This is a genomic window from Stappia sp. ABD4_338, assembly GCF_056312175.1.
Genome location: NZ_CM149982.1, coordinates 1,691,105 through 1,747,882, shown reverse-complemented (window position 1 = coordinate 1,747,882; position 56,778 = coordinate 1,691,105). Strand labels below are relative to the sequence as shown.

General features: G+C 65.0%; 56 protein-coding genes and 1 tRNA gene (2 of these 57 only partly in view). 29 read left to right on the top strand and 28 right to left on the bottom strand.

From position 1 onward, the window contains the following. Positions 1-397: the beginning of a polysaccharide deacetylase family protein gene (locus tag ACYX4S_RS08120; protein ID WP_476362527.1), read on the bottom strand. Its footprint begins 647 nt before the window's first position; the window shows 397 of its 1,044 coding nt (coding positions 1-397); its start codon is at positions 395-397; the stop codon falls past the left edge of the window. A 167-nt stretch (positions 398-564) separates the two neighbouring features. Here ACYX4S_RS08120 and ACYX4S_RS08115 point away from each other — a divergent pair, with 167 nt between their 5' ends. Then, entirely contained in the window at positions 565-1,806 is a 1,242-nt protein-coding gene (locus tag ACYX4S_RS08115; protein WP_293724726.1) for a GNAT family N-acetyltransferase, read from the top strand. Between the two features lie 117 nt (positions 1,807-1,923). Here ACYX4S_RS08115 and ACYX4S_RS08110 read toward each other — a convergent pair whose 3' ends face one another. Then, positions 1,924-4,203, bottom strand: a complete 2,280-nt coding sequence (locus ACYX4S_RS08110; protein WP_476362526.1) for an exopolysaccharide transport family protein — start codon at positions 4,201-4,203, stop codon at positions 1,924-1,926. A 182-nt stretch (positions 4,204-4,385) separates the two neighbouring features. On the opposite strand from ACYX4S_RS08110, the gene ACYX4S_RS08105 reads away from it, so the two are divergent. The 5 genes from ACYX4S_RS08105 to ACYX4S_RS08085 all read left to right on the top strand — a co-directional run bounded on the left by ACYX4S_RS08105 (position 4,386) and on the right by ACYX4S_RS08085 (position 9,262). Further along, complete coding sequence (locus tag ACYX4S_RS08105; protein ID WP_293724722.1) at positions 4,386-4,943, top strand: polysaccharide biosynthesis/export family protein; 558 nt, start codon at positions 4,386-4,388, stop codon at positions 4,941-4,943. Between the two features lie 122 nt (positions 4,944-5,065). Further along, positions 5,066-6,298: a glycosyltransferase gene (locus ACYX4S_RS08100; RefSeq protein ID WP_476362525.1), complete on the top strand. Its 1,233-nt coding sequence runs from the start codon at positions 5,066-5,068 to the stop codon at positions 6,296-6,298. A gap of 8 nt (positions 6,299-6,306) precedes the next feature. Further along, positions 6,307-7,863, top strand: a complete 1,557-nt coding sequence (locus tag ACYX4S_RS08095) for an undecaprenyl-phosphate glucose phosphotransferase (RefSeq protein WP_476362524.1) — start codon at positions 6,307-6,309, stop codon at positions 7,861-7,863. Further along, complete coding sequence (locus tag ACYX4S_RS08090; RefSeq protein ID WP_476362523.1) at positions 7,860-9,158, top strand: O-antigen ligase family protein; 1,299 nt, start codon at positions 7,860-7,862, stop codon at positions 9,156-9,158. Before ACYX4S_RS08095 ends, ACYX4S_RS08090 begins: the two co-directional genes overlap by 4 nt. Before the next feature lie 27 nt (positions 9,159-9,185). Beyond that, positions 9,186-9,262: transfer RNA gene (locus ACYX4S_RS08085), tRNA-Pro, on the top strand. A 219-nt stretch (positions 9,263-9,481) separates the two neighbouring features. On the opposite strand, the gene ACYX4S_RS08080 is transcribed toward ACYX4S_RS08085, so the two are convergent. Continuing rightward, positions 9,482-10,363 (bottom strand): alpha/beta fold hydrolase, encoded by an 882-nt coding sequence (locus tag ACYX4S_RS08080; protein WP_476362522.1) that lies wholly within the window; start codon positions 10,361-10,363, stop codon positions 9,482-9,484. 579 nt (positions 10,364-10,942) lie between these two features. Between ACYX4S_RS08080 and ACYX4S_RS08075 the strand changes: the two genes are divergently transcribed. The 5 genes from ACYX4S_RS08075 (at position 10,943) to ACYX4S_RS08055 (ending at position 14,511) form a co-directional block, all read left to right on the top strand. Continuing rightward, on the top strand, positions 10,943-11,368 hold the full coding sequence (locus ACYX4S_RS08075) for a DUF930 domain-containing protein (RefSeq protein ID WP_476362521.1): 426 nt from the start codon (positions 10,943-10,945) through the stop codon (positions 11,366-11,368). A gap of 133 nt (positions 11,369-11,501) precedes the next feature. Then, on the top strand, positions 11,502-11,792 hold the full coding sequence (locus ACYX4S_RS08070; RefSeq protein WP_293724713.1) for a ribbon-helix-helix domain-containing protein: 291 nt from the start codon (positions 11,502-11,504) through the stop codon (positions 11,790-11,792). A gap of 180 nt (positions 11,793-11,972) precedes the next feature. After that, on the top strand, positions 11,973-12,368 hold the full coding sequence (locus ACYX4S_RS08065) for a VOC family protein (protein ID WP_293724712.1): 396 nt from the start codon (positions 11,973-11,975) through the stop codon (positions 12,366-12,368). A gap of 29 nt (positions 12,369-12,397) precedes the next feature. Continuing rightward, entirely contained in the window at positions 12,398-12,925 is a 528-nt protein-coding gene (locus ACYX4S_RS08060; protein WP_293724710.1) for a Twin-arginine translocation pathway signal, read from the top strand. Between the two features lie 14 nt (positions 12,926-12,939). Then, positions 12,940-14,511, top strand: a complete 1,572-nt coding sequence (locus tag ACYX4S_RS08055) for a GMC family oxidoreductase (RefSeq protein WP_476362520.1) — start codon at positions 12,940-12,942, stop codon at positions 14,509-14,511. Between the two features lie 119 nt (positions 14,512-14,630). Here ACYX4S_RS08055 and ACYX4S_RS08050 read toward each other — a convergent pair whose 3' ends face one another. The 6 genes from ACYX4S_RS08050 to ACYX4S_RS08025 form a co-directional block, all read right to left on the bottom strand. After that, positions 14,631-15,329, bottom strand: coding sequence for a MerR family transcriptional regulator (locus tag ACYX4S_RS08050; RefSeq protein ID WP_476362519.1), 699 nt, complete (start codon positions 15,327-15,329; stop codon positions 14,631-14,633). A 32-nt stretch (positions 15,330-15,361) separates the two neighbouring features. Further along, positions 15,362-15,682 (bottom strand): integration host factor subunit alpha, encoded by a 321-nt coding sequence (locus ACYX4S_RS08045; protein WP_293724705.1) that lies wholly within the window; start codon positions 15,680-15,682, stop codon positions 15,362-15,364. Between the two features lie 147 nt (positions 15,683-15,829). Next, on the bottom strand, positions 15,830-16,807 hold the full coding sequence (locus tag ACYX4S_RS08040) for a beta-ketoacyl-ACP synthase III (protein ID WP_476362518.1): 978 nt from the start codon (positions 16,805-16,807) through the stop codon (positions 15,830-15,832). After that, a complete protein-coding gene (gene plsX / locus ACYX4S_RS08035; RefSeq protein ID WP_293724702.1) occupies positions 16,804-17,865 on the bottom strand; it encodes a phosphate acyltransferase PlsX in 1,062 nt (353 codons plus the stop codon). Before plsX ends, ACYX4S_RS08040 begins: the two co-directional genes overlap by 4 nt. Positions 17,866-18,145: 280 nt before the next feature. Continuing rightward, the gene (locus ACYX4S_RS08030; protein ID WP_476362517.1) at positions 18,146-18,700 is read right to left on the bottom strand and encodes a YceD family protein; all 555 of its coding nucleotides are present in this window, start codon (positions 18,698-18,700) and stop codon (positions 18,146-18,148) included. After that, positions 18,697-19,251, bottom strand: a complete 555-nt coding sequence (locus ACYX4S_RS08025) for a ubiquinol-cytochrome C chaperone family protein (protein ID WP_293724698.1) — start codon at positions 19,249-19,251, stop codon at positions 18,697-18,699. The genes ACYX4S_RS08030 and ACYX4S_RS08025 overlap by 4 nt, the downstream gene beginning before the upstream one ends. 241 nt (positions 19,252-19,492) lie before the next feature. On the opposite strand from ACYX4S_RS08025, the gene ACYX4S_RS08020 reads away from it, so the two are divergent. Then, the gene (locus ACYX4S_RS08020; protein ID WP_476362516.1) at positions 19,493-19,930 is read left to right on the top strand and encodes an outer membrane protein assembly factor BamE; all 438 of its coding nucleotides are present in this window, start codon (positions 19,493-19,495) and stop codon (positions 19,928-19,930) included. A 142-nt stretch (positions 19,931-20,072) separates the two neighbouring features. On the opposite strand, the gene ACYX4S_RS08015 is transcribed toward ACYX4S_RS08020, so the two are convergent. The 16 genes from ACYX4S_RS08015 to ACYX4S_RS07940 form a co-directional block, all read right to left on the bottom strand. After that, on the bottom strand, positions 20,073-22,208 hold the full coding sequence (locus ACYX4S_RS08015; RefSeq protein ID WP_422068842.1) for a sodium-translocating pyrophosphatase: 2,136 nt from the start codon (positions 22,206-22,208) through the stop codon (positions 20,073-20,075). A gap of 411 nt (positions 22,209-22,619) precedes the next feature. Continuing rightward, positions 22,620-23,852 (bottom strand): MFS transporter, encoded by a 1,233-nt coding sequence (locus ACYX4S_RS08010; RefSeq protein WP_476362515.1) that lies wholly within the window; start codon positions 23,850-23,852, stop codon positions 22,620-22,622. A 167-nt stretch (positions 23,853-24,019) separates the two neighbouring features. Next, on the bottom strand, positions 24,020-24,583 hold the full coding sequence (nusB, locus tag ACYX4S_RS08005) for a transcription antitermination factor NusB (protein WP_476362514.1): 564 nt from the start codon (positions 24,581-24,583) through the stop codon (positions 24,020-24,022). A gap of 4 nt (positions 24,584-24,587) precedes the next feature. Continuing rightward, the gene (gene ribH / locus ACYX4S_RS08000) at positions 24,588-25,034 is read right to left on the bottom strand and encodes a 6,7-dimethyl-8-ribityllumazine synthase (protein WP_293724688.1); all 447 of its coding nucleotides are present in this window, start codon (positions 25,032-25,034) and stop codon (positions 24,588-24,590) included. Between the two features lie 213 nt (positions 25,035-25,247). Further along, the gene (locus ACYX4S_RS07995) at positions 25,248-25,841 is read right to left on the bottom strand and encodes a riboflavin synthase (protein WP_476362513.1); all 594 of its coding nucleotides are present in this window, start codon (positions 25,839-25,841) and stop codon (positions 25,248-25,250) included. 3 nt (positions 25,842-25,844) lie between these two features. After that, positions 25,845-26,981: a bifunctional diaminohydroxyphosphoribosylaminopyrimidine deaminase/5-amino-6-(5-phosphoribosylamino)uracil reductase RibD gene (gene ribD, locus ACYX4S_RS07990; RefSeq protein WP_476362512.1), complete on the bottom strand. Its 1,137-nt coding sequence runs from the start codon at positions 26,979-26,981 to the stop codon at positions 25,845-25,847. A 15-nt stretch (positions 26,982-26,996) separates the two neighbouring features. Next, positions 26,997-27,473: a transcriptional regulator NrdR gene (gene nrdR / locus ACYX4S_RS07985; protein ID WP_293724943.1), complete on the bottom strand. Its 477-nt coding sequence runs from the start codon at positions 27,471-27,473 to the stop codon at positions 26,997-26,999. 93 nt (positions 27,474-27,566) lie between these two features. Next, positions 27,567-28,883 (bottom strand): serine hydroxymethyltransferase, encoded by a 1,317-nt coding sequence (gene glyA / locus ACYX4S_RS07980; protein ID WP_293724682.1) that lies wholly within the window; start codon positions 28,881-28,883, stop codon positions 27,567-27,569. A gap of 365 nt (positions 28,884-29,248) precedes the next feature. Beyond that, positions 29,249-29,440 (bottom strand): DUF6898 family protein, encoded by a 192-nt coding sequence (locus tag ACYX4S_RS07975; protein ID WP_476362511.1) that lies wholly within the window; start codon positions 29,438-29,440, stop codon positions 29,249-29,251. Then, positions 29,437-30,699 carry a L,D-transpeptidase family protein gene (locus ACYX4S_RS07970; protein ID WP_476362836.1) on the bottom strand — a complete coding sequence of 421 codons (1,263 nt, stop codon included), beginning with the start codon at positions 30,697-30,699 and terminating at the stop codon, positions 29,437-29,439. Before ACYX4S_RS07970 ends, ACYX4S_RS07975 begins: the two co-directional genes overlap by 4 nt. 427 nt (positions 30,700-31,126) lie before the next feature. Next, the gene (ldtR, locus tag ACYX4S_RS07965) at positions 31,127-31,639 is read right to left on the bottom strand and encodes a transcriptional regulator LdtR (RefSeq protein ID WP_293724678.1); all 513 of its coding nucleotides are present in this window, start codon (positions 31,637-31,639) and stop codon (positions 31,127-31,129) included. 253 nt (positions 31,640-31,892) lie between these two features. Continuing rightward, positions 31,893-32,789 (bottom strand): 3-hydroxyisobutyrate dehydrogenase, encoded by an 897-nt coding sequence (gene mmsB, locus ACYX4S_RS07960; RefSeq protein ID WP_422068848.1) that lies wholly within the window; start codon positions 32,787-32,789, stop codon positions 31,893-31,895. 87 nt (positions 32,790-32,876) lie between these two features. Then, complete coding sequence (locus ACYX4S_RS07955) at positions 32,877-33,287, bottom strand: DUF6163 family protein (RefSeq protein ID WP_293724674.1); 411 nt, start codon at positions 33,285-33,287, stop codon at positions 32,877-32,879. Between the two features lie 32 nt (positions 33,288-33,319). Next, a complete protein-coding gene (locus ACYX4S_RS07950) occupies positions 33,320-34,381 on the bottom strand; it encodes an enoyl-CoA hydratase/isomerase family protein (RefSeq protein ID WP_476362510.1) in 1,062 nt (353 codons plus the stop codon). 7 nt (positions 34,382-34,388) lie between these two features. Next, the gene (locus ACYX4S_RS07945) at positions 34,389-34,772 is read right to left on the bottom strand and encodes a DUF5367 family protein (protein ID WP_476362509.1); all 384 of its coding nucleotides are present in this window, start codon (positions 34,770-34,772) and stop codon (positions 34,389-34,391) included. Positions 34,773-34,819: 47 nt separating this feature from the next. After that, positions 34,820-35,959: an isobutyryl-CoA dehydrogenase gene (locus ACYX4S_RS07940; protein ID WP_476362508.1), complete on the bottom strand. Its 1,140-nt coding sequence runs from the start codon at positions 35,957-35,959 to the stop codon at positions 34,820-34,822. 220 nt (positions 35,960-36,179) lie between these two features. Here ACYX4S_RS07940 and hemB point away from each other — a divergent pair, with 220 nt between their 5' ends. Next, entirely contained in the window at positions 36,180-37,220 is a 1,041-nt protein-coding gene (gene hemB / locus ACYX4S_RS07935) for a porphobilinogen synthase (RefSeq protein WP_476362507.1), read from the top strand. Between the two features lie 25 nt (positions 37,221-37,245). Here hemB and ACYX4S_RS07930 read toward each other — a convergent pair whose 3' ends face one another. Continuing rightward, the gene (locus tag ACYX4S_RS07930) at positions 37,246-38,643 is read right to left on the bottom strand and encodes an aminotransferase-like domain-containing protein (RefSeq protein ID WP_476362506.1); all 1,398 of its coding nucleotides are present in this window, start codon (positions 38,641-38,643) and stop codon (positions 37,246-37,248) included. Positions 38,644-38,723: 80 nt separating this feature from the next. On the opposite strand from ACYX4S_RS07930, the gene ACYX4S_RS07925 reads away from it, so the two are divergent. From ACYX4S_RS07925 to ACYX4S_RS07905, 5 genes are all read left to right on the top strand, one after another. Further along, positions 38,724-39,344 carry a LysE family translocator gene (locus ACYX4S_RS07925; RefSeq protein WP_476362505.1) on the top strand — a complete coding sequence of 207 codons (621 nt, stop codon included), beginning with the start codon at positions 38,724-38,726 and terminating at the stop codon, positions 39,342-39,344. A 37-nt stretch (positions 39,345-39,381) separates the two neighbouring features. Next, a complete protein-coding gene (locus ACYX4S_RS07920; RefSeq protein ID WP_476362504.1) occupies positions 39,382-40,605 on the top strand; it encodes a threonine ammonia-lyase in 1,224 nt (407 codons plus the stop codon). 131 nt (positions 40,606-40,736) lie between these two features. Further along, the gene (locus ACYX4S_RS07915; RefSeq protein ID WP_476362503.1) at positions 40,737-41,177 is read left to right on the top strand and encodes an RDD family protein; all 441 of its coding nucleotides are present in this window, start codon (positions 40,737-40,739) and stop codon (positions 41,175-41,177) included. Positions 41,178-41,343: 166 nt separating this feature from the next. Beyond that, on the top strand, positions 41,344-43,185 hold the full coding sequence (locus ACYX4S_RS07910) for an SLC13 family permease (protein WP_476362502.1): 1,842 nt from the start codon (positions 41,344-41,346) through the stop codon (positions 43,183-43,185). Positions 43,186-43,207: 22 nt separating this feature from the next. Next, complete coding sequence (locus tag ACYX4S_RS07905; protein WP_476362501.1) at positions 43,208-43,966, top strand: arginyltransferase; 759 nt, start codon at positions 43,208-43,210, stop codon at positions 43,964-43,966. A 29-nt stretch (positions 43,967-43,995) separates the two neighbouring features. Here the strand turns inward: ACYX4S_RS07905 and ACYX4S_RS07900 are convergent, their stop codons facing one another. Together ACYX4S_RS07900 and ACYX4S_RS07895 are read right to left on the bottom strand one after the other, a co-directional pair. Next, on the bottom strand, positions 43,996-44,676 hold the full coding sequence (locus ACYX4S_RS07900; protein WP_476362500.1) for a uracil-DNA glycosylase: 681 nt from the start codon (positions 44,674-44,676) through the stop codon (positions 43,996-43,998). 2 nt (positions 44,677-44,678) lie between these two features. Then, positions 44,679-45,272: a LabA-like NYN domain-containing protein gene (locus tag ACYX4S_RS07895; protein WP_293724658.1), complete on the bottom strand. Its 594-nt coding sequence runs from the start codon at positions 45,270-45,272 to the stop codon at positions 44,679-44,681. Positions 45,273-45,854: 582 nt separating this feature from the next. Here ACYX4S_RS07895 and rpoZ point away from each other — a divergent pair. The 11 genes from rpoZ to ACYX4S_RS07840 form a co-directional block, all read left to right on the top strand. Then, positions 45,855-46,256, top strand: coding sequence for a DNA-directed RNA polymerase subunit omega (gene rpoZ / locus ACYX4S_RS07890; RefSeq protein WP_293724657.1), 402 nt, complete (start codon positions 45,855-45,857; stop codon positions 46,254-46,256). A 138-nt stretch (positions 46,257-46,394) separates the two neighbouring features. Then, entirely contained in the window at positions 46,395-48,605 is a 2,211-nt protein-coding gene (locus tag ACYX4S_RS07885) for a RelA/SpoT family protein (protein ID WP_422068859.1), read from the top strand. A 237-nt stretch (positions 48,606-48,842) separates the two neighbouring features. Next, positions 48,843-49,424, top strand: coding sequence for a DUF2062 domain-containing protein (locus ACYX4S_RS07880; RefSeq protein ID WP_293724653.1), 582 nt, complete (start codon positions 48,843-48,845; stop codon positions 49,422-49,424). A gap of 78 nt (positions 49,425-49,502) precedes the next feature. Continuing rightward, positions 49,503-50,258 (top strand): pyridoxine 5'-phosphate synthase, encoded by a 756-nt coding sequence (locus ACYX4S_RS07875; protein ID WP_476362499.1) that lies wholly within the window; start codon positions 49,503-49,505, stop codon positions 50,256-50,258. A gap of 3 nt (positions 50,259-50,261) precedes the next feature. Then, positions 50,262-50,699, top strand: coding sequence for a holo-ACP synthase (gene acpS, locus ACYX4S_RS07870; RefSeq protein WP_293724649.1), 438 nt, complete (start codon positions 50,262-50,264; stop codon positions 50,697-50,699). 173 nt (positions 50,700-50,872) lie between these two features. Further along, a complete protein-coding gene (gene lepB, locus ACYX4S_RS07865; protein WP_293724647.1) occupies positions 50,873-51,673 on the top strand; it encodes a signal peptidase I in 801 nt (266 codons plus the stop codon). Positions 51,674-51,699: 26 nt separating this feature from the next. Then, positions 51,700-52,413, top strand: coding sequence for a ribonuclease III (gene rnc / locus ACYX4S_RS07860; RefSeq protein WP_293724645.1), 714 nt, complete (start codon positions 51,700-51,702; stop codon positions 52,411-52,413). Between the two features lie 120 nt (positions 52,414-52,533). Next, positions 52,534-53,520: a GTPase Era gene (era, locus tag ACYX4S_RS07855; protein ID WP_422068862.1), complete on the top strand. Its 987-nt coding sequence runs from the start codon at positions 52,534-52,536 to the stop codon at positions 53,518-53,520. A gap of 47 nt (positions 53,521-53,567) precedes the next feature. Continuing rightward, complete coding sequence (recO, locus tag ACYX4S_RS07850; protein ID WP_476362498.1) at positions 53,568-54,362, top strand: DNA repair protein RecO; 795 nt, start codon at positions 53,568-53,570, stop codon at positions 54,360-54,362. Positions 54,363-54,434: 72 nt separating this feature from the next. Then, on the top strand, positions 54,435-56,684 hold the full coding sequence (gene parC, locus ACYX4S_RS07845; RefSeq protein ID WP_476362497.1) for a DNA topoisomerase IV subunit A: 2,250 nt from the start codon (positions 54,435-54,437) through the stop codon (positions 56,682-56,684). A gap of 61 nt (positions 56,685-56,745) precedes the next feature. Beyond that, a protein-coding gene (locus tag ACYX4S_RS07840; protein WP_476362496.1) for an acyl-CoA thioesterase crosses the window boundary here: on the top strand, positions 56,746-56,778 show its 5' end (the start). 405 nt of this gene lie beyond the right edge of the window; the window shows 33 of its 438 coding nt (coding positions 1-33); its start codon is at positions 56,746-56,748; its stop codon lies beyond the right edge, outside the window.

The following is a 56,778-nucleotide window of genomic DNA, read 5'->3' as shown; positions in this document are numbered from 1 at the left end:
GCGCAAGAGCCTCCCACCAGATCTCCGCCGTGCGGTCCACGAAACCGCTGGTCACGAAGATGGTGAAGGGCACCCCCTGCCTCTTGAGAACGGGCCAGGCGTGGATCAGGTTGTCGCGATACCCGTCGTCGAAGGTGAGAGCGGCGAAACGCCGCCCGCCCCCGTCCCGCCCGTCGATGCCACGCGCCACGGCCTCTTCCAGGGAAACGAGCTCAATGCCCGAGGCGCGGATCTGATCGATGGTACGGTCGAGAAAGTCGGGCGCGACCCGCAAGTGACGGTTGGGCGCGAAGGCATCGCACGGCGACATGGGCGCGACACTGTGCAACGTCAGAACAAGCCCGTGTCCACCCGTCAGCGGCGTCAGCGCACGGCCAAGGCCGCTGCGGTCAAGCAACGCGCAGCCTCCGGCCAGCAATCGGCGGCGCAGATCCATATGCCGTCCCCGGTCCCGTTTTCCCTTGGGACAACCCTATCGACGTTTTCTTTAGAACTCCTTGCTACCAATGAGCGCATCGACACGGTGAACATGGTGCCATGACGAGAGACGTCGGGGGGACTGACATGCAACACGCGACTGCCCGGGCAGACGACCTGCCCGTCATGCGCGCACTCGCGGACCTGCACTCCGAAGACATGGATGTGGAGGCGATGAGGCTGGACGGAATGCTGGAAACCGGAGAGTTCTCCATCCGCACCGAGTCCGATCCCCACCGGGTTGCGGACATCTGGCGCACGCTCCAGGAAAACGCCTTCGGCACGTTGTTCACCAGCTACGAGTGGCTGTCGTCCTGGTACGACCACGTGGGACGCGCACGCGGCATCGAGGCGCTGATCGTTGTCGGCGAGGTCGATGGCGAGCCCGCGTTCCTGCTGCCTCTCTCGATCACTCGCAAGGCCCGCGGCCATCTGCGCATCTGCCGGTTTCTCGGCGATTTCCATGGCAACCAAAACAGCGGCCTGTGGCGACGCGACGTTCTCGCCGGCATTCATGTGCGGAGCCTCCGCAAGGTCCTCCTGAAGGTTGCCGCCAGCCATCGCATCGACCTGTTCGATCTCAAGTATGTGCCCGAGACCATCGACGAGCGCGTTCATCCGCTCATCTGTCCGCATGCGATCGCGAGCCTGAACGCCGTGCACGCCTTCCCGCTCGAAGCCGACTTCGACAAGGTCTACAAGGCGCGGCGGAGTTCCAGCGCACGCAAGAAACTGCGCACCAAGGAGCGCAAGCTGGCCGAGACCGGAACGGTGTGCCACCGGCGCGCCGAAGATCCGGCGACCGCCCTGCGTTTCCTCGAAACGCTCATAACCCAGCGCGGGTTGCGTCAGGCCTCGAGCGGCATTCCCAACGTCTTCGACGCCCCCGACATGCGCGCGTTCCTGACCGAACAGCTCGTGCGCTCCATGGAAGCCGGCGACAACCGCTGCATGATCTACGGCCTCGAGGTCGATGGCGAGGTTCGCGCCACCTATCTTTGCGGAATGCAGTACGAGCGGTTCCACGCCTACACCAACAGCATCTGCGAGGACGCGGGCGTCTACAGCCCCGGAGACCTGCTGCTGCTTCACGTGATCGCCGACGCCTGCCGGCTCGGCGCCACGAGCTTCGATTTCGGACTGGGGGCCGAGCGCTACAAGACCTCCTGGGCCGATCGCGAGGCGCTGATGGACGTCGCCCTGCCGGTCACGCTGAAAGGCCGCGCCGCCATCTTCGCCATCCGCCGGATTCGTGACCTGCGCCGGACCATCCGCAACACGCCGGCCCTCTGGTCGCTGGTGCGCAAGATGCGTCGCCTGCGCGCCTGAGCCGCAGCAAGGGACCCCGAACGCAAAAAGGCCCGGCACCGGGAGACGGTGTCGGGCCTTTTCATGTTCCCTGGCGTTGTTCTCTGGCGTGTCACGCGATGAGAGCGCCCAGCCGGATCAGGCCGCCATGTCCGCGCAGCCGCGCGTGCCGCCGCCCATCTTCTCCACCACGACCGGCGCGCCGGTCTGGTCCTGCAGCATCCGGAGCGCCTCTTCCAGTTCGGGTCCGGCGGGCGAGCCGCCACTGGCCACCACCACCTTGTCGGCCATGGCCAGGATCTGGGCGCTGATCAGCGCGTCGTCGATAAGGCCCAGATCGAAGAACACCTGATCGTAGGTGTGATCGATCGCGTCCATGAGAAGCTCGAAGCGGCCGGCCTGGGCAAGATCGTCGTCAATGTTGCGCTTGCCCGACTCGATCACATGCGCCCGCGACGCCGCATCGCGGTAGATCACGCCGGCAAAGGACGCCGACCCGTCGAGTAATTCGGCGAAGCCGGGAACGGCCTCCGGGTCCGCAAGGTCCGGACGCACCTCCAGGAAGAGCGGAAGAACGCCCTCCTCCGCCGCCTCGCGCACGAGGCGGAAGGCAACCCCCTGCGAGGCCTCGTCACTGTCGACGGACAGCACCGCGACCCGGCGCGGGCGGTCCTCTCCGGCTTCAGCGGGCATGGCAAACGCGGCCGCGTCATGCGGAGCCGGAGCATCGGCCACCGCCATATCCATGTGCTCGTCCGCCTGAACCGGCACATCCGCATCGCCCGCCCGCGTGGCCGCGGCGCGGTCGTTGCCCCAGCCGGCGGCGGCACTGGCCATGCCGCCGTATCCCGCCATGGCACCGGCGGAGGCGCGCCACTGGCCCTGGTTGAGGTCGTCATGCGCGTGGCGGGCACTTTCGGCGGTCCCCGTTTCGCGCGGAGCGGACATCGCGGCCTCGGTGTCGGGAGCGCCCGCGTCCTCATGCTCGTCATCCAGCGGCACGCTGACGAAGGCACGGCCCGAGAGAAACTGTCCGAGAACCACCACGAGCGCACCGAGCAGGAAGGTGACGACGGTCAGGATTGCAGTGATCGGTCCGACCTTGGGCGAATAGGGCTCAAGCGGCACGGTCGCCCTCGAGATCACGCGGGCATCGGCGCCCAGCAACGGCGCATTGCGACGCGTGTCGGCCTCCCGGTAGCGCGTCATGAGCTGATCGAGCTGGGCCGCCTTGACCTGCGCCTCGCGCTCAAGCTCGCGGAGCCGGATCTGGTCCTCGTTGGACTTACCGGCACGCGTCTTCAGTTCATCGAGCGTCTCGTTGAGGGAAGCGACCCGCTCCCGCTGGATTCTGGCCTCGTTTTCCAGGCCGGAGGCGATCTTGGCCGCTTCCTGCCGCACCTGCCGGTCGATGTCGTCGAGCTGGGAGCGAAGCGCGCGGATCTGCGGATGATTCGGCAGCAGGGTCGTCGAAAGCTCGGCGATGCGTCCGCGCAGCTCCACCTGACGCTCGACCAGCCGCTGGATGAGCTGGGAGTTGAGCACCTCGTTGGCGCTCTCGAGCGAGCCGCCGCTCCTGAGCTGCTCGCGGATGAGCTTGGCTCGCGCCTCCGCCTGCGACTGCGCGGCACGGGCATCGGAAAGCTGCGTGCTGATTTCGCCGAGCTGCTGCTGGTCGAGGGTCTGGTTGTCGGCGCCAAGCAGAAGGCCGGCCTGCGAGCGCCAGGCCTCCACCTTTTCCTGCGCTTCCTTCACCTCGCCCTGCAGACGCTCGATCTGGGTCTCGAGCGCGGTGGCGGCGAGATCGGTCGTCTCGCGCTTCACCGACGACTGAAGGTTCAGGTATTCCTCGACGATGCCGTTGGCCACGCGCGCCGACAGCTCCGCGTCACGCGAGGTGTAGCGAACCGTGATGACGCGCGAACCGTCGACGCGAAAGACGTCAAGATGCTCGTAGAGGGTCTTGAGCACGCGCTCCTCAAGCGACGAGCGGCCCGGATCGCGCAACATGCCGAGCGCCACGAACATGTCGGAGACGAGGCTTCCGCCCCCGCCCTGGAACTCGGCCTCGGCGGCAAGATCCAGCCGCTTGGCCACCCGGCGCAGCAGATCGCGGGACATGAGCAGTTCGACCTGGCTCTGGATGCCCTCGTTGTCGAGAAGCGCCCGCTCCTCCTCCACGCCACGCGCATCGCCCGGATAGACGATGTCGGAGGTTTCGATGAGAACCTTCGATTCGGAGCGGTACTTCGCGGGGACGAGCTGAAGCACGACGAAGGCCAGCACCGCGACGGCGATCGTCAGCGGCAGCAACCACCGAAGGGAACGGCGCAGGGCGGCAAGGACCGAAGCCATGTCGATCTCCACCCGCTCTTCCGCCTCGGGGCGGATCAGGCCAGGTGCGCGCGACTCGTTCATGCTCGTGTCTCCAAGAAAGGCTTGAAGATGATGATGGGGCCTTATGGTAAGCGTAGGGTTAACCCTGTTTCCCGGCCCGCACGGTCAGTCCCGCGACAGGTGTGATTGCGAAACCCGCCTCCGATTCACCGCACATTAACCACGTCGGCGGAAATACTGGCGCAACGCTTCAGGAGACCGGGATGTTCAGCCGTATCGCAGCCGCCATCTGCCTTTGCCTAGTCGTTGCCGCGTGCAGCGGCTACCGGCAGCCGCCGTCCGCGTTTCACGACGTGCTGACGAAGCCCTACCGTCTCGACTCGAGCGACACCCTGCGTGTCATCGTGTTCGGACAGCGCGATCTCAACAACACCTACACCGTCGATCAGGCCGGCTACATCTCGATGCCGCTGATCGGCAGCGTGCCCGCCCGCGGCATGACCGCCAGGGAGCTGGAAGGCGCGATCACCACCCGCCTCAAGAACGGTTTTCTGCGGGATCCGGACGTTTCCGTCGAGGTCGCGACCTACCGCCCCATCTTCGTCATGGGCGAGGTCGCCAACTCCGGCCAGTACCCCTACGTCGCCGGCATGACCGCCCAGAACGCCATCGCGACCGCCGGCGGCTTCACGCCGCGCGGGCAGCAGTCCTCGGTCGACATCACCCGCCAGATCAACGGCGAGGTCATGTCGGGACGCGTGCCGATCACCGACCCGGTTCGCCCGGGCGACACGATCTACGTGCGCGAGCGCTTCTTCTGAGTTGCGCGTCAAGAGCGAGTTGCTTCAAGCATTAACCTGAAACTCATCGCTCCCTGCTAGTCTCATCTGCGTCCGAACCGGAGAAACAAACCGGCGGGCGCAGTTCGACAGGGAGAGTTCCGATGACTGCCGCGCCCCTGCGCATCGTGCATCTCGTGCGAGCACCGATCGGTGGCATTTTTCGCCATATCGCCGATCTCGCCCTCGCCCAGACCCGGGCCGGCCACCAGGTCGGCGTGATCTGCGATTCCTCCACCGGCGGCCCCTTCGAGGACGAGGCGATCGCGCGGCTCGCACCCCAGCTCGCCCTTGGCGTGAAGCGCTTTCCCATGCGCCGCCAGGTGACGCCGGCCGACCTCAAGGCTTTGGCCGCACTCTACCGCCACATCTCCGGCCTGAAGCCCGACGTGCTGCACGGGCACGGTGCCAAGGGTGGCGTCTTCGCCCGCACCATCGGCACGGTCATGCGCCTGCGCGGCCACAAGGTCACGCGTGTCTACTGCCCGCACGGCGGCAGCCTGCACTACGACGCCGGCCGGATCGAGGGCCGGATCTATTTCGCGCTGGAAAAGCTGCAGGAGCGGTTTACCGACGCGCTGGTCTTCGTCTCCGACTATGAATATGCCGCCTATGAATCCAAGGTGCGCGCACCGAAGATCCCCGCGAGGGTGGTCTACAACGGCCTCGCGCCGGAGGAGTTTTCCTCGGTGGCGCCGGATGCCGACGCGGCGGATTTCCTGTTCATCGGAATGCTGCGCGACCTCAAGGGCCCGGACCTTTTCATCCGCGCACTGCACGAGCTTGAAACCGCCTACGGCCTGAAGGCGAGCGCCAATATCGCCGGCGAAGGCGAGGACCGCCCCCGCTACGAGGCGATGGTGTCGGAATTCGGCCTCGGCGACCGTGTGCGTTTCCTGGGCCCCCGTCCGGCACGCGAGGCGTTTCGCACGGCACGCTGTGTTGTCGTGCCCTCGCGCGCCGAGGCAATGCCCTATATCGTGCTGGAAACCGTGGCCGCCCAGGTTCCGCTGATCGCCACGCGCGTTGGCGGCATCCCGGAAATCTTTGGCCGCTTCGCCGACCAACTGGTGACGCCGGGCGTGGTATCCGAACTCGCCGCCTCCATGGCACGGGTGAAGAGCGATCCGCAGGCCGCGCGCCGCCAGGCGGAAAGCCAGCGCGCGTGCCTTTCCGAAACCTTCAATGTCGATCTCATGAACGATCGAATCACGTCGCTGTATCTGGAAACACGCGGTCCGCGCAAACCGGACCGTCTTCCGCGCGCGTATGACCAGGGAGCACTTGCACCGGCCCGGCTGACCGTCAAGGCCGATGCAAAGGCTGAGGGAGAGTAACCAGCGCCATGACGACGACGCCCCATTCCGCAGGCATTCTCAAGAACGCTCTTGCAGGCGGCTCCTCCGGCTCGACGACCGGCTCCAACACTCGCGAGGACCCGCCGGCAGAGCCGACCAACCTGTCGCCGCTCGCGCTCAAGGTCGCGGCCGGTCTGCGCAAGTCCGTGATCGCTCCGGCCGTGGTGAGCGGCACGACACGCCTCGTCGATTTCCTCATCGTCGCCGTGGTCGGGCTGGTCAGCATGCACCTTGGCGGGGTCGACCTGATGTCGGTCACGGCCCTCCTGCCCGTTCTCTCGGCCCTGATTCTCACGGCCGCCTTTTTCCAGGCTGCCGACTGCTACCAGATTCCGGTCATGCGACAGGTGCTCGCCCATGGCGCGCGCATCGCGGTCGCCTGGACGCTCGTCGTTCTCACGCTCTACATGATCAAGAGCGTCGGCAACTTCATGCGCGGAATAGACGAGGCGGTTCTCGTCGTTTGGTACGGTTTCGGCCTCGCGGCGCTGCTGGTCGCGCGCGTCGTGACCTCCGGCCTTGTGCGCCAGTGGACCCGCGACGGTCGTCTTGAGCGTCGCGCGGTCATCGTCGGCGGTGGCCAGGTTGCCGCCGACCTGATCCACGAAATCGAGAACCAGCCCAACAACGACATCCGCATCTGCGGACTGTTCGACGATCGCAAGAGCGCGCGTTCTCCCGATATCGTGGCGGGATACCCGAAGCTCGGAACCGTGGCCGACCTGGTCGAGTTCGGCCGGATCGCGCGCATCGACATGCTGATCGTGACGATCCCGCTGCGTGCGGAAAAGCGGCTGCTGGAGTTCATGAAGAAGCTCTGGGTGCTGCCGGTCGACATTCGCCTGTCGGCGCACACGGACAAGGTGTCCTTCCGCGACCGCGCCTCCTCCTTCATCGGCACGGTGCCCTTCGTCAACGTGGTCGAAAAGCCCATGGCCGACTGGGACGGGATCGCCAAGCGGGGCTTCGACATCTGTGTCGCAACCGCCGCGATCATCGCCCTCTCGCCGGTCATGCTGGCCACGGCGATCGCCATCCGCCTCGACAGCAAGGGGCCGGTGCTGTTCCGCCAGAAACGTTACGGTTTCAACAACGAGGTCATCGACGTCCTCAAGTTCCGTTCGATGTACCATGAGATGTCGGATCCCACCGCGAAGAAGGTGGTGACCAAAAACGACCCGCGCGTGACGCCGGTCGGCCGTTTCATCCGCCGCACGTCCATCGACGAGCTGCCCCAGCTCTTCAACGTGCTGCGCGGTGAGCTGTCGTTGGTCGGCCCGCGTCCCCATGCGGTCAACGCCCACACCGACAACAAGCTGTGGGACGAGGTCGTCGACGGCTATTTCGCCCGCCACAAGGTCAAGCCCGGTGTCACCGGCTGGGCGCAGATCAACGGCTGGCGCGGCGAGGTCGACACGCCGGAGAAGATCCAGAAGCGTGTCGAATACGACGTCTACTACATCGAGAACTGGTCGATCCTGTTCGACATCCGCATCCTTCTCGCCACGCCGCTTGCCCTGTTCAAGCCGGAGGGCGCCTATTGAGCCACGCCGCGACCCGCTCGGCACGGTTCGCCCCTGTCGCGTTCGATACGGCGCGCCTGGGTCGGGCCGCGCTTTGGGTCGTGGTGTTTCTCGGCGGCTTCGTTCTCAACGAGCCAGCCCCATATGAACTCGCCATGGTCGCGGGACTCGGCCTCTGGCTTCTGAGCGCCCCCCGCCTGCCGGTCGCCATCGCACCGCTGATCGTGATCGTGACGCTGTTTCTTTCCGGCGGCCTGATCGCGACGCTCATGTCGGACGATTTCGGCGAGGCGATCATGTATATCGCCGTGACCGGGTTTCTCGCGGTCACGGCCCTCTTCTTCGCCGCCATCGTCGCGCAGGCTCCCGATCGGCTCACCACGATCAGCAACGCCTATCTCGCCAGCGCGCTTGTCGTCGGGGCGCTCGGAATCGCCGGATACTTCGGCTACGGCCACGCGATCTTCACGCTCTACGGCCGCGCCAAGGGCACGTTTCAGGACCCCAACGTCTTCGGCCCTTTCCTCGTTCTGCCGTGGACCGTTCTCGTGCACACGCTGATCACGCGCCCCGTCCTGGAGCGTCCGTTCTGGCGACAGGCGGGACGCCTCTCGGCGCTCGCCGTCCTGACGCTGGCCATCCTGCTCAGCTTCTCGCGCGCGGCCTGGGGGCTGGCCGTGTTTTCCGGCCTCGGCGTCTACCTGCTGGTGTTCATGGGAACCCGCGACGCACGTGAACGCGCCCGTCTGCTCGGCTTCGCGCTCGCCGGGGTCGTCGCCTTCGTGGCGCTTTTGGTGGTTTCCCTGTCACTCGATTCGATCTCGGGAATGCTGCTGCAGCGCGCCAAGCTCGTGCAGGACTACGACGCGGCCAGGCTCGGTCGTTTCGCACGCTACGTGCTCGGGTTCCAGATCGTGGTCGATCATCCCTTCGGCCTCGGCCCGCTGCAGTTCCGCAACTTCTTTCCCGAGGATGAGCACAACACCTACATGAAGGCCTTCACCACCTACGGGTGGCTCGGAGGCATTTCGTATCTGGCGCTGGTGATCGTCACCTTCCGCGCCTTTCTGCCGGTCGTGTTCCAGCCCCGCCCCTGGCAATGGGCGGCGCGCTGCGTGTTTGTCGTGCTTGTCGGCCACATGATGATGTCCTTCATCATCGACACCGACCGCTGGCGTCACCTCTACATGCTCTACGGTCTGGCCTGGGGCCTGGTGGCGCTGGAACACGCCGTTCGCGCCCGGGCGAAAAGACCGGTCGAAAACCGGGGATCAACCGCCGTCTCCATGCTTGCGCCCGGCGCACGAAGCGGTTAGGAAGAGCGGGCCTGCAGCGCAGGCAGTCGGGCAGTAGCGCAGCCTGGTAGCGCACTTCACTGGGGGTGAAGGGGTCGTCGGTTCAAATCCGGCCTGCCCGACCATCAAATTCAATTCCTTGGCAATTTCATATGAAATCGGCTCCTGTTCTCATGAACCGGATGCCGTTCGCCTTTGTGGCTCACACCGCCTTCGCGATCCGCGGCGCGCCTGACGCAACGCGTCACCGCCCCCTCTTCCCTCACGAACGACCTGCCAGCCACAAACGCAAAAGCCCGGAGCGATCTCTCGCACCGGGCCTGTTGCTCAATTCTGCCAATGTCTTACTTCGTGTGGTTCAGAAAGCTGATCACGGTGTCGGCGATCTGTGTCGGATGCTCCGGCAACATCGCATGCCCCATGTCGGGAAATGCCACGAGCCACGCATTCGGCCGCGATGTCGCGAAATCGAATGCGTTCTGCGGCGGCGCGATCTTGTCCTCCAGCCCCTGAATCACCAGCGCCGGCGCCGTGCCGCCCTTCATCATCGGCTTGAAGTCGGTCCTCATCGCCGCGTCCTTCTGCAACTGTGCCGTCTTCTGGTGCCAGCCGGTGAGGAACGGCGTCGGATCGTTGCCCGGTGCGAACATCGAACTGGCCACCGCCTTGCGGTGTTCTTCCGGCGAAAGGTCGGGGTCGTACATGCTCCAGAAGACCTTCCAGGTCGCGGCGTCCGGCTCGACCTCGCCACCGCAGGCGAGCAGCATGAGCCCGATCACCCGGTCCGGCTTCAGCCATGACACCGCCCGCGACACGCGGGTTCCGTAGTTCTGGCCCAGCACGAACGCGCGATCGACATCGAGTTCATCCGCGACCATCCACACGTCGTTGCCGAGATCGTTGAGCGTTGCCTTGTCCATCGGTCCGGTGCTGCCGCCGATGCCACGCGGGTTGATCAGCACAACGTGGTAGCCGGCTTTCGCCACCGTATTGCCAAGCATCTCGAAATCCTGGGCTGGACGGCCAAGCGACGGATGCATCAGAACCGTTCTGCCGCTTCCCCTTTCAAAGATTTCAAGCTTCACATCATCCTTGCCAACCATCTTGCGCTCCCAGCCGTCCGGGGTTTGCGCGAGTGCCACACCCCCCAGGATATCGACAAGAGCCAGGACCGTTGCGGCCACAATCCATGCGGCGCCTCTCTTGCGCAAAAAACCGATGCTCATGATGGATCTCCAACGATTGCGTGCAACTTGCCCCACACCGTCACGAGAGCCGGCAGGCAATTGCACCGTCCCCGTGTAGGACCGGATGCCTACACTTAACTACCCCATCGAGGTCGGACCTCATACCCCCTGGATCAACAGACTGCGGCGAGGGTGCGAATGCGCCATTTTTGAGGTCTTCGCGGTTGTGCCGGAATTCCGGCCCATTTGCGCGTCAAAGCAATATCCGGGCGGCCCGCCGCACACTCACATCGCCTCAGGAAACCGCCTCGACCCATGCGGCGAAGCCTTGCGATCTCGCTCGCCCTGCACGGGGTGATCCTAGCCGCGCTGGCGTTTTACACCGCGCCACCGCGCCCGGTCGTGCGCGCCCGCGACGACGCCGTCGAGGTCGTGCTCGTGCGCGGGACAGCCAGTCTTCGGCCACTCCCCTCGCCCCCCGTCAGCGAAACCGAACCTCCACCGCCGGAACCCGCCGCCCCCCGGGAACAGCCTCCGGCCGCCGCCACGACTCAGGCGCCGAAGCCCGAGCGCATCAGACCAGACCCCAGGACCTCCACCGGGAAGGCGGCGCCTCGCATGCAACTCACGCCGAAACGGCGGCAGCGGGACCTCGTCGAGGCGACAACCCTCTATTCCGGAGCCGCCCTCGCCTCCCCGCTCGGGCGGGCGACACTGGCGCAGCTTGAAACGGCCGACCACGAGGAGCGGATCGTGCAGCTCTGCAACTACGAAGCTGTGGAACAGACGCGCCGCGAGAACCCGAAGCTGCGGATCGACTACGCACGTGTCCAGGTACGCAAGGAGGCGACGATCTCCGGTCTTCACGTGACGGCGCCCGGCGCGGCCGTCCACGGGCACGGCCTGTGGTACGACCTGTCCTTCACCTGCGACGTGGCCCCGGACCTGGCCGGCGTGGAGCGCTTTGCCTTTGCACTCGGAGACCAGATCCCGCGCGCCGAGGTCGAGCAGCTCGAACTGCCGACGGGCGGCCCGATGCACTGAGTGGATCCCGGGTGTGAAGTGGATCTGGGCACTTGTGCGGGGGGAAAGGGCCGTTACCATTGACCGCACCTCGGCACTCGCGACAGGACACGCAGACCGTCCGGGCGGGCGAGCCGTATTTCGGGAGGATCCCATGTGCCACATCTTTGCGGGGCAAGACCCCGACGACTACGAGCCGGAAACACGCCGCATGAGGCTCAACGGCCAGAGCACGAGCATCCGACTCGAGCGCTCCTTCTGGGAGATCGTCGACGAGATCGCCGCCTCCGACGGCGTGACCACGCCGGCCTTCATCTCCAAGCTGCACTCGGAAGTGCTGGAGCTGCGGGGCGAAACCCGCAACTTCACATCGCTGCTGCGCTGTGCCTGCCTCATTCGCCTGCGCCAGACGCTTCCGGCCATGCATCTGGAAGCTGCCGAGTAAAAACCTCCCTGTAGTACACCAATACTACCCGGACAAAAGGTCTTGCCCACATCCTGTCTGCATCTCCGGCTGAACCGGCCGGAGAATGCTGCAACCGCTTTGTTGCAAGGCAGCATATGGCATGACCGATACGTCAGGTCCCTGGGCACGCGGACCGACGGAACGATCCGGGAGTAAATCGTGGCGAAATTTATTCATGCGATGGTACGCGTGATCGACGAAGCGCGCTCCGTCGCCTTCTACAAGACCGCTTTCGGGCTCGAAATCGCCGACAGGTTCGAGTTCGACAACTTCATTCTCATCTACCTGCGCAACGACGAAGCCGACTTCGAGCTCGAGCTGACGGTCAACAAGGGGCGTTCCGAGCCCTATGACCTGGGCGACGGCTACGGGCACCTGGCCGTCTGCGTCGACGATCTCGATGCCGAGCACGCACGCTTCGAGAAGGCCGGCCTGGCACCGCGCAAGATCGTCGAGTTCAACCGCGAGGGCGCCCTGCTCGCGCGGTTCTTCTTTGTCCAGGATCCGGACGGATACCAGATCGAGGTTCTGCAAAGGCACGGACGCTACCGCTAGGAGGAGCGGGAGCGTCGAGGGAGGAGACAATGACCGATACACTTGCATCCCCGCGGGGACTTTCGCGGCGGCAATTGCTGTCGCTCGGCGCCGCAGCCGGCGCCGCCTTCGTCACCGGACCGGGCTTTCTGGCCGGTTCAGGCGCGGCATGGGCCATGGAGGTCGCCCATGTCGCCCCGAAGACGATGGCAACGCTCGTGCAGATGGCACGCGACATCTACCCCCATGACCACGTCGCCGACGAGTTCTACGTCCGCGCCGTGAAAGGCTACGACACCGCCGAAACGGCGGCGATGGTCGAAACGGGCATCGCCGGGCTCGACGCCGCCGCACGGGGCAAGGGACACGCGGACTATGTGTCCATCGGCTGGGAGCGCGACCGCGTGGAGATCCTGAGGGCGATGGAGGAGAGCCCGTTCTTCCAGACCGTACGCGGCGGCCTCGTGACCGGGCTCTACAACCAGAAGGCCATCTGGCCGCTCTTCGGTTACGAGGGAGAAAGCTTCTCCAAGGGCGGCTACATCGACCGCGGTTTCGACGACATCAACTGGCTGTGAGGGAGGACGCTGTCATGGCTGCACCATTCGCACTCGACGACGCGAGCGTCGTCGTCATCATCGGCACGGGGTCCGGCGGCGGCGTGCTCGCCAACGAACTCGCCCAGAAAGGCATCGCCGTCGTCGCGCTCGAGGCGGGCGGACGTTACATGCCCGAGGACTACATCAACGACGAGTGGGAGAGCTTCGGCCAACTGGCCTGGACCGACCCGCGTTCGACCTCCGGAGACTGGCGCGTCGCGAAGGACTTTTCCGGCCTTCCGGCCTGGATCGTCAAGGCGGTCGGAGGCACCAGCATTCACTGGGCCGGCGCCTCGCTGCGCTTCCAGGAGCACGAGTTCAAGGCCCGCTCCACCTATGGAGCGGTACAGGGGGCAAACCTGCTCGACTGGCCGATCGATCTTGCCGAGATGGAACCCTGGTACGAGAAGGCCGAGGCCAAGCTCGGCGTGACGCGCACCGGTGGCCGCCCCGGCCTGCCCGGAAACAACAACTACAAGGTGCTGGAGGCCGGCGCACGGAAGCTCGGCTACAAGGAAGTCCATACCGGTCGCATGGCGATCAACAGCCGTGACTACGACGACCGGATGGCCTGCCAGCAGACCGGCTTCTGTTTCCAGGGGTGCAAGTGGGGCGCCAAGTGGTCCTCGGCCTACACCGACATTCCACGCGGAGAGGCGACCGGCAACCTGGAGGTTCGCGACCGGTGCCACGCGCTCAGGATCGAGCATGACGCCAGCGGCAAGGTGACAGGCGTGCTCTATGCCGACGAGAACGGCACCGAGCACCTGCAGAAAGCGCGTATCGTCTGCGTCGCGGGCAACTCGATCGAAAGCCCCCGACTGCTTCTGAATTCGGCGTCGAACCTGTTCCCGGACGGTCTCGCCAATTCGTCGGGACAGGTCGGACGCAACTACATGCGTCACACCACGGGCTCGGTCTATGCGGCCTTCGACAAGCCCGTGCGCATGTGGCGGGGCACGACAATGGCCGGCATCATCCAGGACGAGGCACGGCACGATCCCTCGCGCGGCTTCGTCGGGGGCTATGAACTGGAGACGCTGTCCCTCGGACTGCCCTTCATGGCGGCTTTCCTGGATCCCGGCGGCTGGGGCCGCGAGTTCACGACCGCGCTGGACTCCTACGAGAACATGGCCGGCCTGTGGATCGTCGGCGAGGACATGCCACAGGAAACCAACCGGATCACCCTCAATCACGACCTGAAGGACCGGTTCGGCCTGCCCGCGCCCAATGTGAACTTCGATGACCACCCGAACGATATCGCGATGCGCAACCACGCCTACAGGCAGGGCATCGCGATCTACGAGGCCGTGGGGGCAACCCGGACGTTCCCGACGCCGCCCTACCCCTCGACGCACAATCTCGGCACCAACCGGATGTCCGAGAACCCGCGCGACGGGGTGGTGAACCGCAACGGGCGGGCCCACGACGTGCCGAACCTCTTCGTTTCGGACGGCAGCCAGTTCACGACCGGAGCAACGGAGAACCCGACGCTGACCATCGTTGCCCTCGCCATCCGGCAGGCGGATCACATCGCCTCGGAGATGGCCAGGGGCACGCTCTGACGACACGACGCCACACCGCCCGGTCCCCTGTGGATCCGGGCGGTGTGATTTGCTGAAATGATTTCACTGAAGATGGCCAGTCCCGCCGGCTCGACCAGCCGGAAGCCGCTCGACAAGGGCTATCGCGCCTGATCGAGAATGCGCTTGCACTCCAGAAGCTCGAACAATGTCGCCTGGAGACGGCGGATGTCATCGCGCGAGAGCGAGCCGGCCGCCTGGGCCTCGCCGCGCTCTCCCAGAAGACGCTCCATCAGCCGGAAACCGCCACTGCCGCGTGCCTGCGGCGGCTCGACGCCATCGGGCAGGATACCGCGTGGCATCGGCTCCTCGTCCGCCTCGGCGACAGCCGTGACATTGCCATGATGCTGCACCGGCGCACCGCGATCGGGTGCGGCTGGTGCCTGGGACTGCTGGCGGGACGGGGTCTCGCCCCCGCCGGGCGCGGGCCGTGCCGCCGGAGCGCGCCCGCGCGGCGGCGCAACCGGCTCCTCGGCCATCGTGGCCGCGGCCTGGGCCGCGAGAGCCGCAAGCGGGATTCCGTCCTCGCGCCAAACCTGCATGACGAAACGCGCGCCCTGCTCCTTCAGGATGCGCTGGACGCCCTTGATCGTATAGCCCTCGCCATACAGGAGATGGCGAATGCCGCGCAGCAGATCAATATCTTCGGGACGATAGTAACGCCGCCCTCCGCCACGCTTCAGCGGCCGGATCTGGGAGAAACGGGTCTCCCAGAACCGCAGGACGTGCTGCGGGAGGTCGAGGTCGTCGGCAACTTCGCTGATGGTGCGAAATGCGTCGGGGCTCTTGTCAACGCTCACGGGGTCTCAATCTGCGCCGGTGCCGCGATGGATCACGCGGCGTCGTCCGACGTGCCCATCATGGTCTCGTTGATCCGCTTCTTCAGGACGTTGGATGGCTTGAACACCATCACACGGCGCGGAAGGATCGGAACTTCCTCGCCCGTCTTCGGATTGCGACCGATGCGCTCCCCCTTGGACCGCACCACGAACGAACCGAAGGAGGACAGCTTAACGGATTCGCCGGAGACGAGACAATCCGCGATCTCGGAAAGCACCTTCTCCACCAGTTCAGAGGATTCCGACCGGGAGAGACCTACCTTCTGGTAGACGGCCTCACAAAGATCGGCGCGTGTCACTGTCTTGCCGCCCATAGCTCCTCCTAGGCCGGGTCCGCCTTCCGGCATCAAGGGATGCGTATCGTTTTGCCCGCGTTCAAGACTATGTGGTCCCGCGGGAGGGGTCAACCACGTGACGTTACGTTGCCTTGAAAAACGCCAGTCACTCAACCCTTTGGCGGTTCACCAGCGAACAAGGGACGCTCCCCAGGTGAAGCCGCCGCCCATGGCCTCCAGCATGACGAGATCTCCACGGCGCACCCGTCCGTCGCGGACCGCCGCGTCCAGCGCCAGCGGAATGGAGGCGGCGGACGTGTTGCCGTGATCCTCAAGCGTGATCACGATCCTGGCCGGATCAATGCCAAGCTTTTTGGCGCTGGCGTCGATGATGCGGCGGTTCGCCTGATGGGGAATGAACCAGTCGAGATCGTCGGCCGTGGTCCCCGTCTCGGCAAACGCCGCCTCGACCACGTCGGTTATCATCGAGACCGCGTGACGGAACACTTCCTTGCCCTGCATGCGCAGGTGACCGACGGTCTGCGTGGAAGACGGTCCGCCGTCCACGTAGAGCTTGTCCTTGTGCTGGCCGTCGGAGCGCAGGTGCGAGGTCAAAACGCCGCGCTCGGGCTCCCCGTCCGCCACCTCGCTCGCCTCCATCACGATCGCGCCGGCACCGTCGCCAAAGAGAACGCAGGTGGTGCGATCCTCCCAGTCGAGAATGCGCGAGAAGGTCTCCGCGCCGATCACCAGCGCGCGCTTGGCCATGCCGCCACGCAGATAGGCATCGACGGTGGCGACCGCATAGACGAACCCGGAACACACGGCATGAACATCGAAGGCGAAGCCGGAGGAAATGCCGAGCTTGTGCTGCACGGTAACGGCGGTCGCGGGAAAGGTGTTGTCCGGTGTCGCCGTGGCCAGGACGATCATGTCGATGTCGCCCGGCTCAAGGCCGCTGGCCTCGAGCGCGCGCCTGGCGGCCTTGACCGCCAGATCCGACGTCAGCTCGCCTTCGGCGGCGATATGACGGGCACGGATGCCGGTGCGCTGAACGATCCATTCGTCCGAGGTATCAACCATTTCGGCGAGGTCGCTGTTGGTAAGGCGGCGCTCGGGAACATAGCTGCCGGTACCCAGGATAATGGAACGCTTGACTGTCACAGATCACCTTCCGATCCATCACGGCCACTGAACCGGCCGCGATGGTAGTGCTTCAAATCATTCGAAATCTTGTGCATCAGATCGTTGCGGGCCATGTCGTAGGCAAGCTCGACCGCGGCCGCGAAGCCTTCCGGGTCGGTGCCTCCATGGCTCTTGATGACGATGCCGTTGAGCCCGAGGAAAACGCCGCCGTTGACGTTGCGCGGGTCCATTTTCTCCCGCAGCCGGTCAAAGGCGTCCTTGGCGAGCAGGTAGCCCAGCCGCGCGCGCCAGGTCCGGTTCATGGCCGAGCGCAGGTAGCCGCCGATCTGCTTGGCCGTTCCCTCGGCCGTCTTGAGCGCGATGTTGCCGGCAAAGCCTTCCGTCACCACCACGTCGACCGTGCCCTTGCCCAGGTCGTCGCCCTCGACGAAGCCGGCGTAGGTCAGCGTGCGCATGTTCGCCTCGCGCAGAAGGCGCCCCGCCGTGCGCACTTCCTCAAGGCCCTTCACCTCCTCCACGCCGATATTGAGCAGACCGACGGTCGGACGCTCGATGGAGAAGAGAACGCGCGCCATCGCGCCGCCGAGCAGCGCGAAATCGATGAGCTGCTGCGCATCGGCCCCGATGGTCGCGCCCACGTCCAGCACGATCGACTCGCCCCGCGCCGTCGGCCAGATCGCCGCGATCGCCGGGCGCTCTATATTGGCCATGGTGCGCAGGCAGAACTTGGACATGGCCATCAGCGCGCCGGTGTTGCCGGCCGAAACCGTCACATCCGCGTGTCCGGTCTTCACCGCTTCGATGGCGCGCCACATGCTGGACTTCCAGCGCCCCTGGCGCAGCGCCTGGCTCGGCTTGGCGTCCATGCCCACCGCGACCTCGCAGTGATGCAGCGTCGAGGCAGCCTTCAGCGTCGGGTAGCGCTCCAGAAGCGGTCCCACGACGGCACTGTCGCCATAAAGAGAGAAAGCGATGTCGGGACGACGCTCAAGCGCCAGTGCGGCACCCGGCACCACTACCTCGGCACCGCGATCGCCACCCATCGCATCTAGTGAAATTCGAACCGTTTGCGCCATCGTCCGCGTTTTCTGGAGCCCCGTCGCCAACCAGAGCGGGGATCAGGTCCGGCCACTCCGGCGATCCGCCCGTTTCCGCACCGGCCACTCTTACTTGCGTTCACCGCCGCGCGAAAAGCGCCGCGTGTCCCCTGCCCCGCCGGTATCCGTCCGCAAGGCACTCACCGGAGTCAGGCTCGCGAGAGACCCTGCACACCACGGGAAGCGTTCGGGAACATACCCGTTTGGGCCGCCGTGACAACAGCTTTCTCCCGCTTGCAGAAACGGTCGCCTGCAGGGTTCAGTCCCTGTCCTTGCGCAATTGCGCAAGCTTGGCAAAGGGAGACGGCGGCTTGTCGTCGGGATCCTCGTCCCCCTCCTCCGGCGGCCGATACGCCTCCGGAACCTCGGCATCCGGCGCTTTCGGGAACGGATCGAGTGCCAGCGCGAACTGCTCGCAGATCACGGCTCCCAGGTCGATGCGCCCCCCCTCGAGCGGCTCGGGCGGATCCTCGCCAAGCGCGTCGATTTCGATCTCGTCGCCCTCATTCATGCGCCGTGCCGAAGGGTCGAAACGAACCTCGAACGTCTCGTCGATGGGCTGCTCGACCGGAGCGAGCGTCACGACACAGGCCTGCGTCGCGATTGCGGTGAGGTGACCGGCCACGCGCACGCCGTCACGGCGGAACGGATACAGGGTGAGATCGGCGACCAGATCGCGCAGCCCCAAAAGCCCGTAGGCCTCTGCGATGCGGGCCAGATCCTCCTGCCCCGGGGCAATCGTCAGTTCGCGCGGCTTGCCGGCGGGCAACACGGCGTCGACGGAATGATGCAGCGGAAAAGCGATATCGCTCACCGGTTGGCTCCTTCACGAGTGAACAGGGTGGCATCCGGCCAGGCGGGCGCGCCATCCATGATTTCGGCCACCGGCTGGGCAGCAAGCGTTTCGGCCACCGAGCGCACATAGGCGGCAAGGGCCGCGACGGCAAGCGGATCCGGCTCATCCGGATAGACGTTGCGCGACAGCATGTCGACCAGAGGCTGGCGCCCGTCCTCCGCCAGGGCCGCGGCCAGCGCGGCCGCCCGGCCGTAAAAGGCCTCTGCCATCTTCTTGATCTTCTTGGGAACGGATGTGTCGCCCACGCCCATTTCGCGCAGCGAGCTGTCCATGTCCGCGAAGAAGAAGTCGAACAGATCCTGGGCGAAGGCCGCGTTGCGCCCCTTTTCCCCCCGCAGCCTGTCGAGCACGAGGATCGTGTGCAGCGACACCATCTCGAAGCGGCCATCGAGCGTGTCGGGCACGCCGAGATCGCTGTAGAAATGCGGCTGCCGCGCCTGTGCCACGATCTGCGTGTAAGCGGCTGCGACCTGTTTGGGCAGGCTGCGCCTGAACAGTCCGAACACCATGGGCTCTTGCGCTCCGGATCGGGTGACGAGGGGCGAACGCGGGCCGGGTCCGGGGTGAACTCGCCCGCTTCACGGGCCGTGCGGTGCGCTTCCCTTGGGAGAAGCCCGCCGCACGACGGTTGCCAAGTGGCCTAGCGCAGGTTAGGGACTTTGCCAAGGACGCGCGTCCGGGCATCCGCACGATACGGGGATAAGCCGGGTCGGCACTGCCTGGAACGACGAACGAACGGGACACGCATTGATGAAGAACAGGCTTCGCGGGATCCTGCTGGCGGGCACCCTTGCCCTGCCGCTTGGCGGCTGTTTCACCACGACGCTCCAGCACGGCAGCGTTCTGTCGACCGATCGCGTTCGCGAGATCCAGGTCGGCTCGAGCCGCGAGCAGGTGGAACTGCTGCTTGGCTCGCCCTCGACGGTCTCGCGCCTCGGCGGCGACGCCTACTACTACATCTCGCAGACCAACGAGACGACGGCCTTCTTCTCGCCCGAGGTGGTCGAGCGTCGCGTCGTGGCGATCTATTTCGACGAGGACGGCTTCGTGCGCGACACCGCGTACTACAGCCTCGAGGACGGCAAGGTCGTCGACATCCTGACGCGCAAGACGCGCACCGGCGGCTCCGACTACGGCTTCCTGACCCAGATCCTGCGCGGCGCGAAGAACCCGAGCCTCAACCTCTGAGGCACGCGCACCGGCGCAAGGGCAAGATCAATGATCAATACGGGCGCGGAAGGATCTCCTTCCGCGCCCGTTTCGTATCTGGCGGATGGATGGTCGATGGTCCGCTCGCATGGCGAGGGGCCGGTCGCCCGGCCCCGCACGGTCATGAATGCGCGAGCACCGCAAGCAGCAGCAGCGCAATGATGTTCGTGATCTTGATCATCGGGTTCACCGCCGGCCCGGCGGTGTCCTTGTAAGGGTCACCCACGGTGTCACCCGTCACGGACGCCTTGTGCGCCTCGGATCCCTTCTCGTGGCGCACGCCGTCCTTGTCGACGAAGCCATCCTCGAAGGACTTCTTGGCATTGTCCCACGCCCCGCCACCGGCGGTCATGGAGATGGCGACGAAGAGACCCGTGACGATAACGCCAAGCAGCATGGCGCCGAGGGCCGCAAAGCCCTGCGACTTGCCCGCGATCGCGGCGATGACGAAATACACCACGATCGGCGACAGGACCGGCAACAGAGACGGCACGATCATCTCGCGGATCGCCGCCTTGGTGAGCATGTCCACGGCCCGCCCGTAATCGGGCTTCTCCGTGCCTTCCATGATGCCTGGCTTCTCGCGGAACTGCCGGCGGACCTCCTCCACCACGGCTCCGGCCGCCCGTCCCACGGCGGTCATGGAAATGCCGCCGAAGAGATAGGGCAGAAGGCCGCCGAACAGCAGGCCGACGACCACATAGGGATTCGACAGCGAGAAGTCGACGCTCACGCCATCGAAGAAGGAACCGGGTTCCGCCCGGCTGGCGAAGAACTTGAGATCCTCCGTGTAGGCGGCGAAAAGCACCAGCGCGCCAAGGCCCGCCGAACCGATTGCATAGCCCTTGGTCACCGCCTTGGTGGTGTTGCCGACCGCATCCAGCGCGTCGGTGGTGACACGCACCTCGCTCGGCAGTCCCGCCATTTCGGCAATGCCGCCGGCATTGTCGGTCACCGGACCGAAGGCATCGAGCGCCACGACCATGCCCGCGAGCGCCAGCATGGTCGTCACCGCGATGGCGATGCCGAACAGCCCGGCCATGCCGTAGGCACCCAGAATGCCCGCGATGATGATGATCGCGGGAAGCGCGGTCGCCTCGAGCGAGATCGCAAGCCCCTGGATGACGTTGGTGCCATGGCCCGTGACCGAGGCCTGCGCGATGGAGCGCACCGGACGGTAGTCGGTTCCGGTGTAGTACTCCGTCACCCAGATGATGAGGCCGGTCACCACCAGTCCGATCAGGCCGCAGAAGAACAGGTGCGCGCCGGTGAAGACCGTGCCGCCGGCGGTCGTGAACTCGCTGGAGAAGCCGAGCCAGAAGAACACGATCAGCAGCAGCGCCACCGCGGACAGGACGGCCGTGGCCACGAAGCCCTTGTAGAGCGCCCCCATGATCGAGTTGCCGGAGCCCAGCTTGACGAAGAACGTCCCGATGATCGACGTCACCACGCAGGCGCCGCCGATCACCAGCGGCAGCAGCATCAGCGTCACCGCCGTCGCGCCGGTGAAGAAGATCGAGGCGAGCACCATGGTCGCCACGACCGTCACCGCATAGGTCTCGAACAGGTCCGCCGCCATGCCGGCACAATCGCCGACATTGTCGCCCACGTTGTCGGCGATGGTGGCCGGGTTGCGCGGATCGTCCTCGGGAATCCCCGCCTCGACCTTGCCGACGAGATCACCGCCGACATCGGCCCCCTTGGTGAAGATGCCGCCCCCGAGCCGGGCGAAGATGGAGATCAGCGACGCACCGAAGCCGAGCGCGACAAGCGCATCGATAACCGTGCGGCTCTGCGGATCGTAGCCGAGCCCCGCGGTGAGGATCGCGAAATAGACCGCAACGCCCAGAAGCGCGAGCCCGGCCACGAGAAGGCCGGTGACCGCGCCGGACCGGAAGGCGATCTCGAGTCCCGCGGCAAGCGAGGTGCTGGCCGCCTGCGCCGTGCGCACATTGGCCCTGACGGAGACATGCATTCCGATGTAGCCGGCGGCAGCCGAGAGCACGGCACCGATCGCGAAACCGATCGCGACCAGAATGCCGAGCAGCAGGGCCACGAGAACGAATATGACGACACCGACGATACCGATCGTCGTGTACTGGCGATTGAGATAGGCCTGCGCCCCTTCCTGAATGGCACCGGCGATTTCCTGCATCCTGGCATTGCCCGCATCGGCCGCCATGACGGACCCCACCGCCCACACGCCATAGGCGATGGACAGCAACCCACATACGATCACGAGAGCTAGTTCGAGCATTCTTCCCCCCAGTGAAGGACGCGCTCCGGACGGAGACGCGGGAAGGGCCCGTTTTGTTGTGGTTTTCGGGCCCACACCCCTTGACGGTATCGTGCCTGCGTCCCGCGTCAAGCCGCCGTTTCAGTTCGCCGCTGCGTCACCTCTCCCGACACAGGGAAAGAGAGCTGGTTGCGCTCACGAAAATCGTTTCCCGCAACACGAGCATTCCAGCCGACGTGCCCGTCTCTTCGTCACGCCAACGACTTACCGCGCCGCATCACGAGCGGCATCGCAGCGCGCAAGATTTTCGCACCGTCGTCCGCAAAATCGACAGCAACGGCGAAGGCGCTCGGGAAAGGGCGCGTGAGATCGCAACGGACACCTCTCCGATCGAGCCGCCCCTTTCGGACATGGCGCGACTCGGGCCGCTGATCAAAGGCGGCTCTGCGCCCGCTCGGCCATCACCAGCCAGGCGATGAGGCCAAGGCAGAGCAGTGTGAAGGGGAACACGAGGGTGTTCACGGTCGACCAGCCATACGCCTGCAGCAGCGCGCCGGACGAGAAGGAGGCGGACGCAACGAAGCCGAAGACGAGGAAATCATTGACTGCCTGCACCTTGTTGCGCTCCTGCGGGCGATAGGCATCCGCCAGCATAGCGGTCGCGCCGATGAACCCGAAGTTCCAGCCAAGACCGAGCAGGATCAGCGCCGTCCAGAAGTGGCCCACCTCGACACCGCTGAGCGCCACCGCCGCACAGCCGGCAAGCAGAGCCAGACCGACGATGACGATACGCTCGCGCCCGAAACGCGCGATCAGATGCCCGGTGAAGAAACTCGGGCCGAACATGGCCAGAACATGCCACTGGATCGCATGGGCGGCGTCGGCCTGCGTCAGACCGCAGCCGATCATGGCGAGCGGTGTGGCGGTCATCACCAGACTCATCAGCGCATAGGAGGTGATGGCGCAGGCCGCGGACACGATAAAGCGCGGTTGCGCCATGATTTCGCCGAGCGGCCGCACATCACCGCGTGCTCCGCCACCACGTGGCGGGCGCGGGATCCACAGGAATGCCAGGATGAAGAGGCTGATCAGCGAGAGCCCCGCTTGCGCCACATATGTGCCCGCGAAGAGGATCGGCGCAAACAGGTCCGCCGTGTTGATCACCGTCTGCGGGCCGATGATTCCGGCGAGGACACCGCCAGCCAGCACGAAGGAAATCGCCTTGGGGCGGTAGCCGTCGCTCGCGGTATCGGCGGCGGCGAACCGGTATTGCTGCACGAAGGCCGAGACAAAGCCGCTGGCCATGGTGCCCAGGCAGAAAAGCAGGAAGCTCGCCTGGAAAATGGCGAAGGCGGACAACAGCCCGCCAGCGACACCAAGAACCGCCGCACCGCAGAAACCCGCCCTGCGCCCGAACCGCTGCATGATCGCCCCGGCGGGAAGCGTCCCGAAGGCCGTGCCCAGCACGAAACAGGAGACGGGCACGGTTGCCAGCGACTTGTCCGCGCCCAGCATCCCGGCGCCCACCAGCGAGCCCGAGGCAATCACGATCGACGCCGAGGCTCCGCCAAGCGCCTGCGCGGAGGCAAGCAGAACGGCGTTTCGCCGTGCAAGACGGTCGTCCACGAGAGGCGCGTCGTCCGCGCCGGCTTCAATCTGGCTCATGCTGGAAGTCCCCGGATCGCCGACGGCAGACAGCCGGCATCGCAACGAGAAAGCGAGTCGCAACGACTCGTCAGGCAGGAGCGCGAGCCTATCCTGCCCGCCCCATGCCTGGCCAGCATTTCATATCGAAACTATCGAATGTGTGATGGCAGCCATAGGCCGGGAAATCAGTTCCCGGCCGGCCCGTCGTTGTTGCCCTCGCCCTGCCCTGCCACGGCATTCCCTGCCTGCGCGGCAGCACCGAACTCCTCGGCACGATGCGTATGGGCGATCCGGTCGAGCACGCCGTTGACCATGCGCGGTTCGTCGCCCTCGTAGAAGGCACGCGCGACGTCGATGTACTCGCTGATGACGACGCGGGCGGGCACGATCGTCATGCACATGAGCTCGTAGGCCCCGGCGCGCAGAATGGCACGAAGGGTGGTGTCGATCCGCTTCAGCGGCCAGCCGGCGACGAGTGCCCGGTGGATTTCGGGATCGAGGCGGCGCTGCTCGGCCACGACGCCCTTCACCAGATCGCGGAACCACGCCGGATCCGCTTCCCGGTACTGCTCGCCGTCAAGCTCGCTTCCAAGGCGGAATGCCTCGAACTCGGCCAGGACGTCGGCGAGCATGGAGCCGCCCACATCCATCTGATAAAGCGCCTGCACGGCGCCGAGACGGGCGGCGCCACGCTTGTTTGCCGGTTTGATGGCCCGTTCCGGGCGCGCCGGGGTGCGGTCGTCCGTCATGGGGTCAGGCTCCGAGACGATCGCGCACGTCGATCATGTCGAGGGCGGCACGGGCGGCTGCCCCGCCCTTGTCCTTGCGCGCGGGATCGGCCCGCGCCCACGCCTGCTCGTCGTTCTCGACCGTGAGAATGCCATTGCCCACCGGCAGCGCGGCATCGATGGTCAGCTCCATCACGGCGCGTGCCGACTCATTGGCGACGATGTCGTAGTGGGTCGTCTCGCCGCGAATGACGCAGCCGAGCAGCACAAAGCCGTCGTAGTCGGCATCGCCCCCGTCCATCGCGGCAAGCGCCATGGCAAGTGCGGCCGGAATTTCCAGAACGCCGGGCACGGACACGCGGGTCACATCGGCGCCGGCGGTCTCCAGGACAGCCATGGCGCCCTTCACCAGCGCGTCGGAAATGTCATCGTAGAAGCGCGCGTCGATGACAAGGATCTTGGGAGCGGACATTGGAGGTCTTCCCTGCTTTGTCTTGGGCGTCCGCAAGGCGGCACGCGAGGATCGGGGCCCTGGGGGAACAACGCGGATCGCGCCACGAGGGCGCGCGTCGGGATCGTTCCGGAGGGCAAGGTGCGGGTAGGAACCACGACGCCGGCCATTTGTCCAGACCAGATTGCGCCGCCCGGCCATGCGCCGGCGGGCGGGCCGGTTTGCAGCGACGCCTCAGCGGTATTCCGCGAGCCGCGCGGTATAGCGCGCCATCATGTCCACCTCGAGATTCACCTTGTCGCCCGCTTTGCGCTCGGCCCAGGTGGTGGCGGACAGCGTGTGCGGGATCAGGAACACGGTGAAGGTGTCCCCCTCGACGTCATTGACCGTAAGAGAGGCGCCGTCCAGGGCGACGCCGCCCTTCTTCGCGATGAAGGGCGCGCATTCGGCCGGGGCGCGAAAGCGAAAGAACACGCTGTCCGGGTGGTCGACACGCTCCAGGATCTCCGCGACGCCATCGACATGCCCCTGCACGATGTGTCCGCCGAGCTCGTCGCCGATCTTCAGCGATCGTTCCAGGTTGACCCGGTCGCCCGTCGACCAGTCCCGCACCGTGGTAAGGCGCAGCGTCTCGGCGGCCGATTCCACCTCGAACCAGCCGTTTCCGCCCTTCGCCGTCACCGTGTGACACACGCCGGCACAGGCAATCGACGCGCCGATCTCGATGGTTGCGGGGTCGTAAGCTGTCGCGATCCGGGTCCGCAGCCCGGCCGGGATCTTCTCCACCGACTCGATGCGGCCGATGTCGGTGACGATGCCGGTAAACATGGCTCAGCTCCTCTTGCGCACGTAACGCATCATGGTGTCCCGCCCCGCGGGAAAGGCAAACCCGAGTTCATGGCGCCCAAGGTCCGCGACAAGCGACAGGTCCCGGTCGACGAAAGGACGCAATCCTCCGTCGCCAATCTCCACATCGCCGCGCGAGATGCAAATCTCATCCGCCAGATCGGCATCCATCAGCGATCTGGCAACCCCTGCCCCGCCCTCGACCAGCAATCGTGTCAGGCCGCGCTGTCCGAGCGCCCGCATGACCGCATGAGGATCGAGACGCTGACCTTCCGGTCGCGCAAGGCGAATGAGCATGCAGCCGGCCGCCGTCAGCGCCTCAAGGCGCTCGGGATCGGCATCCGCCCCCACCACGACCCACACGGGAATGCTCTCCGCCGTCTTCACCAGCGTCGAGGAAAGCGGCAGCCGCGCCTCGGTATCGAGCACCACCCGCACCGGGGAGCGGTGCGTGAGCCCCGGCAGCCGGCACGACAGACTGGGGTCGTCCTCGAGAACGGTTCCTATGCCGACGAGAATCCCGTCGCACTCGGCGCGCAGGACGTGGACACGGCGGAACACGTCCTCGCCGGTGATCAGGACCTGCCCGTTTCCGGGACGGCCGATGTACCCGTCCCTGGAGACCGCAAGCTTCAGGATGACATGGGGACGCCCGTCGGTAACGCGACGCACGTGGCCCGCGTGCAGCTCCGCCGCGAGCCTTGCAGCCTCGCCGTTGGCGACGCAGACCTCGACACCACCGGCCTCGAGCATGGACACGCCGCGCCCGGCCACGCGCGGATTGGGATCAAGCAGGCCGATCACCACACGCTTCACGCCGGCCTCGGCGAGCGCGACGGCGCACGGTCCCGTGCGACCCTGGTGCGAGCAGGGCTCGAGCGTCACGTAGCAGGTGGCGCCACGGGCAAGATCTCCGGCCTGGCGAAGGGCGACGACCTCGGCATGGGGTCCGCCCGGCGGCTGGGTGTTGCCGCGCCCGACGACGCGCGGCCCGTCACCGTCGTCACGCACGATGATCGCACCGACCGCCGGATTGGGCCAGACCTTGCCGAGTCCCCTGCGTGCATAGGCGGCCGCTGCGGCCATGAACCGGGCATCGTCCCGTGCGTTCGTTTCGCTCAACGTTTTGCCCGCCGGTCAGCTTTCGCGAGCGGGCGGCGCCTCCGGCCCGCTCAGCTCGTCGAGAAGCGCCTCGAAATCCCTGGCTTCCCGGAAATTCTTGTAAACGGAGGCAAAGCGTACGTAGGCCACGTCGTCGAGGGTCTTGAGCCCCTCCATCACGAGATTGCCGATATCGGCCGCGCGAATGTCGCTCTCGCCGGAGCTCTCAAGCTGGCGCACGATGCCGCTGACCATGCGCTCGAGCGCGTCGGGGTCGACAGGCCGCTTGCGCGTGGCGATGCGGATCGAACGGTCGAGCTTGTCGCGATCGAAGGGAACGCGGCGACCGTTGTTCTTTATCACCGTCAGTTCGCGAAGCTGAATCCGCTCGAAGGTGGTGAACCGTCCTCCACACTCCCCACACACACGCCGGCGACGGATCGCTGTGTTGTCCTCCGTGGGACGCGAATCCTTCACCTGCGTGTCGTCACAACCGCAATAGGGGCATTTCATGCGTGGTTCGAGCTCCACTCGAAAGGTCCGGGCGTACCCGGACCTGACGATGTCATGGAAAGGGCCGGAGGAACCGGCCCTTCATCCGTATTCCTAAAGCGTCGGGTAGATCGGGAAGCGGTCGGTCAGGGCGATGACCTTCTGCTTCACCCGTGCCTCGACCTCGGCATTGCCGTCCTCGCTGTTCGACGAACGCAGGCCGTCGAGCACCTCGCCAATGAGCTCGCCGATCTCGCGGAATTCCGCCTGGCCGAAGCCGCGCGTGGTGCCGGCCGGCGTGCCGAGGCGAATGCCGGACGTGACGAACGGCTTCTCCGGGTCAAAGGGAATGCCGTTCTTGTTGCAGGTGATGTTGGCCCGCCCGAGCGCCGCCTCGGCCTTCTTGCCGGTGGCGTTCTTCGGCCGCAGGTCCACCAGCATGAGGTGGTTGTCCGTGCCGCCGGACACGATGTCGAGCCCCTGCGCCTTCAGGCTTTCGGCAAGCGCCTTGGCGTTGGCGACCACCGACTGGGCATAGGTCTTGAACTCGGGACGCAGCGCCTCGCCGAAGGCGACGGCCTTGGCCGCGATCACGTGCATCAGCGGACCGCCCTGCAGACCCGGGAACACCGCCGAGTTCACCTTCTTGGCGATTGCCTCGTCGTTGGTCAGGATCAGGCCGCCGCGCGGGCCGCGAAGCGACTTGTGCGTGGTGGTGGTGACCACATGGGCATGGGGGATCGGCGAGGGATGCGCGCCGCCGGCCACGAGGCCCGCGATATGCGCCATGTCGACCATCAGGTACGCCCCGACGGAATCGGCGATCTCGCGAAGACGCTTCCAGTCCCAGGTGCGCGAATAGGCCGTACCGCCGCCGATGATGAGCTTCGGCTTGTGCTCCTCGGCCTTGCGGGCGATGTCGTCCATGTCGAGCATGTGGTCGTCGGCACGCACACCGTAGGACACCACGTTGAACCATTTGCCCGACATGTTCACCGGCGAACCATGCGTCAGGTGACCGCCCGAATTCAGGTCGAGGCCCATGAAGGTGTCACCCGGCTGCAGCAGCGCCAGGAACACGGCCTGGTTCATCTGGCTGCCCGAGTTCGGCTGCACGTTGGCGAAGGACGCGCCGAAAAGCGTCTTGGCGCGCTCGATGGCCAGCGTCTCGACGACGTCGACATACTCGCAGCCGCCGTAGTAGCGCTTGCCCGGATAGCCCTCGGCATACTTGTTGGTGAGGATCGTGCCCTGTGCCTCGAGCACGGCGCGCGAAACGATGTTTTCCGAGGCGATAAGCTCGATCTCGTTTCGCTGGCGACCCAGTTCACGCGAAATCGCGTCGGTGATCTCCGGATCGGCGTCGTTGAGCGCGCGGGTAAAGAAATCCGGATAAATCGGCGTGTCGAGCGTGGTATCAGTGATCGACATCGTCGGGTCCCTCTCGCATCCTGAAGTCAAAGAAACCGGCCTGCGCCGCTTACCGGGCCCGTCACGACGACGTCCGGCCCCCTGAGGTCCGGTCCGCTGTTGCACGATCGTCCGTTCGAGCGATCGCCTGTCCAACTGCCCGTTCCCGCCACCGGTCGGGACCATCCGCGGATGGCTGCCTCGACGCACCCCGTAACCCGGTGCAGGGGCTCCGCAAATAGCACAGGCTCCAGGGTGAACCAAGGCAAATTGCCGGCATCCAGACGCGCGAAAACGCCCTCACCCGGCCATTTGGCCCGGAGAGGCGGATCTTCAACCCATCGTGAACGCAAAAGGAACAGACATCCGGCGGCAATCGTCCCCGATCAGGATTCGCCGGCGAGCCTCCTCTGCAGCTTGCGCATGGCGAGCTGCTGGAGATCTGCGCGACTTGCCTGCACTGGCCCGATCACCACGACCTCGACGCCGCTGCTGGCGTCGATTGCCGTGACCTTGACCTGACGTCCGAGCGCCTGGAATTCGAAATAGACCTCGCCACGCGGGCCGGACGCCGTCACTGCAAGGCGACTCCCGTCTCCGGCCCCGTCAGGCCGTAGCCGTCGCGGTCGTAGATGTCGTCACGGAAATGCACCACGCCCTCAGCGGTCGCCCAGGCGGTGATATAGGTCATGTAGATCGGGATCTTGGACTGAAGCTTCACGTCCTCACGCTCGCCGGAGCGGATCGTCTGGTCCACACGGGCCCGGTTCCAGTCCGGCGTGGTGCTGGCCAGAAGCCAAGTGATCAGCTCGCGCACGTTCTGCACGCGCACGCAACCCGAGGAATGGAAGCGATAGTCGGAGCCGAACAGCGACTTGGACGGCGTGTCGTGCAGATAGACCTGGTGTTTGTTGTGGAAGTTGATGCGCACCGATCCCAGCGAGTTGATCTCGCCCGGCTCCTGCCGGAACTGGTACTTGGTCGCCTCGTCCGTGTTCCAGTCGATCTGCTGCCAGGACAGCTCGTTGCCCTTCCAGTCGAAGATGCGGATCCGGTTCTTCTGCAGATACTCGGGGTCCTGCTTCATCTTCGGGATGAGGTCCTTGCGGATGATCGAAACGGGCACCGTCCAGTAGGGATTGAAATTCAGCTCGTAGATCGAGGAATTCAGGATCGGCGTCTGGCGGTCGATCTTGCCCACGACGGCCGTATGGCGCGACCGCACGCGCCCGTTCTCCACCGCCTCGATCTCGGCGGCGGGAATGTTGACCATCACGTAGCGGTCGCCGAGAAAGCCCGACATGGAACGCAGGCGCACCAGGTTGGTCTCGAGCTGGGACAGGCGCACCTGCGCCGGAACGTTCAGCGCCTCGATGGTCGACTTGCCCACAACGCCGTCCGGCGTCAGTCCGTGCCGGATCTGGAAACGGCGCACGGCGGCGTCGACATAGGAATCAAAGGTGCTCGACAGGCCGGCCGTCTGCTCGAGGTCGCCCGAAACCATCAGCCTGCGTCGCAGGGACACGACGTTGTCTTCGCGCGCGCCGAGCCGCATGGCCTTGCGACCGCTGGACACACTGTTCCACCCGCCCTGCTGGACGATTGCCGTATATCGCTGGATCGCGGTCTCCACATAGGAGGCCGTATCCGGCGACAGGGTCGGATAGGAGGATTCGACCGACTGAAGGCTGCGCATCGTCGTCGTGTCGAACTGGTCACGCCACTCGACCCGCTGCTGGTTCTGCTGGATGATTCCCTGCAGCGCGGTCTGCGCGGATGCCGTGCCCCACGGGGCCTGGCCGACGGTAACGCCCGCGACCACCGATGCAAAAACCATGGTCTTGCGTGCAAGGCTGCGCGCGCCCTTGCGCGCTTCGAAGGTCAGGCCTCGTCCAGTTCCCACCACGTCCACTCCAGTCTCGTCGCCGTGCCGGACGCGTTCCCGCATCCGGATTGCCCAGTCGGAAGAATGACATCAGGCGTAGCGTGATGACCTTAACAAACAATCACGCGCGCTGCAGGCCCGCCCGGACAGCAATCGGAAACACCGGAAACGGGCCAACGCGGCGCAGGGGCGCTGCGTCAATTTCTCCATGTCCATATGCACTCCAATGTGGCGCATTCATGTCCCACACGCATATCCGGCGCCGAACAGCATCGAAACACACCATTGAACGCCACCGGAAAAGCACAACGGGCCACCCCGTCGATCGGGGTGACCCGTTGGTGAGCACGTCATGTTCCACTCTCGCGGAAGCGACGTATCAGAGCCGGTAGAGGATCTGGTCGGTCCAGAAACGCTCCAGGCGACGCAGCGAGCGGTTGAGGACCTTGAAGTCGTCCGGGCCGATCTCGCCCACCTGCTCGACCGACAGCATGTGCCGCTCGTAGAGGGCCGCCACCTTGCGCGCCACATCCAGGCCCTTGTCCGTCAGGCTGACGCGGACCGAACGACGGTCGGTACGCGAGCGGCGGTGATGGATGAAGCCCATGTCCACAAGCTTCTTCAGATTGTAGGACACGTTGGACCCGAGATAGTAGCCACGCGTGCGCAGCTCGCCAGCGGTCAGCTCGGCGTCGCCGATGTTGAACAGCAGCAGTGCCTGCACGCTGTTCACGTCATTGCGACCTTCACGGTCGAACTCGTCCTTGATGACATCAAGCAACCGGCGATGCAGACGCTCGACGAGCGTCAGTGCCTCCAGGTACAACGGCTTGATGTCGTCTCCGTCTTCGGCCTGCGTAACAGCTTCAGCCGCCTTATTTGCCGTCAACATTGTTTGCGCCTCATGTATTGTTTGCGGTGCGTTTTTTGTCACCTTGAGGAGCAATGTAGCCGGAGGCCTCTAAAATCCGCTTAAAAAGGAGACTAAATCTCAGGTTAACGCGCAAATGCGTTGCAGGATGGGTCGATTTACCTCGAATTTACCATGAGAAGGTGCCCGAACCTTGAAAAGACAGCCGGATCCCGTCGGGACCCGGCTGTAGCAAGCGCAACCCTTTCGGGCACCTGATCCGGCGTTTCCCGCCTTATCCCTCCTGCGCGCCGCGCAGGAAACGAATGATGCCCGAGAAGTCCGTTCCGCCCTCGCCCGCATTGCAGAACATGTTGTAAAGCGCGGCAGCCTCCGCCCCGAGCGGCGTGGACGCCCCGGAGGTGCTGGCCGCCTCCTGGGCGAGCTTCAGGTCCTTGAGCATCATCGCCGCCGCGAAACCGGGCTGGTAGTCGCGGTTGGCGGGCGAGGCCGGCAACGGTCCCGGAACGGGGCAGTAGCTCGTCAGCGACCAGCACTGGCCCGAGGCTGTGGAGGAAATGTCGTAGAGCTTCTGGTGATCGAGACCGAGTCGCTCAGCCAGAACGAACGCCTCACACACGCCGATCATGGAAATGCCGAGCAGCATGTTGTTGCAGATCTTGGCGGCCTGGCCGTTGCCCGGTCCGCCGGCATGAACGATCGTCTTGCCCATCACGTCGAGATAGGGCCTGGCCGCCTCGAACGCCTCGTCCGGACCGCCCACCATGAACGTGAGCGTCCCGGCCGTGGCGCCGCCCACGCCGCCGGAAACCGGTGCATCCACCATGGCCATGCCCGCGGCCCTGGCGCCCTCGGCGACCGCGCGGGCGCTGTCCACGTCGATCGTGGAGCTGTCGATCAGAAGCGTTCCAGCCTTCGCATGGGCGAAGATGCCGTCCTCGTCGCCATATACCTTGCGCACATGAGCGCCGGCCGGAAGCATCGTAACGATGACCTCCGCATCGGCGGCCATCTCAGCGATGCTCGTCACCGGCGTGCCGCCGGCTTCCGCAAGCCTTGCGCGCGCCTCCTCGGAAAGGTCGAGCCCCTTCACCTCGTGGCCGGCCTTGACGAGATTGGCGGCCATCGGCCCGCCCATGTTGCCCAGTCCGACGAATCCGATCCTAGCCATGCGTCTCACTCCCTTGTGCGGCCCGTCACGCGGGCCTTTCGGCATTGCCGCTCCCTTGCGCGCCCCCGAGCACGCAAGGGAGCGTCGCTAACGTCTTTGCTCGCGGTCGGCGAGCCACAGCACGACCAGATAGATCGCGATCGTGCAGAGATAGAAAGCTATCTCGTAGGGCCTGCGTCCGTAGATGTCGGAGAAGGCCGAATGCATCACGACCTGGGTCAGCGCGCGCAGCAACCACATGACCGCCCCCCACGAGACGGCAAGCCAGAGGCCGATCGCCGCCACCAGGTCGAGCACGGCGAAGAAAACCGTCGCCGCTTGCCACTCGACCGGCATGTCCCAGAACCAGACCCCGCGCCAGGGCACCAGCCCCACGATGCGCGCCCAATGAATGAGCCCGCCACCGATGAGCAGGATGGCCATCGCCCTCAGGTACCAGACCAGCACGGTCGACCATGCCGGGCGGTTGTTCCAGTAGTCGCGCAGATCCGCGAGCATCGGCTCGTTTCCTTTCACGCCCCTCGCCCGTTTCAGCGAATTTCGAGGTCGCCACCCTCGGGCGCCTCGAAGTGGGCAAGTACGTCATCGCGGGCCACATCGGCAAGTCGGGACGGTTGCCAGACCGGCTGATTGTCCTTGTCGACGATAAGCGCGCGCACGCCCTCATAGAAGTCATGCCCCTTGAGGATCCGGCTCACAATCCGGAACTCCATGGTCATGCAGTCCTCGAACTCCAGCGCGCCGCCACGACGAAGCTGCTCGAACGAAATCTCCAGGCTCGTCGGGGACTTAGAGGAAATCGCGCCGAGAACCTTGCCGGCCCACTCGCCGTTTTCGCCGGCGGTCGCGGCTTCCGCCTCGAGCCCGGCGAGGATCGCGGCGACCGATGTCGCGGAAAAGATCTCGCTGATGCGCGCGGCCCGTGCCGCCAGCGGCGCCGGACCGGGATCGCACCGCCCGGCGGCTTCGGCAAGTGCCGCGTCGATGTCATCGGCCTCGCAGAGGGTCGCCTGCAGCGCTTCCAGATCGGCCGCGTTGACCGCATGGGTCAGCACGCCGGTCCATAGCGCGTCCGCCTGTTTCAGGCGTCCGGCGGAAAGCGCCAGCATCATGCCCGTCTCGTCGGGCATCCGTGGCAGAAGGTAACTGCCTCCCACGTCGGGGAAGAAGCCGATGCCCGTTTCCGGCATGGCGAATGTCGTGCGCTCGGAGCCGACACGGTGGCTGCCGTGCGCGGAGATACCCACGCCACCACCCATGACGATACCGTCGATGAGGGAGACAATCGGCTTGGGATAACGCTTGATCGCGATGTTGAGCCGGTATTCGTCGGCGAAGAAGTCCGCCTGTTTAGGATCGCCCGCCTTGCCCTGCTCGTAAACCTGCCGGATGTCGCCGCCGGCGCAGAAGGCCTTGTCTCCGGCCGCCCGCAGGATCACGCGCGTAACGGCCTCGTCGTCACGCCAGTCTTCCAGCGCAGCGCGCAGGGAAGCAACCATACCCGGCGTCAGCGCGTTGAGCGCCTTCGGCCGGTTAAGCGTGAGAATGCCGGCGCGGCCATGCCGCTCGACCAGGATTTCAGCTTCGCTCATCGAGACCTCATTCGTTTGAAGACCTTACGACCCTGTCGCCCCATAGCGCCAGCACCGCCGCGATGAGGCCGTAGCCCCACAGCATCATTGCGGCGAACAACGCCGCACGCTCAGGCGGCAGGGAGGGAAATACGGTCGGGAAGGCCATGGTTGCGGCGGCATCGCCAAGAAGTCCGGGGACAAGAATGCCCAATGCGAACCGCGCGCTCTTTCCCGCTTCGCAGACAAAGCGCGCCGCGAGAAGCACAACGACACCGGCAAGAAATCCGCCCGCCAGAAGCGCCACCAGATAAGCCCCGCCTTCCGCGGGGACGAACCAGGGACCGAACAGACGAAACAGAAGCGTTGCAACGAGCCAGCCCACAAGTCCGACGATCAGCCCACGCCTCATTCCCGCCTACCCTTTCAAGCAACAGCGCCCTCGGCGGCGCCGGACAATCAACCCTTGAGAAGATCGCGAGCGATGATGACCCGCATGATCTCGTTGGTTCCCTCAAGGATCTGGTGCACCCGAACATCCCTCAGGAAACGCTCGACCGGATAGTCGCGCAGATAGCCATAACCACCGTGGAGCTGCAACGCCTCGTTGACGATCTCGAAGCCTGCATCCGTGGCCTTGCGCTTGGCCATGGCCGCGAGCCGGGTGGCGTCCGGCGCCTTGGCATCGACGTGAATCGCCGCCTTGTGCAGAAGAAGGCGTGCCGCCTCCAGTTCCGTCGCCATGTCCGCGAGACGGAACTGAAGCGCCTGAAATTCGGCGAGCGCACGTCCGAACTGACGACGTTCCTTCAGATAGTCGATCGAACGCTCAAGGCACGCCCGCGCCGCACCCAGGGAACAGGCGCCGATATTGAGACGGCCTCCGTCGAGCCCGGCCATGGCGATGGAGAACCCCTGCCCTTCCTCCCCGATCCTGTTTGCGACGGGAACCCGGCAGTCGGAAAAGTTCACCTGGGCGGTGGGCTGGCTCTTCCAGCCGAGCTTCACCTCCTGCGCGCCGAACGACAGGCCCGGCGTGTCCTTTTCGACCACGAGGCAGGTAATGCCCTTGGGACCGTCGCCACCGGTGCGCACCATGACCACATAGACATCGGACATGCCGCCGCCGGAGATGAACGCCTTGGAGCCGTTGAGCACATAGTGATCGCCGTCCCGTTCGGCGCGCGTTCGCAGGCTCGCCGCATCGGACCCGGACCCGGGTTCGGTCAGGCAGTAGCTCGCGAAGTGCTCCATGGTGCAGAGCGCGGGCAGGAACCGCTTGCGCTGTTCCGCGCTGCCGAAGCGGTCGATCATCCACGCGGCCATGTTGTGAATGGAAATATAGGCTGCTGTGGAGGTGCAGCCGCCGGCCAGCTCCTCGAATATCACCGCCGCGTCCAGCCGCGTCAGCCCGGAACCACCGACGTCATCGCCGACATATATGCCCCCGAAGCCCAGCTCGGCGGCCTTGCGGAGGGTTTCCACGGGAAAGACGGACTTCTCGTCCCACTCGCGCGCGTTCGGCTCCATCTCGTCGCGGGCAAACGCCCTTGCGACATCCTGAAACGCGCGCTGGTCCTCGCCGAGCGTGAAATCCATGCCCATCCTCCCACATCGCGCGAACGTGTCGCGCCCGGCCGCTCCCGCGCCGCGCATGAGCGGGTCGCTTCCTCCAGACGGCAGCCGAGAGGTAACTGTCCCCCGCTGCCGCGTCAATCTGTCGGCAAATCAGGCGAGTGTCCGGCTTTCGGCAGGAGCCCGGCCGGTGCTATGGTCGCGCCCCACATCATGACGTCCAGCCCAAGACGGGAGTTTCCACATGACCGCGCCCAAGCGCCCGGCCGGCGGCGAGTCCGCTTTCCAGATCGAAACCATTCTCGGTGGCCGGCGAATGCGCCGAAACCGTCGCACCGACTGGTCGCGCCGCCTTGTGCGCGAGAACACGCTGACCGTCGACGACCTGATCTGGCCGCTGTTCGTCACCGAGGGCGAGAATGTCACGGAACCCGTGCCCTCCATGCCCGGCGTGTTTCGCCACTCCGTCGACAGGATAGCCGATCAGGCACGCATCGCTGCCGATCTAGGCATTCCCGCGATCGCGCTTTTCCCCAATACCGATCCCGCCCGGCGCGATCCGGAAGGCTCAGAGGCGCTCAACCCGGCGAATCTCGTCTGCCGCGCCTGTCGCGAAATCCGCGACGCGGACCTTCCCCTCGGCATCGTCACGGACGTCGCGCTGGATCCCTACACCAGCCATGGTCACGACGGCCTCATGGACGGCGAGACGATCCTCAACGACGAGACCGTCAACCAGCTCGTGGAGCAGTCCCTCCTCCAGGCCGAGGCCGGCAGCAACATCATCGCGCCTTCCGACATGATGGACGGCCGCATCGGCGCCATTCGCGCGGCGCTTGACGCCAACGGTTTCGACGACGTTCAGATCATGTCCTATGCGGCGAAATACGCCTCCGCATTCTACGGCCCGTTCCGCGACGCGGTCGGCACGAATGCGACCCTGATCGGCGACAAGCGCACCTATCAGATGGACCCGGCCAACACGGACGAGGCCCTGCACGAGGTCGAACTGGACATCGCCGAGGGCGCGGACATGGTCATGATCAAGCCGGGCCTGCCCTATCTCGATATCATCCGCCGGGTGAAGGACACTTTCGTCCGCCCGACGTTCGCCTACCAGGTGTCGGGCGAATACGCGATGATCCAGGCCGCCGCGCAGAACGGCTGGCTCGACGGCGAACGCGCGATGCTGGAAAGCCTCATGGCATTCAAGCGGGCCGGCGCGGATGGTGTCCTCACCTATTTTGCCGTCGACGTCGCGAGAAAGCTGACCGGCAAGAGCTGAGCCGGATAATGCGCGCCCGTTGCCCTCAGGGTGCGACGGGTGGACGCTCGCCGGCCTGCCCGGCAAGCGAGGCGAGACGCGCCAGCGCCTCGCCAAGCCTTCCCTCGTCGGGCTCCGCGGCCAGGCAGATACGAACCGCTTCCGGTGCGGCCCGCGTATCGACCGCGAAATGCCGCGAAGGACTGACCCGCACTCCAAGGCGTTCCGCCTCCTGCGCAAAGTCCTCCGCCCGCCAGCCGTTTCCAAGCCGCATCCAGGCAATACCGCCCGTCATGTCAGCCGCGCGCACGTCCGGCAGGATCGCCGCCGCCTGTCCCGCACGGCGGTCGGCCTCGCACCGCAGCGCGTGGAGCCGCCTTTCGAAGTCGGGATGCTTCAGGACGAGCCGGGCAGCATGCGTGAGCACCGGGGACACCATCAAAAGCATGGCGCTCTCGATTCCCCTGATACGCCGGTTGAGCAACGGCGGCGCAGCCGCATAGCCGACACGCAGAACGGGCGAGACGCATTTGGCGAGACCTGACACAAGCACGGTCTGTTCCGGCAGAAGGCGGGAAAAGCTCGCCGGCACTTCCGGTGACAGGAACCCGTAAACCTGATCCTCGACGATCGTGAGGCCGTGACGCGCGGCGACTTCGGCCAGTGCCACGATCCGCTCTGCCGACATGATGCGGCCGGTCGGGTTCTGACGTCCGGACATCACGAAGACGGCGCCAATACCTCCGCGCCTGGCCAGATGGTCAAGCGCCTCGGAACACATGCCCTCTTCGTCCATGGCCACGGCGTGGACGCGTGTGCCCACGGCCTGCGCGATGGACAGAACGCCTGGGTAGGTCAAAGCCTCGCAGGCAAGCGCTCCCTGATCGCGCAGGGCCAGAAGCGTTGCGAAGAGCGCGGGCTGGGTGCCTCCCGTTACCGTGATTCCGTCGATATCGAGATCGTCCCGCCAGCGCGACAGAAACGCCAGGGCCGCCTCCCTGTCACTCCGCTCTCCTCCGGCGGGAATATATCCCTGTCCCACGTCGAGCCTCGCCACGGCTTCCGCGAGTGCCGGCGAAAGAAGCGGCGCGGGATCCACCATCCGGAAGGCATTCAGCGCGAGATCGACCAGCCCCGCCCCGCCATTTTCCGCCGCAAGTGCCGCAGGAGGCGGGAAAGTGGCGCCCTCGACAGCGGCTCCGACGAAAGTACCGCGCCCCACCTCGCCATGGGCGAGCCCGGCCACCACAAGTCCCCGATAAGCGCGCGCCACGGTGCCAGGCGCGCAGTGCAGCTCCCAGGCTGCCTCGCGAATCGGCGGCAGCCTTGTCCCGGCGGGAAGCATGCCTTGCGAGATCCTCATCCGCAGGAAGGCCTCGAGACCGCGTGCATCGACCGTTGCCGCGGCGGAGTTCGCGTCCGTGAAGTCGGAGAATATTGTCATGAGTACAATTGTATCATTGTATCAAAAATTGTCTCGCACAATTCTTCGGTCGATTGACACCCTGTTCCGGAGCACGCGGGATGTTTCCCGACCATCTCATGCCACTCGCCCAGTACGGGCTCCTCGTTGCCTTTATCGTCGCGCTGGTCGGCTCGCCCGGCCCGGCGAACATGGCGCTGATGGCAAGCGGGCTGACCTTTGGCGCCCGCCCCGCGGTGCCCTTCCTGCTGGGCACCATGACCGGCTTCCAGATCATCTTCTGGCTCAATGTCGCGGGCCTCTATGCGCTGCTTGAAAGCGCACCGCAGGTCTTCGCGGTGCTGCGCTACGCCTGCATGGCCTACATTGTCTATCTGGCGTGGGTGGTCGTGCGCAGCCCGCCAGGCGATCCGTCGGCGGCCTCCCGGGCTCCCGGCTTTCCGCGCGGCGTGATCGTTCATCCGCTCAGCCCGAAGGCCTATGCGATGCAGGTCGCGGCCATCGCCCAGTTCGTCACACCCGAGCGCTATCTCACGGACGCTCTGACGGTCTCCATCACCTTCTGGATGCTTGGCGGCATCCTGAACGGTCTCTGGCTGCTGGCGGGGTCGTGGCTGCGCGGAGCAAGCGGAAACCTGAAAGTTCTGCAGGTCCTGCGGCTCGCTCTGGCCGGCCTCATGGTGATCTCCACCATCCTCAGCTTGCAAATGGTGTCCTCATGAGGGAACACGAAGGCCCGACACCTGCCGAGGTCTTCCAATGCCGGTCACCATCGAGACGATCCGTGATGCCGCCCGCCTGATCGAGGGCGCCGTCATGCGTACGCCCTGCCTGCCGGCGCCCAAGCTCTCCCAACTCACCGGCGCCGAGATCTTCGTCAAATACGAGAACCTGCAGGTCACCAACGCGTTCAAGGAGCGCGGGGCACTCGTCAAGCTCGCCTCACTGTCGGACGCCGAGCGTGCACGCGGCGTCATCGCCATGTCGGCCGGCAACCACGCGCAGGCGGTTGCCTATCACGCGGCGCGCCTCGGCATCCCGGCCACCATCGTCATGCCGGAGCCCACACCGATCGTGAAGGTGGCCGCGACCCGCGGTTATGGCGCGCGCGTCGTGGTGTCCGGCGAAATGCTTGCGGACGCACAGGCCGAGGCGGAACGCATCGCGAAGGCCGACGATCTCGTCTGGGTCCACCCCTATGACGATCCGGCGATCATCGCCGGACAGGGCACCATCGCGCTGGAAATGCTCGCCGACCAGCCGGACCTCGACACTCTCGTCGTCCCGGTCGGCGGAGGCGGTCTCATCTCCGGGATGGCGATCGCGGCAAGAGCGCTGAAGCCCGGCATCCGCATTGTCGGTGTCGAGTCGGAGCTCTATCCCTCCATGATCGCCGCGCTGCGCGGCGAACAGGCCCGATGCGGCGGGGCAACCCTGGCGGAAGGCATCGCCGTCAAGAACGTCGGCACACTGACACTGGAGCTGGTGCGCCAGCATGTCGACGACATCCTGCTGGTCGATGAAACAGCCCTGGAGCGGGCGGTGAATGCCTATCTGACCCGCCAGAAGACAATGGCAGAAGGAGCCGGCGCGGCGGGACTGGCCGCCATCCTGGCCAATCCGGACGCCTTTTCCGGACAGACGGTCGGGCTGGTCATGTGCGGCGGCAACATCGACCCCAGGCTCCTGTCGTCGATCATGGTGCGCGCCCTGGCACGCGACGGGCAGCTCGTCTCCGTACGCATCACCACCGCCGACCGGCCCGGCATTCTGGGCGAGATCGCCTCGATCGTCGGACGCGCGGGCGGCAACATCATGGAAGTGTCCCACCACCGGCTGTTTCTCAATGTTCCGGCCAAGGGCACAACACTCGACGTGACGATGGAAACCCATGACGGCGAGCACGCAGCCACGATCCTCGACGCCCTCGAAAACGCCGGGCACCGCACCGAGCGCATCGATCTCGGCGAATCCCGCCTGTGAAGCGACCGATTTGAAATCCTTCGACCGCACCCCCATTTTGAGAAAAGCGGACGGAAACATGCTCGCGACAATGACACATGCCCCGGGGGCCGCGAATGGCGCACTATGAAAGCAATGCAGAGACAGCACACGTGACCGATACCTGGAGCCCCGCACGCCTGTCTTCCGTGCGAACCAACCGCGTCTTTGCATTCCTTGTCGATGCCCTCCTGATCGGTGCGCTGACGCTGTTGTCGTGCGTGCTTGTCTTCTTTCTCGGCATCTTCACGCTGGGGCTGGGATGGCTGCTGTTTCCCATCCTGTGGCCCGCGGTGGCGCTGGTCTATGTGGCCGTCACCCTTGGCGGCGTGACAAGCGCAACCCCTGGAATGCGCGCCATGGGCCTGACCATGCGCATGACCGATGGCCGCCGTCCGGACATGCTCATCGCCGCGATCCATGCGCTTCTTTTCTGGTTTTCCGTTTCGCTGCTGACGCCGCTGGTGCTGATTGTCAGCCTGCTCAATTCGGACAAGCGGCTTCTTCACGACATCATTCTTTCGACCATCGTCATCAATCGCATTCGCGACTGAGCGAAGTGGAAAAACCTCCTGCCAATCGCCCCTGCACGCGCTGCGTGCAGGGGTTTTCTCTTTCCGGCTAGGCGAAGCGACGCGCGGCCGCTAGAAATGTGGGTCGAATGCCGCGAGAGACCGCCTCTCGACCGGCAGTGTCACGACGAGGAGTGGATCCGACCGCATGATGCCAGCCGATCCCGCAATGATCCTCACGTTCGTGGTGATTGTCGTCACAATCGGCCTCTACGCGCTGGAACGCTACGCCCTCGAGGCTGTCGCGCTCGCTGCCGTGGTGGCGCTGCTGGTGGTCTTTTCGGTCTTCCCGGTTGCGACAGCAACGGGCGCGAGCTTCGGTCCGACCGAGATTCTGGCAGGTTTCGCCAATCCGGCACTGGTCACGGTCATCTGCCTGCTGATTGTCGGTCAGGCGCTGTTCCAGACAAACGCGCTGGAGACCCCGGCCAAGATCGTCGTCACTGCGACCCGCCGTTTTCCCCATCTTGCAACGATCCCGATTCTCGTCGGAGTTGCGATCATCAGCGGCTTCCTGAACAACACGCCCGTGGTGGTGATGTTCCTGCCGATCCTTTCCGCCGTCGCCGCCGCCCAGGGACGTTCCTCGGCCCGCCTTCTGATGCCGCTTTCCTTCATCGCCATTCTCGGCGGCATGACGACACTGATCGGCTCATCGACCAACCTTCTGGTCGCCGACGTCGCGGCACGTTCGGGCGGAATCGAGCTCGGCTTCTTCTCCTTCACCCCACTTGGCCTGACACTTGCCGGCATCGGCAGCGTCTACGTGCTCTTCGTGATGCCGTATCTGCTCAAGCCGCGCCGAACCATGGCCGACGAACTGAAGTCCTCCTCGGGCAAGCAGTTCATTGCGCAAATACAGATCAACAGCGGCCATCCGCTGGAAGGGGTCACATCCGTCTCGGGACTGTTCCCCGCCCTCAAGGACATGACCGTGCGTCTCGTCCAGCGTGGCGAGCGACCGATTCTGCCACCGTTCGAGAATGTCACGCTCTCGCCGGGCGACACACTGATCGTCGCCGCCACACGTTCCGCACTGACCGCCGCCCTGTCACAACGCCGCCCGCTCATGGCGGCAGAGGGTGACGACACCACAGAAAGCGAAACCGCCGCCCAGCCCCAGCGCTCACTGACGCTGGCCGAAGTGGTCGTCGCTCCCGCCTCTCGCCTTTCGGGCCGTACCATTTCGCAAAGCGGGTTCCACTCGGAGACCGGTTGCGTCGTCATGGGGCTGCAGCGCCGCTCCCGAATGCCGCGCATGGCCATGACCGAAATCCGCCTAGAGCCCGGGGACGTGCTTCTCGTGGCCGGCAGCGCCAGCGAGGTGAAACGCCTGCGCACCTACCGCGACGTGCTGTTGCTCGACTGGTCCGCCTCGGAGGTACCGCCGCGCCGGCTCGCCCCCCGCGCGCTTCTGATCTTCCTGGCGATGGTCGCGGCCAGCGCCTCCGGCGTGGTTCCCATCGTCACCGCCTCGATCACCGCAACGATGGCCATGATCCTCACCGGCTGTCTCAATGTGCGCCAGGCCATGCGTGCCGTGGACAGTCGCATTTTCATGCTGATCGGGGCCTCGATCGCCTCGGCTTCCGCCCTCGAGGTGACTGGTGGCGCCCATGCGGTTGCCGATCTGCTGGTCACCCAGCTCGAAAGCCAGCCACCGGGCATCATTCTTTCGGCGCTCTATCTTCTGGTGATGGTGCTCACGAATCTTCTGTCGAACAATGCGACCGCGGTCCTGTTCACGCCGATTGCCATCAACATGGCCCACCAGACCGGGATACCGGTCGAGGCGTTCGTGACCTGTGTGATATTCGCGGCCAATTCGTCCTTCGCGACCCCGATCGGCTACCAGACCAATCTGATCGTCATGGGCCCCGGTCATTACCGGTTTTCCGACTTTCTTCTGGCCGGAACACCCCTTGCACTGCTTCTTTGGTTGTCGTTCACTTTTATCGCGCCACTATACTATGGTTTCACGATGCTCTGAACGCTGAGCGGAGGCTCTTCCGGTGACGCGCCACCCGACAGACACACCCCAGTTCTATCTGACGGCGCCCTCGCCCTGCCCCTATCTGCCCGGCCAGCAGGAACGCAAGGTCTTCACCCATCTTGTCGGCAGCAGGGCACGGACGCTCAACGACGTCCTGACCCAGGGCGGGTTTCGCCGCAGCCAGAACATCGCCTACCGGCCGGCCTGCGAAACATGCCAGGCCTGTGTGTCGATCCGCATCCGCGTGGACGACTTCAACTGGACGCGCTCGTTCCGCCGTGTCTGGAAGCGCAACGGGGATCTGGTCGGCACGGAAACGCAGCCGGCCCCCTCCTCGCAACAATACGACCTGTTTCGCCGATATCTCGATGCCCGCCATGCCCACGGCGGCATGTCGGACATGACCGTGCTCGACTACGCGATGATGATCGAGGACACGCACGTCGATACGCTGGTGGTGGAATATCGTAAGCGCGGGCCCGATACATTTCTGAATGGGCGCGGCGAAGGCCCGCTCTTGGCCATCGCCCTCACCGACGTGCTGAGCGACGGCCTGTCGATGGTCTATTCGTTCTTTGACCCCGATGCGGAGACCCGCAGTCTCGGCACTCACCTGATCCTCGATCACGTGGAACGCGCCCGCGCAAGGGGCCTGCCCTATGTCTATCTGGGATACTGGGTAGCCGGCTCTCCGAAGATGGACTACAAGGCCCGCTTCCAGCCGCAGGACCACCTTGGCCCTTCCGGCTGGACAAGCGCCGACGACATGCTCTCCTGACGCGAAAGCTTCAGAGTGCCGCCGCCGCTTCAGGGGCGGCTCGCGTCGACCTCCGCCCGCACGGCGGCAAATACATCGCGGAACATTTCGGTCGTCAGACGGCGCGTGTTCGTGTTGTAGCGCGAGCAGTGATAGCTGTCGAAGAGCACAAGCCCGCTGCCGACCTCATGCCGCGCCCCGTGCCCGAAGGGATAGGCCGCACGTCGCAGACCGAGCGCGGAAAGCGTCGCGTCATGGGCGATGCGCCCGAGCGCGACAAGCACTCTCAGGTTTTCCTGGCTCTCGATCGTTGCCGTGAGATACGGCAGGCAGGTGCGGATCTCCGGCCCCGTCGGCTTGTTTTGCGGCGGGACACATCGCACGGCATTGGTCACGGCGGCATCGCAAAGCGTCAGCCCGTCATCCGGTCGCGCCTCGTACCGCCCCGAGGCAAACCCGAAGTCGATAAGGGTCTCATAGAGAAGGTCACCCGCATAGTCGCCCGTGAAGGGGCGGCCCGTGCGGTTCGCACCGCGCAGACCTGGCGCAAGCCCCACCACGAGAAGGCGCGGCGCCGGTGACGAGAAGGTCTCCACCGGCGCATTGTGCCAATCGGGCGAGCGCTGCCTGTGCTCCTCGCGAAAGGCAACGAGGCGCGGGCAGGCAGGGCAATTGCGATCGGGATCGCGCGGCGCGCCACCGTCACGGGCAGCGAATGAAGGTTCCTGCACGATCAATAGTCGTCGTCGTCGTCCGCATCGGGCCGGCGCGTCGGTGCCGCCGGTCGAACGGCGCGCTCGGACGGGTCACGGCCCACCTTCTTGGCCAGGGTCGCGAGGTCGACGAAATGATCCGCCTGGCGACGCAGGTCATCGGCAATCATCGGCGGCTGGGTCTGGAGTGTCGAAACGACCGTGACCTTGCGCCCCTTGCGCTGCAGCGCCTCGACCAGCGAACGGAAGTCGCCATCACCGGAGAACAACACGATGTGATCGACGAACTCGACAATCTCCATGGCATCGACGGCAAGCTCGATGTCCATGTTGCCCTTGATCTTGCGACGACCGCTGGAGTCGACGAATTCCTTCACCGGCTTTGTAACAACCTTGTATCCGTTGTAATCAAGCCAGTCGATCAGGGGGCGAATTGAGGAGTATTCCTGATCCTCGATGAGCGCCGTGTAATAATATGCGCGCAGAAGGTATCCAGTCTTCTGGAACTCCTGAAGAAGCATCTTGTAATCGATATCGAAACCAATCGACCGAGCCGTGGAATATAGGTTCGCACCGTCGATGAACAATGCCACTTTCTCGCGTGGATCAAACATAACGTAGAATGCCTTCCATCTTAATGCAGGTTTCCTATGCCTTGGGAGAAGAGACACCAGCAAAACATGACAAAAGTCTGTTCTGCCGGACATTTTCCAGGCCAGGGCCAGAATGCCGTGGCCGACCTCGGCACATGCGGAGGAACCTGCCCGTCCGGATTTCGGTCCGGTTTCGCGTACCCGACAGGCGATTACCTTTGAGGCTGCCTGACTTCTTCTTCCGTATCACCTTCTGGTTCTACGGTTTCTTGCTCCCTACACCATTCGAGACAGGCTCGGCAACACAACTTGACCGCGATGTTCAAACGTCAAATTAGCCGAAACCGCGAGATTCCAAAATTTCCCCTAAGATCAACGGCATGAGAACTAAAAACAGACTAAACGCACCGTTAATAACTTCACTAAAATATCTTTCACACCGACCGCAGGGCGTCTGTTCGCGCACCTCCGATTGCCGTGACGTGACACCATGGACGCAACGAGCCGTTTTGCGCCGCAGCAAGCTTCCCGAGGGTTGCCTTCCGCGGTGCGACACAGTACATATCGCGGCTTGCCGAGATATTTTGGACATGGAGACTGCCAATGGCACGCGTGACCGTCGAGGATTGCATCGACAAGGTCGAGAATCGTTTCGAGCTGGTGCTGCTTGCGAGCCATCGGGCGCGGATGATCTCCAACGGGTCCCCGCTGACCGTGGACCGCGACAATGACAAGAACCCGGTGGTCGCGCTGCGCGAAGTCGCCGAGGAGACCGTCAGCCCCGAGGACCTGAAGGAAGACCTCATCCACTCGCTGCAGAAGTATGTGGAAGTGGACGAGCCCGAGGCCGAGGCCGTTCCCATGGTGCCGAATGCGTCTTCACGTGGCGGCACCGAGGTGAACACGGTCGACGATTCCGCCGTCGAGTTCGACCGCATGTCGGAGGAAGACCTCCTGCGCGGGCTCGAGGGACTTGTCCCGCCGGAACGCAAGGACGACATCTGAGCGTCCCGATCCGGCATCCGAACAGCGCGCCCGACCGGCCCGGCAACCCGACTTCACGGGATCGCCAGCCGGCCGGCTTCGCCGCCGAACGTGTCGGAGGGCATTTGCTTCGACCGTGAGGATTAAGGCGGCACCGCAATGATGCGGCAATACGAACTCGTTGAACGGGTCCAGAGATACAATCCCAACTGCGACGAGGCCCTGCTCAACAAGGCCTATGTCTACGCCATGCAGAAGCACGGCACGCAGACGCGCGCGTCGGGAGACCCCTTTTTCTCGCATCCTCTCGAGGTCGCCGCGATCCTGACCGATCTGCGGCTCGATGACGCGACGATCGCCGTCGCACTTCTCCACGACACCATCGAGGACACCAGCGCGACGCGCGACGAGATCGACCGCATGTTCGGTCCCGAGATCGGCAAGCTCGTCGACGGACTGACCAAGATCAAGCGGCTCGACCTGGTTTCCAAGCGCGCGAAGCAGGCCGAGAACTTCAGAAAGCTGTTGCTTGCCATCGCGGACGATGTCCGGGTGCTTCTGGTGAAGCTCGCCGACCGCCTGCACAACATGCGCACGCTTCATCACATGCCCGACCACAAGCGGGGTCGCATCGCCGAGGAGACGATGGAGATCTATGCCCCGCTGGCCGGGCGCATGGGCATGCACGATCTGCGCGAGGAACTGGAGGACATTTCGTTCCGCACGCTCTATCCGGAAGCCTACTCCACCATCGTGGACCGGCTCTCGGCGCTCGAGGAAAAGAACAAGAGCCTGATCGGCGACATTGAACACGATCTCGTCGACCGCCTCGAGGAGCGCGGCATCGCGGCCTTGGTGAAGGGGCGCGAGAAGCGGCCCTACTCGATCTTCCGAAAGATGCAGCAGAAGTCGGTCGCCTTCGAGCAGCTCTCCGATATCTACGGCTTCCGCATCATCGTCGGTACCGTTGAAGCCTGCTATCGGGTTCTGGGCGTCGTTCATACCACCTGGCCCTCGGTGCCCGGTCGCTTCAAGGACTACATCTCGACCCCCAAGCAGAACGACTACCGCTCCATTCATACAACGGTCGTCGGCCCCAGCCGGCAACGCGTCGAGCTGCAGGTTCGCACCACCGCGATGGACCGGGTGGCGGAATACGGCATCGCCGCACATGCGCTCTACAAGGATGGAGAGTTCGGCGGACGCAACATCGCAAAGCACAACGATGACAGCCGCGCCTACGAATGGCTGCGGCGCACCATCGAGTTGCTGTCGCAAGGCGACACGCCGGAAGAGTTCCTCGAGAACACCAAGCTGGAGCTCTTCCACGACCAGGTCTTCTGCTTCACGCCCAAGGGGCGCCTGATCGCGCTTCCGCGTGGCGCGACCCCCATCGACTTCGCCTACGCGGTCCACACCGATATCGGCAACACCTGCGTCGGGGCGAAGATCAACGGCCAGATCATGCCGCTCGTCACCCAACTGAGAAACGGTGACGAGGTGGATATCGTGCGCAGCCAGGCGCAGACGCCGCCGCCCGCCTGGGAAACGATTGCCATCACCGGCAAGGCCCGCGCCGCGATTCGCCGCGCGACCAAGGAGTCCGCGCGTCAGCAGTATGGCGCCCTGGGCCGTCACATCCTCGAGCGTGCCTTCCTGCGCGCCGGACATACACTGACCGACGAGGCCCTCGGAGCTGCCCTGCAGCCGCTCGGCTTCGCCCACCAGAGCGATCTTCTGGCCGCGGTCGGTCGTGGCGGGATGCGCGCCCATGAAGTCGTTGCCGCGATCTATCCCGACTACCGCGACGATCGTGCCGTCTCGCCGCCGGTGGGATCCGAGCCCGGATGGTTCGACCTGGAAGCGGGATCCGGAATGAAGTTCCGTGTTCCCGATGGAGACGATGCTGGCGGCCGCCCGGCGCTGCCGATTCGCGGTTTGTCGGGCGACCTGCCCGTGTCCTTCGCGCCCGAGGGCGGAGCGGTTCCAGGCGACCGGATCGTCGGCATCCTGACCCCAGACGTCGGTGTCACGATCTATCCAATCCAGTCGACAGCCCTTCAGGCATTCGAGGATGAAACCGACCGCTGGCTGGACGTCCGCTGGGACATGGCCGCCGACCGGCTTGTGCGTTTTCCCGCGAAAATCAGCGTCTCCGCCCTCAATGAGCCCGGTTCGCTTGCCACCATCGCGGGAGCCATCGCGGATCTGGACGCCAACATCGACAATCTCAAGATGGTGCGCCACGCGGCGGATTTTCACGAAATCCTCATTGATCTCGAGGTATGGGATCTGAAACACCTCACCCACATCATGAACCAGCTTCGGGCCAAACCGAATGTCTCGGGGGTGACGCGGGTGATCGGCTAGAACCCGGATCCACAAGCGAGGTCTGTTCGGCGTGAAAACGGCAAGGAGAGGCTGGGAGCCGTGCCACGGGCGTCGCCCGGCCCAGTCCAGGGGCTTCGACGCCGCCGGCCAGAATCGTTTCCGCATCCCTTCGGGATGTGTCCGCCTCGTTTGTCGGGCCACGTCCTAGGCAAACCACACTGTTCCGGAAACCGGGCCGCCTTCCGGCACGGCCTTCCACTCAAGACCACGGGCACAATGCTTTTCAAACGCCGCACCAAACCCAGTCACCTGGAACGCCTGCGCGTCGCCGTCTGGCCGCGGCACAGCTTTGCCCGCTCCGCCCGCTATTTCTCAAAGCGCGTACTGCGCCTGACCGCCAGTCCGCATGCCATCGCGCTTGGCTTCGCAGCCGGGGCATTTGCATCCTTCACGCCCTTCATCGGCCTGCACTTCATCCTGAGCTTCGTCATTGCCTTCATCATTGGCGGCAACATGCTTGCCGCCGCTCTCGGCACCGCGGTTGGCAACCCCCTCACCTTTCCGCTGATCTGGGCCAGCACCTACAAGGTCGGCACGCTGATCGCCTATGGCGAGGCAAAGACGCTCTCCACCGGAGAAATGAACCGGCATCTCGACGGCAGCCTGCTGGAGAAGTCACTCGATGTGCTGCTGCCGCTGATCAAGCCTATGCTGATCGGTTCGGTGCCGCTTGGTCTTGCAGCCGGTCTCTTCTTCTATTTTCTCGTGCTGTACAGCGTGCGTGGCTACCAACGCGCCCGGCGCCACCGCATCGCCCTGCGCCGGCGCGAGGAGCAGACCTCCGGTCTCGACAGCTAGGGTTCACCGCTCCATAGTCTCGACCGAAGCGGGCGGCCCTGCGTGGACGCCCGACGGACTGTCCGGGAACGACACAGCATGACCACCTCCGCCCTCCGGCTTGGCATCAACATCGACCACGTGGCCACGGTCCGCAACGCGCGCGGCGGGCTGCTGCCCGATCCGGTACGAGCCGCGAAGCTCGCCGAAAAGGCCGGCGCCGACGGGATCACCGCTCACCTGCGCGAGGACCGGCGTCATATTCTGGACGCCGACATCGAACGCCTTTCGAGCGAAATCACCCTGCCGCTCAACTTCGAGATGGCCGCGACCCCCGAAATGGTGGAGATCGCGGTCAGGACACGGCCTCATGCCGCCTGCATCGTTCCGGAGAAGCGCGAGGAGCGCACCACCGAAGGCGGTCTCAACGCCCGGGGGCAGTACAACCACCTGCAGCCGATCATCGCGCGCCTTCGCGATGCCGGCGCGCGCGTCTCTCTTTTCATCGAACCCGACGAAGCACAGCTTGAGGCCGCCATGCGGCTCGGCGCACCGGTCGTTGAGCTCCACACGGGACGTTATTGCGACCTGGTCAACGATGGCGAGACCAGGCAGGCGGCGCACGAGCTCGACCGGTTGCGCGATGCCGCCCGCCTTGGATCAGCCATGGGGCTCGAGATCCATGCCGGCCACGGAATCGCCTTCGACACAGTTACCCGGATCGCGGAAATTCCCGAGCTCGTGGAGCTGAACATCGGCCACTTCCTCGTCGGAGAGGCAATCTTCATCGGCCTTGAAGGGGCAATCCGGGAGATGCGCCGGCTGATGGACGAGGCACGCGCCGGGGCACGTTGACTCATGATCATCGGTATCGGATCCGACCTCATCGACATCCGCCGCATCGAAAAGACGCTTGAGCGGTTCGGCGAACGGTTCGTCAATCGCGTCTTCACCGCGGAAGAGCGAGCACGTTCGGACCGCCGTCGGCTGCGCGCGGCCTCCTACGCCAAGCGTTTCGCAGCGAAGGAGGCCTGTTCCAAGGCGCTTGGAACGGGCATCCGCATGGGTGTGAACTGGCGTGAGATGGGGGTCGTCAACCTGCCGTCCGGCAAGCCGACCCTGCATCTCACGGGCTCCGCCGAACGTCGCCTGTCCGCGCTCGTTCCGATCGGCTTCATTCCACGCATCGATCTGACGATCACGGACGACGATCCCCTCGCCCAGGCGTTCGTCGTCATCAGCGCGTGGCCATCCGACTGGCCCGAACCGGTTTTCGCGGATCCCTCGGACGACTGATCCCGCGCCCGTGGCCGCTGCGCCATTGCGTCGGCGGGGCCTTGCGGCTACAAGCCAAGACGTGACTCCGGCTGCCCTCCCCGGCGCGGATGTCCCGGTCTTCCGTCCTCAGGTGTTTCGGATCGTTCCGCCTGACCATGAGATCTTGGGGCGTGCCCGCCCGGACGGAACAGATGGCGGAAAACGCTCCCGGCACCGGTCGGGACATCGCGAAGGAACAGAAAAGCGTGTCCGAAAAGTCGAAAGCCAAGGAAGGCGGTGTCTACGAAACCGTCAAGGTTCTCGTTCAGGCGTTGCTGCTGGCGCTGATTGTGCGCACCTTCCTCTTCCAGCCGTTCAACATCCCGTCCGGGTCGATGATGGACACGTTGCTGATCGGCGACTACTTGTTCGTTTCCAAGTACAGTTACGGCTATTCGCGCTATTCGTTTCCTTACGGCATCGTTCCCTTCGAAGGCCGGATCTGGGCCAGCGAGCCGGAGCGTGGCGACATCGCGGTGTTCAAGCTGCCGGCGGATAACTCCACCGACTACATCAAGCGGGTGATCGGCCTGCCGGGCGACGAGATCCAGATGATCGACGGCGTCCTGCACATCAACGGAACGGCCGTGGAGCGCACGCGCATCGACGATTTCATCACCACCGATTCCTTCGGCGCCGTGCGCCGCGTCCCACGCTACAGCGAAACGCTTCCCAACGGCGTCAGCTACGAAACACTGGACCTCACGCCGCGCGGCACTTGGGACAACACCGGCGTCTACAAGGTTCCCCCCGGCCACTATTTCATGATGGGCGACAATCGTGACAACTCGACCGACAGCCGCGTGCTTTCGGCGGTCGGGTATGTGCCTTTCGAGAATTTCGTCGGTCGCGCGGAGATGCTGTTCTTCTCTGTCGACGAGCAGGCTTCGGCGTGGATGGTCTGGGAGTGGCCCTGGACCGTGCGCTGGAATCGACTGTTCCGCATTCTCTGAAGGCTCACGCAGACGGGGATGACGCCATGACCGCGCGCAAACGGCAGGTCGCCGGCGAGGCGGCGCTCCAGGAGCGGCTCGACTATCGCTTCCATGATACGAGCCTTCTGACGCGCGCCCTCACCCACGGCAGCGCGACCGCCCGCTCCGGCGCATCGGACGCAAGCTACCAGAGGCTTGAGTTTCTCGGCGACAGGGTGCTCGGCCTCGTGGTTGCCACCATGCTGCATCACGCCTTCCCCAAGGCGGAGGAAGGTGAGCTCGCCCGCCGGCTGAACCAGCTCGTGCGTCGCGAGACCTGCGCCGAGGTCGCGCGCGAACTGGCGCTCGGGGATGCGCTTGTCCTTGGAGACAGCGAAGCTCAGACCGGCGGAAAGCGAAAGACGGCGATCCTTGCCGATGTCTGCGAGGCGGTAATCGCGGCCGTCTATCTGGACGGCGGGATCGAAGCGGCGCAAACTCTCGTCAGGCGGCACTGGGAGCCGCGAATGCGCAGTTACACGGGTCCCTTGCGCGACCCCAAGACAATGCTTCAGGAATGGGCGCAGGGCCGCGGCAAGGCAGCCCCGCACTATGAGATCGTCGAACGCAGCGGCCCCGATCACGCGCCGCGCTTCGTGGTGAGCGTCGAGATCGACGGCGAGGAGCCGGGAACCGGCGCTGGCGGGTCCAAGCGCGTAGCCGAGCAGACGGCGGCCGAGGCAGTGCTGCGGCGCGAGGGGCTTCTGGGCGACGCCTGACGACTGACAGTACTGCCCTTGAGAACAAAGCTTGCCGGACGCCGTTTCTGTCGTGCCGGCTTGAGAGACCAGTTTTCCGGCCGGTTCGCGCGAAGCGCCCCGGGCCGGACCGATGGAGACATGCAGACCTTGACTGAACGGCCCGACAGCGAAGAAGAGCTGAAGCACGACGACGCCCCGAAAGGCGAGGAAACCCTCGATGAGCAATCGGACGGGCCGCTGCGGGCAGGTTTCGTCGCGTTGATAGGCGCCCCCAATGCCGGCAAGTCGACGCTGCTGAACGCGCTTGTTGGCGTGAAGGTCTCCATCGTCACCCACAAGGTGCAGACGACGCGCGCACTCGTGCGCGGCATCGCCATGGACGGCAACTCCCAGATCGTCTTCGTCGACACGCCGGGCATCTTCCGCCCCAGGCGGCGGCTTGAGCGAGCCATGGTCGATACCGCGTGGGGCGGCGCCCGCGACGCTGACATGGTCGCGCTGCTGATCGACGCGAAGAAGGGGATCACGGACGCGGTTGAGGAGATCCTGACAAAACTCGCGGATGTGAAGCTCCCCAAGATCCTGATCCTCAACAAGATCGACATCACGAAACGCGAGAAGCTGCTCGAACTGGCCGAGGCGGCGAACCGGATCGTGTCCTTCGACCAGACCTTCATGGTCTCGGCCCAGACCGGATCCGGTCTCGACGACCTCACGGGCTTTCTTGCGGAACGCATGCCCGAAGGCCCCTGGCTCTACCCCGAGGATCAGGCGTCGGACCTGCCGATGCGGATGCTTGCCGCCGAAATCACGCGCGAGAAGCTGTTCATGCGGCTTCACGAGGAACTTCCCTACATGTCAACCGTCGAGACGGAAATGTGGGAGCAACGCAAGGACGGCTCGGCGCGTATCGAGCAAACCATCTATGTCGAGCGTGACAGCCAGAAGATGATCGTGCTCGGCAAGGGCGGGCGTACCATCAAGGCCATCTCGCAGGCCGCACGCGCCGATATCGCCGAGGCGGCCGGCTGTCCGGTTCACCTGTTTCTCTTCGTCAAGGTGCGTGAAAACTGGTCGGACGATCCGGAGCGCTACCGGGAGATGGGACTGGAATTTCCGAGGTAGAACGGCGCGGGATTGGAAACCGACATCTCGCCGGAGCAGGCATCTCGATGGAATGGAGTGAAACCGGCATCATTCTCGCCACGCGCAAGCATGGCGAAACCAGCCTCATCCTCGAGGTGATGACCCGCGGACGCGGACGGCACCTCGGGCTCGTGCGCGGCGGACGCAGCCGCAAGATGCAGGCTGCACTCCAGCCCGGCAATGAGGCCTCCCTCGTGTGGCGGGCACGCATCGACGACCACCTGGGAATGTTTGCGGTCGAACCGCTTCGTCTGCGCGCGGCCGAACTGATGGCCAGTCCCACCGGGGTCTACGGCATCCAGACCGTTGCCGCGCTCCTCCATCTCCTGCCCGAGCGCGATCCACACCCGATGCTCTATGACGGATTGGAGACGATCCTTGCGCATCTGGGCACACCGGAGATCGCCGGCGCGCTCATGGCCCACTTCGAGCTTCAGGTGCTTGCCGAGCTCGGTTTCGGCCTGGATCTGAGCGAATGCGCGGCGACGGGACGGCGTGACGACCTGATTTACGTCTCCCCAAGGTCTGGCCGCGCCGTGTGCCGCGAGGCGGGACTTCCCTACGCGCCGCGCATGCTTCCCCTGCCCGCCTTCCTGCGCCGCGACGTGGATGATGCCGAGCACGAACACGGGGCCTCTATCGATCTGGAGGCCCTGCGCGAGGCGTTTCGCCTGACCGGCTATTTCCTTCACCGTCACGTTCACGAGCCACGTCAGGTTCCCGTATCGCCGGCACGCGACGGCTTCATCGCGGCACTTTCCAGAAGCGTTGCCGGCGACAATCGGGAAATGACCTCGACAGAGGCCGAAACAAGCACCTGAAACGGCGGTTTTCCGCGCTTTCCCCGCGTCATCCGCGTTGCACGCACACGCGAATGCCTGTAGCCATGAGGCATGGGACAAGACCTGATTCCGCCGGACGGCATCGAGCCGATCGACCTGCGTTCCGCACTCGAGGAGCGCTACCTCTCCTACGCGCTATCGACGATCACCCATCGAGCGCTTCCCGACGTCCGTGACGGACTGAAGCCGGTGCATCGGCGCCTGCTCTATGCAATGCGTCTCCTGAAACTCGACCCCAACGCGGGCTTCAAGAAATGCGCCCGCGTGGTCGGCGACGTGATGGGTAAATACCACCCCCACGGCGATCAGGCGATCTATGACGCACTTGTGCGTCTCGCTCAGGATTTCGCCGTCCGCTATCCGATGATCGACGGCCAGGGCAACTTCGGCAACATCGACGGCGATAGTGCGGCGGCCATGCGTTACACCGAGGCTCGCCTGACCGACGTGGCGGTGCGTACGCTGGACGGTCTCGACGAGGACGCGGTCGATTTCCGCGAGACCTATGACGGGCTCGACAAGGAACCCGTGGTTCTGCCGGGCGGCTTTCCCAATCTGCTCGCCAACGGCGCGGCGGGCATCGCCGTGGGCATGGCAACGTCCATTCCGCCGCATAATGTCGCCGAGATCTGCACAGCCGCCCAGCACCTGATCGACAATCCTCAGGCGACAACCGCCGACCTGCTGCAGTTCGTGCAGGGGCCGGACTTTCCCACCGGCGGCGTGATGGTGCGCGACGACGCAGGTTTCCTGGAGACCTATGAAACCGGTCGCGGCGGCTTTCGCGTTCGCGCCCGCTGGGAGGTGGAGGACCTTGGACGCGGCACCTGGCAGGTGGTCGTCACCGAAATCCCCTACCAGGTGCAGAAGTCACGCCTGATCGAGAAGATCGCGGAGCTTCTCCAGGCCCGCAAGCTGCCGCTCCTCGACGACATCCGCGATGAGTCCGCGGAAGACGTGCGCGTGGTTCTGGTGCCGCGCAGCAAGAACGTCGACGCCACGCTGATGATGGAGTCGCTGTTCAAGCTGACGGACCTGGAGAACCGTTTCTCGCTCAACATGAACGTGCTCTCCGGCGGACGCGTGCCCATGGTGATGGGTCTCCGACAGGTGCTCCGCGAGTGGCTCGATCATCGCAAGGACGTGCTCGTCCGCCGGTCTCAGCATCGCCTCGCGCAGATCGAGCATCGCCTCGAAGTGCTCGGCGGTTACCTGATCGCCTATCTCAACATCGACGAGGTCATCCGCATCATCCGCGAGGAGGACGATGCCAAGGCCTCGCTGAAAGCCGCCTTCGGGCTCACGGACGTGCAGGCCGAAGCGATCCTCAACATGCGCCTGCGCTCCCTGCGCAAGCTCGAGGAAATCGAGATCCGCAAGGAGCACGAGAAGCTCACCAAGGAACGCGATGACCTGCTGACGCTTCTGGGCTCCGACCGTCGCCAGTGGACGCGCATCGGCAAGGAGGTCGGAGCCCTTGCCAAGGCCTACGGCCCCGACACGCCGCTCGGAAAGCGCCGCACGACCTTTGGTGAAGCGACCGACCTCGATCTGACCGACATCCATCAGGCCATGATCGAAAAGGAACCGATCACCGTCATCGTGTCGCAAAAGGGCTGGATCCGTGCGCTGAAGGGGCATCAGAGCGACCTGTCCTCCCTCTCCTTCAAGCAGGACGACAGCCTCAAGCTTTCGCTCTTCGCGGAGACGACGGACAAGCTCCTGATCTTCTCGACCGGCGGCAAGTTCTTCACGCTCGGCGCTGACAAGCTCCCGGGCGGACGCGGGCATGGCGAACCGATCCGCCTGATGGTGGACATGGACGAGGGACACGACGTGGTCGACGTCCTGGTGCACAAGCCCGACCGCCGTTTGCTTGTGATCTCGGACGAGGCACGCGGGTTCGTGGTGAAAGAGGCCGACGTCATTGCCAACACCCGCAAGGGCAAGCAGGTGCTCAACGTGTCGGGACCGGCAGAGGCAAGGCTCTGCGTCGAGGCAGAGGGCGACCATGTCGCCATCATCGGCCGTAACCGTAAGCTTCTGGTGTTCCCGCTCGCCCAGATCGCGGAGATGACGCGCGGCCGTGGCGTGCGCCTGCAGCGCTACCGGGACGGCGGTGTCTCCGATGCCGTGGTCTTCTCCGGCGAGGCCGGTCTGACCTGGGTGGATTCCTCCGGACGCAGCTTCACCCGCTCGCTGGACGAACTTACAGACTGGCGCGGCGACCGGGCCCAGGCGGGTCGCCTGCCTCCCAACGGCTTCCCCCGCTCGAACACCTTCACACCGCGCAAGGGATAAACGGAACGGGACGCGGCCCCGCTCCCTGCCCGTTTCACTTTCGATACAGGAGAGACGCAGGATGTCGGGCCGTCCCATCCCGTTTACCCGCGAC

Bases quoted from the DNA above. Each gene is read 5' to 3' on its own strand.
- glyA (WP_293724682.1), bottom strand. From the start codon at position 28,883: ATGTCGATCACTGATACCACGCTCGACACGCCGATTTATCCGGATTTC.
- ACYX4S_RS08060 (WP_293724710.1), top strand. From the start codon at position 12,398: ATGACCGATACACTTGCATCCCCGCGGGGACTTTCGCGGCGGCAATTG.
- lepB (WP_293724647.1), top strand. From the start codon at position 50,873: ATGGCGGAAAACGCTCCCGGCACCGGTCGGGACATCGCGAAGGAACAG.
- ACYX4S_RS07895 (WP_293724658.1), bottom strand. From the start codon at position 45,272: ATGTTTGATCCACGCGAGAAAGTGGCATTGTTCATCGACGGTGCGAAC.
- ACYX4S_RS07970 (WP_476362836.1), bottom strand. From the start codon at position 30,699: ATGGTTTTTGCATCGGTGGTCGCGGGCGTTACCGTCGGCCAGGCCCCG.
- ACYX4S_RS07920 (WP_476362504.1), top strand. From the start codon at position 39,382: ATGCCGGTCACCATCGAGACGATCCGTGATGCCGCCCGCCTGATCGAG.
- rpoZ (WP_293724657.1), top strand. From the start codon at position 45,855: ATGGCACGCGTGACCGTCGAGGATTGCATCGACAAGGTCGAGAATCGT.
- ldtR (WP_293724678.1), bottom strand. From the start codon at position 31,639: ATGTTGACGGCAAATAAGGCGGCTGAAGCTGTTACGCAGGCCGAAGAC.
- ACYX4S_RS07880 (WP_293724653.1), top strand. From the start codon at position 48,843: ATGCTTTTCAAACGCCGCACCAAACCCAGTCACCTGGAACGCCTGCGC.
- ACYX4S_RS07875 (WP_476362499.1), top strand. From the start codon at position 49,503: ATGACCACCTCCGCCCTCCGGCTTGGCATCAACATCGACCACGTGGCC.
- ACYX4S_RS08110 (WP_476362526.1), bottom strand. From the start codon at position 4,203: ATGAACGAGTCGCGCGCACCTGGCCTGATCCGCCCCGAGGCGGAAGAG.
- acpS (WP_293724649.1), top strand. From the start codon at position 50,262: ATGATCATCGGTATCGGATCCGACCTCATCGACATCCGCCGCATCGAA.
- mmsB (WP_422068848.1), bottom strand. From the start codon at position 32,789: ATGGCTAGGATCGGATTCGTCGGACTGGGCAACATGGGCGGGCCGATG.
- ACYX4S_RS07930 (WP_476362506.1), bottom strand. From the start codon at position 38,643: ATGACAATATTCTCCGACTTCACGGACGCGAACTCCGCCGCGGCAACG.
- recO (WP_476362498.1), top strand. From the start codon at position 53,568: ATGGAATGGAGTGAAACCGGCATCATTCTCGCCACGCGCAAGCATGGC.
- nrdR (WP_293724943.1), bottom strand. From the start codon at position 27,473: ATGAAATGCCCCTATTGCGGTTGTGACGACACGCAGGTGAAGGATTCG.
- parC (WP_476362497.1), top strand. From the start codon at position 54,435: ATGGGACAAGACCTGATTCCGCCGGACGGCATCGAGCCGATCGACCTG.
- ACYX4S_RS08045 (WP_293724705.1), bottom strand. From the start codon at position 15,682: ATGGGCGGCAAGACAGTGACACGCGCCGATCTTTGTGAGGCCGTCTAC.
- ACYX4S_RS08010 (WP_476362515.1), bottom strand. From the start codon at position 23,852: ATGAGCCAGATTGAAGCCGGCGCGGACGACGCGCCTCTCGTGGACGAC.
- ACYX4S_RS08075 (WP_476362521.1), top strand. From the start codon at position 10,943: ATGCAACTCACGCCGAAACGGCGGCAGCGGGACCTCGTCGAGGCGACA.
- ACYX4S_RS08055 (WP_476362520.1), top strand. From the start codon at position 12,940: ATGGCTGCACCATTCGCACTCGACGACGCGAGCGTCGTCGTCATCATC.
- ACYX4S_RS07910 (WP_476362502.1), top strand. From the start codon at position 41,344: ATGATGCCAGCCGATCCCGCAATGATCCTCACGTTCGTGGTGATTGTC.
- ribH (WP_293724688.1), bottom strand. From the start codon at position 25,034: ATGTCCGCTCCCAAGATCCTTGTCATCGACGCGCGCTTCTACGATGAC.
- rnc (WP_293724645.1), top strand. From the start codon at position 51,700: ATGACCGCGCGCAAACGGCAGGTCGCCGGCGAGGCGGCGCTCCAGGAG.
- ACYX4S_RS08025 (WP_293724698.1), bottom strand. From the start codon at position 19,251: ATGGTGTTCGGACTGTTCAGGCGCAGCCTGCCCAAACAGGTCGCAGCC.
- ACYX4S_RS07995 (WP_476362513.1), bottom strand. From the start codon at position 25,841: ATGTTTACCGGCATCGTCACCGACATCGGCCGCATCGAGTCGGTGGAG.
- ACYX4S_RS07955 (WP_293724674.1), bottom strand. From the start codon at position 33,287: ATGCTCGCGGATCTGCGCGACTACTGGAACAACCGCCCGGCATGGTCG.
- ACYX4S_RS07885 (WP_422068859.1), top strand. From the start codon at position 46,395: ATGATGCGGCAATACGAACTCGTTGAACGGGTCCAGAGATACAATCCC.
- hemB (WP_476362507.1), top strand. From the start codon at position 36,180: ATGACCGCGCCCAAGCGCCCGGCCGGCGGCGAGTCCGCTTTCCAGATC.
- ACYX4S_RS08105 (WP_293724722.1), top strand. From the start codon at position 4,386: ATGTTCAGCCGTATCGCAGCCGCCATCTGCCTTTGCCTAGTCGTTGCC.
- ACYX4S_RS08070 (WP_293724713.1), top strand. From the start codon at position 11,502: ATGTGCCACATCTTTGCGGGGCAAGACCCCGACGACTACGAGCCGGAA.
- ACYX4S_RS07925 (WP_476362505.1), top strand. From the start codon at position 38,724: ATGTTTCCCGACCATCTCATGCCACTCGCCCAGTACGGGCTCCTCGTT.
- ACYX4S_RS08020 (WP_476362516.1), top strand. From the start codon at position 19,493: ATGAAGAACAGGCTTCGCGGGATCCTGCTGGCGGGCACCCTTGCCCTG.
- ACYX4S_RS08115 (WP_293724726.1), top strand. From the start codon at position 565: ATGCAACACGCGACTGCCCGGGCAGACGACCTGCCCGTCATGCGCGCA.
- ACYX4S_RS08015 (WP_422068842.1), bottom strand. From the start codon at position 22,208: ATGCTCGAACTAGCTCTCGTGATCGTATGTGGGTTGCTGTCCATCGCC.
- ACYX4S_RS07940 (WP_476362508.1), bottom strand. From the start codon at position 35,959: ATGGATTTCACGCTCGGCGAGGACCAGCGCGCGTTTCAGGATGTCGCA.
- ACYX4S_RS07945 (WP_476362509.1), bottom strand. From the start codon at position 34,772: ATGAGGCGTGGGCTGATCGTCGGACTTGTGGGCTGGCTCGTTGCAACG.
- plsX (WP_293724702.1), bottom strand. From the start codon at position 17,865: ATGGCGCAAACGGTTCGAATTTCACTAGATGCGATGGGTGGCGATCGC.
- nusB (WP_476362514.1), bottom strand. From the start codon at position 24,583: ATGACGGACGACCGCACCCCGGCGCGCCCGGAACGGGCCATCAAACCG.
- ACYX4S_RS08080 (WP_476362522.1), bottom strand. From the start codon at position 10,363: ATGAGCATCGGTTTTTTGCGCAAGAGAGGCGCCGCATGGATTGTGGCC.
- era (WP_422068862.1), top strand. From the start codon at position 52,534: ATGCAGACCTTGACTGAACGGCCCGACAGCGAAGAAGAGCTGAAGCAC.
- ACYX4S_RS08095 (WP_476362524.1), top strand. From the start codon at position 6,307: ATGACGACGACGCCCCATTCCGCAGGCATTCTCAAGAACGCTCTTGCA.
- ACYX4S_RS08100 (WP_476362525.1), top strand. From the start codon at position 5,066: ATGACTGCCGCGCCCCTGCGCATCGTGCATCTCGTGCGAGCACCGATC.
- ACYX4S_RS07950 (WP_476362510.1), bottom strand. From the start codon at position 34,381: ATGAGCGAAGCTGAAATCCTGGTCGAGCGGCATGGCCGCGCCGGCATT.